The 57,386-nt window shown below is 46.7% G+C and carries 63 protein-coding genes (1 of these 63 cut by a window edge); 2 read left to right on the plus strand and 61 right to left on the minus strand.

From position 1 onward, the window contains the following. The 16 genes from dnaD to AADZ70_RS06345 all read right to left on the minus strand — a co-directional run. Positions 1-162, minus strand: the 5' end (the start) of a protein-coding gene (dnaD, locus tag AADZ70_RS06270) for a DNA replication protein DnaD (protein WP_016939069.1). It extends 537 nt beyond the left edge of the window; 162 of the gene's 699 nt are visible here — the first part of the coding sequence; the start codon lies at positions 160-162; its stop codon lies off the left edge, out of view. Positions 163-256: 94 nt separating this feature from the next. Further along, complete coding sequence (asnS, locus tag AADZ70_RS06275; protein WP_016939070.1) at positions 257-1,549, minus strand: asparagine--tRNA ligase; 1,293 nt, start codon at positions 1,547-1,549, stop codon at positions 257-259. 134 nt (positions 1,550-1,683) lie between these two features. After that, positions 1,684-2,865: a pyridoxal phosphate-dependent aminotransferase gene (locus tag AADZ70_RS06280; protein WP_342007881.1), complete on the minus strand. Its 1,182-nt coding sequence runs from the start codon at positions 2,863-2,865 to the stop codon at positions 1,684-1,686. Positions 2,866-2,887: 22 nt separating this feature from the next. After that, complete coding sequence (gene tseB / locus AADZ70_RS06285; protein WP_342007882.1) at positions 2,888-3,373, minus strand: cell wall elongation/penicillin-binding protein regulator TseB; 486 nt, start codon at positions 3,371-3,373, stop codon at positions 2,888-2,890. 9 nt (positions 3,374-3,382) lie between these two features. Further along, positions 3,383-3,553 (minus strand): YpmA family protein, encoded by a 171-nt coding sequence (locus tag AADZ70_RS06290; RefSeq protein WP_003153512.1) that lies wholly within the window; start codon positions 3,551-3,553, stop codon positions 3,383-3,385. Positions 3,554-3,700: 147 nt separating this feature from the next. After that, positions 3,701-6,487, minus strand: coding sequence for an ATP-dependent DNA helicase DinG (gene dinG, locus AADZ70_RS06295; RefSeq protein WP_342007883.1), 2,787 nt, complete (start codon positions 6,485-6,487; stop codon positions 3,701-3,703). A 121-nt stretch (positions 6,488-6,608) separates the two neighbouring features. Continuing rightward, positions 6,609-6,992 (minus strand): aspartate 1-decarboxylase, encoded by a 384-nt coding sequence (gene panD / locus AADZ70_RS06300; protein ID WP_045927211.1) that lies wholly within the window; start codon positions 6,990-6,992, stop codon positions 6,609-6,611. 1 nt (position 6,993) lies between these two features. Then, a complete protein-coding gene (gene panC, locus AADZ70_RS06305; RefSeq protein WP_342007884.1) occupies positions 6,994-7,854 on the minus strand; it encodes a pantoate--beta-alanine ligase in 861 nt (286 codons plus the stop codon). Between the two features lie 3 nt (positions 7,855-7,857). Then, positions 7,858-8,691, minus strand: a complete 834-nt coding sequence (gene panB, locus AADZ70_RS06310) for a 3-methyl-2-oxobutanoate hydroxymethyltransferase (protein WP_016939076.1) — start codon at positions 8,689-8,691, stop codon at positions 7,858-7,860. 244 nt (positions 8,692-8,935) lie between these two features. Beyond that, entirely contained in the window at positions 8,936-9,913 is a 978-nt protein-coding gene (locus AADZ70_RS06315; protein ID WP_342007885.1) for a biotin--[acetyl-CoA-carboxylase] ligase, read from the minus strand. Continuing rightward, a complete protein-coding gene (locus AADZ70_RS06320; RefSeq protein ID WP_342007886.1) occupies positions 9,898-11,088 on the minus strand; it encodes a CCA tRNA nucleotidyltransferase in 1,191 nt (396 codons plus the stop codon). The genes AADZ70_RS06315 and AADZ70_RS06320 overlap by 16 nt, the downstream gene beginning before the upstream one ends. A 4-nt stretch (positions 11,089-11,092) precedes the next feature. Further along, entirely contained in the window at positions 11,093-12,226 is a 1,134-nt protein-coding gene (gene bshA / locus AADZ70_RS06325; protein ID WP_045927208.1) for an N-acetyl-alpha-D-glucosaminyl L-malate synthase BshA, read from the minus strand. Beyond that, entirely contained in the window at positions 12,223-12,936 is a 714-nt protein-coding gene (bshB1, locus tag AADZ70_RS06330) for a bacillithiol biosynthesis deacetylase BshB1 (protein ID WP_045927207.1), read from the minus strand. Before bshB1 ends, bshA begins: the two co-directional genes overlap by 4 nt. Continuing rightward, positions 12,929-13,342, minus strand: a complete 414-nt coding sequence (mgsA, locus tag AADZ70_RS06335; protein ID WP_045927206.1) for a methylglyoxal synthase — start codon at positions 13,340-13,342, stop codon at positions 12,929-12,931. Before mgsA ends, bshB1 begins: the two co-directional genes overlap by 8 nt. A gap of 23 nt (positions 13,343-13,365) precedes the next feature. Then, positions 13,366-14,169 (minus strand): 4-hydroxy-tetrahydrodipicolinate reductase, encoded by an 804-nt coding sequence (gene dapB, locus AADZ70_RS06340; RefSeq protein WP_003153497.1) that lies wholly within the window; start codon positions 14,167-14,169, stop codon positions 13,366-13,368. An 8-nt stretch (positions 14,170-14,177) separates the two neighbouring features. Then, the gene (locus AADZ70_RS06345) at positions 14,178-14,513 is read right to left on the minus strand and encodes a nucleotide pyrophosphohydrolase (RefSeq protein ID WP_082083404.1); all 336 of its coding nucleotides are present in this window, start codon (positions 14,511-14,513) and stop codon (positions 14,178-14,180) included. A 142-nt stretch (positions 14,514-14,655) separates the two neighbouring features. Between AADZ70_RS06345 and AADZ70_RS06350 the strand changes: the two genes are divergently transcribed. Next, positions 14,656-15,528: a YitT family protein gene (locus tag AADZ70_RS06350; protein WP_016939082.1), complete on the plus strand. Its 873-nt coding sequence runs from the start codon at positions 14,656-14,658 to the stop codon at positions 15,526-15,528. A gap of 23 nt (positions 15,529-15,551) precedes the next feature. Here the strand turns inward: AADZ70_RS06350 and AADZ70_RS06355 are convergent, their stop codons facing one another. The 35 genes from AADZ70_RS06355 to AADZ70_RS06525 form a co-directional block, all read right to left on the minus strand. Then, positions 15,552-16,727 (minus strand): oxalate decarboxylase family bicupin, encoded by a 1,176-nt coding sequence (locus AADZ70_RS06355; RefSeq protein WP_342007887.1) that lies wholly within the window; start codon positions 16,725-16,727, stop codon positions 15,552-15,554. 30 nt (positions 16,728-16,757) lie between these two features. After that, on the minus strand, positions 16,758-17,540 hold the full coding sequence (ypjB, locus tag AADZ70_RS06360) for a sporulation protein YpjB (protein ID WP_016939084.1): 783 nt from the start codon (positions 17,538-17,540) through the stop codon (positions 16,758-16,760). A 67-nt stretch (positions 17,541-17,607) separates the two neighbouring features. Next, the gene (locus tag AADZ70_RS06365; protein WP_029575376.1) at positions 17,608-18,201 is read right to left on the minus strand and encodes a DUF1405 domain-containing protein; all 594 of its coding nucleotides are present in this window, start codon (positions 18,199-18,201) and stop codon (positions 17,608-17,610) included. Between the two features lie 108 nt (positions 18,202-18,309). After that, complete coding sequence (locus AADZ70_RS06370) at positions 18,310-19,077, minus strand: menaquinol-cytochrome c reductase cytochrome b/c subunit (RefSeq protein WP_045927203.1); 768 nt, start codon at positions 19,075-19,077, stop codon at positions 18,310-18,312. Positions 19,078-19,108: 31 nt separating this feature from the next. Beyond that, entirely contained in the window at positions 19,109-19,783 is a 675-nt protein-coding gene (locus tag AADZ70_RS06375) for a cytochrome b6 (protein WP_003153485.1), read from the minus strand. A gap of 1 nt (position 19,784) precedes the next feature. Beyond that, complete coding sequence (locus AADZ70_RS06380; RefSeq protein WP_003153484.1) at positions 19,785-20,288, minus strand: ubiquinol-cytochrome c reductase iron-sulfur subunit; 504 nt, start codon at positions 20,286-20,288, stop codon at positions 19,785-19,787. Between the two features lie 138 nt (positions 20,289-20,426). After that, positions 20,427-20,873, minus strand: coding sequence for a YpiF family protein (locus tag AADZ70_RS06385; protein WP_016939087.1), 447 nt, complete (start codon positions 20,871-20,873; stop codon positions 20,427-20,429). Positions 20,874-20,927: 54 nt separating this feature from the next. Then, positions 20,928-21,467 (minus strand): ReoY family proteolytic degradation factor, encoded by a 540-nt coding sequence (locus AADZ70_RS06390; RefSeq protein ID WP_016939088.1) that lies wholly within the window; start codon positions 21,465-21,467, stop codon positions 20,928-20,930. Between the two features lie 73 nt (positions 21,468-21,540). Continuing rightward, positions 21,541-22,812, minus strand: coding sequence for a tetratricopeptide repeat protein (locus AADZ70_RS06395; protein WP_016939089.1), 1,272 nt, complete (start codon positions 22,810-22,812; stop codon positions 21,541-21,543). Between the two features lie 316 nt (positions 22,813-23,128). Next, positions 23,129-24,415, minus strand: coding sequence for a 3-phosphoshikimate 1-carboxyvinyltransferase (gene aroA, locus AADZ70_RS06400; RefSeq protein WP_342007888.1), 1,287 nt, complete (start codon positions 24,413-24,415; stop codon positions 23,129-23,131). 11 nt (positions 24,416-24,426) lie between these two features. Next, positions 24,427-25,542, minus strand: a complete 1,116-nt coding sequence (locus AADZ70_RS06405) for a prephenate dehydrogenase (protein WP_342007889.1) — start codon at positions 25,540-25,542, stop codon at positions 24,427-24,429. Positions 25,543-25,593: 51 nt separating this feature from the next. Continuing rightward, positions 25,594-26,676 carry a histidinol-phosphate transaminase gene (gene hisC, locus AADZ70_RS06410; RefSeq protein ID WP_342007890.1) on the minus strand — a complete coding sequence of 361 codons (1,083 nt, stop codon included), beginning with the start codon at positions 26,674-26,676 and terminating at the stop codon, positions 25,594-25,596. 11 nt (positions 26,677-26,687) lie between these two features. Next, entirely contained in the window at positions 26,688-27,485 is a 798-nt protein-coding gene (trpA, locus tag AADZ70_RS06415) for a tryptophan synthase subunit alpha (protein ID WP_064779073.1), read from the minus strand. Then, entirely contained in the window at positions 27,478-28,680 is a 1,203-nt protein-coding gene (gene trpB / locus AADZ70_RS06420) for a tryptophan synthase subunit beta (protein ID WP_342007891.1), read from the minus strand. Before trpB ends, trpA begins: the two co-directional genes overlap by 8 nt. Beyond that, the gene (locus AADZ70_RS06425; RefSeq protein WP_342007892.1) at positions 28,661-29,314 is read right to left on the minus strand and encodes a phosphoribosylanthranilate isomerase; all 654 of its coding nucleotides are present in this window, start codon (positions 29,312-29,314) and stop codon (positions 28,661-28,663) included. The genes trpB and AADZ70_RS06425 overlap by 20 nt, the downstream gene beginning before the upstream one ends. Positions 29,315-29,318: 4 nt before the next feature. Next, entirely contained in the window at positions 29,319-30,071 is a 753-nt protein-coding gene (gene trpC, locus AADZ70_RS06430; RefSeq protein WP_342007893.1) for an indole-3-glycerol phosphate synthase TrpC, read from the minus strand. After that, entirely contained in the window at positions 30,064-31,080 is a 1,017-nt protein-coding gene (gene trpD / locus AADZ70_RS06435; RefSeq protein ID WP_327815379.1) for an anthranilate phosphoribosyltransferase, read from the minus strand. Before trpD ends, trpC begins: the two co-directional genes overlap by 8 nt. Beyond that, positions 31,052-32,599, minus strand: a complete 1,548-nt coding sequence (gene trpE / locus AADZ70_RS06440; protein WP_342007894.1) for an anthranilate synthase component I — start codon at positions 32,597-32,599, stop codon at positions 31,052-31,054. Before trpE ends, trpD begins: the two co-directional genes overlap by 29 nt. 224 nt (positions 32,600-32,823) lie before the next feature. Further along, entirely contained in the window at positions 32,824-33,207 is a 384-nt protein-coding gene (gene aroH / locus AADZ70_RS06445; RefSeq protein ID WP_045510999.1) for a chorismate mutase, read from the minus strand. Beyond that, positions 33,204-34,292 carry a 3-dehydroquinate synthase gene (gene aroB / locus AADZ70_RS06450; protein ID WP_049628697.1) on the minus strand — a complete coding sequence of 363 codons (1,089 nt, stop codon included), beginning with the start codon at positions 34,290-34,292 and terminating at the stop codon, positions 33,204-33,206. Before aroB ends, aroH begins: the two co-directional genes overlap by 4 nt. Beyond that, positions 34,292-35,464: a chorismate synthase gene (gene aroC / locus AADZ70_RS06455; protein ID WP_327815376.1), complete on the minus strand. Its 1,173-nt coding sequence runs from the start codon at positions 35,462-35,464 to the stop codon at positions 34,292-34,294. Before aroC ends, aroB begins: the two co-directional genes overlap by 1 nt. A 71-nt stretch (positions 35,465-35,535) precedes the next feature. Next, on the minus strand, positions 35,536-36,306 hold the full coding sequence (locus tag AADZ70_RS06460; protein ID WP_047475719.1) for a protein-glutamate O-methyltransferase CheR: 771 nt from the start codon (positions 36,304-36,306) through the stop codon (positions 35,536-35,538). Positions 36,307-36,495: 189 nt separating this feature from the next. Next, positions 36,496-36,942: a nucleoside-diphosphate kinase gene (gene ndk, locus AADZ70_RS06465; protein WP_003153455.1), complete on the minus strand. Its 447-nt coding sequence runs from the start codon at positions 36,940-36,942 to the stop codon at positions 36,496-36,498. A gap of 119 nt (positions 36,943-37,061) precedes the next feature. Continuing rightward, the gene (gene hepT, locus AADZ70_RS06470; RefSeq protein WP_016939103.1) at positions 37,062-38,024 is read right to left on the minus strand and encodes a heptaprenyl diphosphate synthase component II; all 963 of its coding nucleotides are present in this window, start codon (positions 38,022-38,024) and stop codon (positions 37,062-37,064) included. A 28-nt stretch (positions 38,025-38,052) separates the two neighbouring features. Further along, positions 38,053-38,754, minus strand: a complete 702-nt coding sequence (gene menG, locus AADZ70_RS06475; RefSeq protein ID WP_045925472.1) for a demethylmenaquinone methyltransferase — start codon at positions 38,752-38,754, stop codon at positions 38,053-38,055. A gap of 5 nt (positions 38,755-38,759) precedes the next feature. Next, a complete protein-coding gene (gene hepS / locus AADZ70_RS06480; protein ID WP_016939105.1) occupies positions 38,760-39,515 on the minus strand; it encodes a heptaprenyl diphosphate synthase component 1 in 756 nt (251 codons plus the stop codon). A 156-nt stretch (positions 39,516-39,671) separates the two neighbouring features. Then, positions 39,672-39,899: a trp RNA-binding attenuation protein MtrB gene (gene mtrB / locus AADZ70_RS06485; protein ID WP_003153449.1), complete on the minus strand. Its 228-nt coding sequence runs from the start codon at positions 39,897-39,899 to the stop codon at positions 39,672-39,674. 20 nt (positions 39,900-39,919) lie between these two features. Next, positions 39,920-40,492, minus strand: a complete 573-nt coding sequence (folE, locus tag AADZ70_RS06490; protein ID WP_016939106.1) for a GTP cyclohydrolase I FolE — start codon at positions 40,490-40,492, stop codon at positions 39,920-39,922. 186 nt (positions 40,493-40,678) lie between these two features. Next, complete coding sequence (gene hbs, locus AADZ70_RS06495) at positions 40,679-40,957, minus strand: non-specific DNA-binding protein Hbs (RefSeq protein WP_003153447.1); 279 nt, start codon at positions 40,955-40,957, stop codon at positions 40,679-40,681. Between the two features lie 372 nt (positions 40,958-41,329). Further along, positions 41,330-42,808, minus strand: coding sequence for a stage IV sporulation protein A (gene spoIVA / locus AADZ70_RS06500; RefSeq protein WP_003153438.1), 1,479 nt, complete (start codon positions 42,806-42,808; stop codon positions 41,330-41,332). Between the two features lie 185 nt (positions 42,809-42,993). Continuing rightward, a complete protein-coding gene (locus tag AADZ70_RS06505) occupies positions 42,994-43,728 on the minus strand; it encodes a hypothetical protein (RefSeq protein WP_342007895.1) in 735 nt (244 codons plus the stop codon). A 19-nt stretch (positions 43,729-43,747) separates the two neighbouring features. Continuing rightward, on the minus strand, positions 43,748-43,951 hold the full coding sequence (locus AADZ70_RS06510) for a DUF2768 domain-containing protein (protein WP_003153435.1): 204 nt from the start codon (positions 43,949-43,951) through the stop codon (positions 43,748-43,750). 318 nt (positions 43,952-44,269) lie between these two features. Further along, positions 44,270-45,307 carry an NAD(P)H-dependent glycerol-3-phosphate dehydrogenase gene (locus AADZ70_RS06515; RefSeq protein ID WP_342007896.1) on the minus strand — a complete coding sequence of 346 codons (1,038 nt, stop codon included), beginning with the start codon at positions 45,305-45,307 and terminating at the stop codon, positions 44,270-44,272. Between the two features lie 17 nt (positions 45,308-45,324). Beyond that, complete coding sequence (engA, locus tag AADZ70_RS06520; RefSeq protein WP_016939109.1) at positions 45,325-46,635, minus strand: ribosome-associated GTPase EngA; 1,311 nt, start codon at positions 46,633-46,635, stop codon at positions 45,325-45,327. Between the two features lie 190 nt (positions 46,636-46,825). After that, positions 46,826-47,428 (minus strand): hypothetical protein, encoded by a 603-nt coding sequence (locus tag AADZ70_RS06525; RefSeq protein WP_045925474.1) that lies wholly within the window; start codon positions 47,426-47,428, stop codon positions 46,826-46,828. A gap of 76 nt (positions 47,429-47,504) precedes the next feature. Here AADZ70_RS06525 and AADZ70_RS06530 point away from each other — a divergent pair, with 76 nt between their 5' ends. Continuing rightward, positions 47,505-47,636, plus strand: a complete 132-nt coding sequence (locus AADZ70_RS06530; protein ID WP_003153429.1) for a YpzI family protein — start codon at positions 47,505-47,507, stop codon at positions 47,634-47,636. A 31-nt stretch (positions 47,637-47,667) separates the two neighbouring features. Here AADZ70_RS06530 and fni read toward each other — a convergent pair whose 3' ends face one another. From fni to gudB, 10 genes are all read right to left on the minus strand, one after another. Next, complete coding sequence (gene fni, locus AADZ70_RS06535) at positions 47,668-48,717, minus strand: type 2 isopentenyl-diphosphate Delta-isomerase (protein WP_016939112.1); 1,050 nt, start codon at positions 48,715-48,717, stop codon at positions 47,668-47,670. Between the two features lie 14 nt (positions 48,718-48,731). Then, a complete protein-coding gene (rpsA, locus tag AADZ70_RS06540; RefSeq protein WP_045925476.1) occupies positions 48,732-49,880 on the minus strand; it encodes a 30S ribosomal protein S1 in 1,149 nt (382 codons plus the stop codon). Between the two features lie 227 nt (positions 49,881-50,107). Further along, a complete protein-coding gene (cmk, locus tag AADZ70_RS06545) occupies positions 50,108-50,782 on the minus strand; it encodes a (d)CMP kinase (protein WP_016939114.1) in 675 nt (224 codons plus the stop codon). Between the two features lie 78 nt (positions 50,783-50,860). Beyond that, positions 50,861-51,037 carry a YpfB family protein gene (locus tag AADZ70_RS06550; protein ID WP_016939115.1) on the minus strand — a complete coding sequence of 59 codons (177 nt, stop codon included), beginning with the start codon at positions 51,035-51,037 and terminating at the stop codon, positions 50,861-50,863. Between the two features lie 46 nt (positions 51,038-51,083). After that, on the minus strand, positions 51,084-51,740 hold the full coding sequence (locus AADZ70_RS06555) for a flagellar brake domain-containing protein (RefSeq protein WP_342007897.1): 657 nt from the start codon (positions 51,738-51,740) through the stop codon (positions 51,084-51,086). Positions 51,741-51,827: 87 nt separating this feature from the next. After that, positions 51,828-53,177, minus strand: coding sequence for a germination protein YpeB (gene ypeB / locus AADZ70_RS06560; RefSeq protein WP_016939117.1), 1,350 nt, complete (start codon positions 53,175-53,177; stop codon positions 51,828-51,830). Positions 53,178-53,201: 24 nt separating this feature from the next. Continuing rightward, positions 53,202-54,068, minus strand: a complete 867-nt coding sequence (gene sleB, locus AADZ70_RS06565; RefSeq protein ID WP_016939118.1) for a spore cortex-lytic enzyme — start codon at positions 54,066-54,068, stop codon at positions 53,202-53,204. Positions 54,069-54,198: 130 nt separating this feature from the next. After that, entirely contained in the window at positions 54,199-54,855 is a 657-nt protein-coding gene (prsW, locus tag AADZ70_RS06570; RefSeq protein ID WP_045925478.1) for a glutamic-type intramembrane protease PrsW, read from the minus strand. A 94-nt stretch (positions 54,856-54,949) separates the two neighbouring features. Continuing rightward, positions 54,950-55,933, minus strand: a complete 984-nt coding sequence (locus tag AADZ70_RS06575) for a YpdA family putative bacillithiol disulfide reductase (RefSeq protein WP_045925479.1) — start codon at positions 55,931-55,933, stop codon at positions 54,950-54,952. Positions 55,934-56,039: 106 nt separating this feature from the next. Next, positions 56,040-57,314 (minus strand): NAD-specific glutamate dehydrogenase, encoded by a 1,275-nt coding sequence (gene gudB / locus AADZ70_RS06580; protein ID WP_016939121.1) that lies wholly within the window; start codon positions 57,312-57,314, stop codon positions 56,040-56,042. Between the last annotated feature and the right edge of the window lie 72 nt (positions 57,315-57,386).

The raw sequence follows: 57,386 nt of genomic DNA on the forward strand, positions 1-57,386 counted from the left end.
CGGCGTCGGAAAATAAGAACCCTTTTCCAAATGCATTTTAATCTTTAAAAGCAGAATCAATTCGGTTTCATTCAGACCGAGCTGCCGGTAATGTGTCAGCAGCAGGTTGGGAATGCTTGAAATACCGAGTTCCTGCATATCTATAAATTGCTGTTTTTTCATCCTTACACCTCTTACTGTAAAAGGTTATCTCCGGGAGCTTTCCCCTTTACTTAGAAAAAGTCTCCCTTGCAGGAGACTTCGTTTTTTAAAACTATTACGGATACAGACGGTTCAGAAGTCTCGGGAACGGAATCGTTTCACGCACGTGAGGCGCTCCGCTGATCCAAGCCACTGTCCGCTCAAGTCCGAGGCCGAAGCCTGAGTGCGGAACAGAACCGTATTGTCTGAGTTCAGCATACCATTTGTAAGCATCTGAATCCAGACCGTGTTCTTTTAATCTTTCTTCCAATAAATCCATATCGTGAACGCGTTCAGATCCGCCGATGATTTCCCCGTAGCCTTCCGGAGCGATTAAATCGGCACATAGCACGACATCGTCACGATCTTTGGCAGGCTGCATATAAAACGGTTTTAATGAAGTCGGATAATGAGTGATAAACACCGGTTTGTCATAGCTTTCTGCAATCGCTGTTTCATGCGGCGCACCAAAGTCATCTCCCCATTCAATATCGTCGAATCCTTTTTCTTTCAGGAACTCGATCGCTTTATCGTACGTAATGCGCGGGAAAGGCGCTTTGATTTGTTCTAATTTGGACGTGTCTCTTCCCAGTGTGTTCAGCTCGATCTTACAATGTTCCAGCACGCTTTGTACGATGTAAGAAACATAATTCTCCTGAACTTCAAGGTTTTCTTCAAATTCAACAAATGCCATTTCAGGCTCAATCATCCAGAATTCGATGAGATGGCGTTTCGTTTTTGATTTTTCCGCTCTGAATGTCGGTCCGAATGAGAATACTTTTCCCAGCGCCATTGCAGCAGCTTCCATATACAGCTGACCGCTTTGAGACAAGAAGGCGTCTTCGTCAAAATATTTTGTCGCGAACAGCTCAGTCGTGCCTTCAGGAGCGCTTCCCGTCAAAATAGGCGGATCAACTTTCACGAAACCTTCTTTGTTGAAAAATTCATAAGTCGCACGGATGATTTCGTTGCGGATTTTCATAATCGCGTGCTGGCGTTTCGAACGGAGCCACAAATGTCTGTGGTCCATTAAAAATTCCGTGCCGTGCTCTTTAGGTGTAATCGGATAATCGGTCGCTTCGTGAATGACTTCAATGGATGTGACTGCAAGCTCATAGCCAAGCGGTGAACGCTCGTCTTCTTTCACAATCCCTTTTACGTAAAGTGACGTTTCCTGCGTCACTGATTTCGCGATTTGGAAGATGTTTTCTTCAACTTCAGCTTTGACGACAACTCCCTGAATGAAGCCGGTACCGTCTCTCAGCTGTAAAAATGCGATTTTACCGCTTGAGCGTTTATTTGCGACCCAAGCTCCAATCGTTACTTCCTCGCCTGTGTGTTTATACACTTGGTTGATTGTTGTTTTCAAAATCTTTCCCTCCAGAACAAGAAAGACATTCAGGAATCTGCCTGAATCTCTTTTTTCATCACTTTATTATACCCGTTCTACTCTTACGGGGTCAATGCAGATGAAAAGCGGCTTCAAAAGCCGCTTTTTCAGAATCAGCTATGTTTTTCCGTGAAGCGGCGGATTCTTTCGACCGCTTCTTCTAAAAGATCAAGTGACGTTGCGTAAGATAAACGGACGTTGTCCGGTGAGCCGAAGCCGGAGCCCGGTACGATGGCGACTTTTTCTTCTTCCAGAAGCGCCTTCACGTATTCATCAACATCTTTGAATCCGCAGTTTTCTGCTGCGGCTTTGGCGTTAGGGAACAAGTAAAATGCCCCTTCAGGCTTGACACAGGTAAATCCGGGAATTTCGCTGAGCTGAGCATAGATGGTATTCAGTCTGTGCTCAAATGCCTGTCTCATCTCTTCCAGCGGTTCAGCAGGCCCGTTATATGCCGCAATGGCGCCGTATTGAGCGATAGACGTCGGATTTGACGTGCTGTGGCTCGCAAGGCTCGTCATCGCTTTAATAAGCGTCTCAGATCCCGCCGCATAACCGATTCTCCAGCCCGTCATGCTGTGGGATTTCGACACGCCGTTGATGATGACCGTCTGCTCTTTCAATTCATCGGAAAGCTGTGCGATTGAGACGTGTTTTTTTCCTCCGTATGTAAGCTTCTCATAAATTTCGTCAGAAACGATCAGAATGTCATGCTCCAGACACACTTTTCCGAGTTCACTAAGCTCTTCTTTCGTATACATGACACCTGTCGGATTGCTCGGTGAGTTGATAATGATTGCTTTTGTTTTCTCAGTGAGTGCCTGCTTCAGCTGCTCCGGTGAAATTTTAAACTGATTGGACTCCAGTCCTTCCACATAGACGGGACGTCCTCCTGCCAATTTCACCTGCTCAGGATAGCTTACCCAGTAAGGAGTCGGTATAATCACTTCGTCTCCTTCATCGAGAATGACCTGAAATAATGTATATAGGGCGTGCTTCGCTCCGGTGCAGACAATGATTTCTGACGGTTTATATTCAATCCCCTGGTCGTTTTTGAATTTTTCAGCGATGCTGTCTTTCAAGGCCGGCAGACCGCCTGAAGGCGTATATTTTGTGTGGCCTTCATTCATGGAACGCACCGCGGCATCTATAATGTGCTGAGGCGTATTAAAATCAGGTTCTCCTGCTCCGAGGCCGATGACATCATGGCCTTCTGCTTTCAGCTCTTTCGCTTTTGCGGTAATTGCAAGTGTTGCAGACGGTGTTAATGCGGATACTCTTTTTGCCAATTTCAACTTGAACTCCCCCTAATACGTCTCACGGTGTGATGTTTTTGAGAATCTTGCCGCTTGTAAAGTCCACATAGCTAAAACTATACTGCCCGTTTTTGTTGATGTAGGTCACTTCCCATAATGGAACATCGTTTTCTCTCGCCGGGTGAACGTCATTCAGCTTTGAAACAAGCCCTGCGTCTTGAACGATTTTGGCAGCCTTGCTGCTTGAAATGCCGTCACTGGCTTTTTTCGAGAGAATTTTTGCTTTTTTGTCGGCCGGGACCCATACATACATGTCTTTTCCGTGTTTATCCGTTCCGGACACAACGTAATACTTCTGTTTACCGACAAAGGTTTCCACTTTCTCAGCATCTGTCAGATCCGTTTTTTCTTTAGCGGCTGCAACAGCTGTGTCGTGGCCTTCCTCTTTTTGAGCCATTGCAGATTTAAAAATGCTGGCCGAAAATAAAAGAACCGCTAAAAAAATAATACCAAATACGGCTGTAAATATTAACGCTTTTTTTCTCATCTTTTTCACCTATGTGCGATAAATGGTGAAGACCGCTTCATTTTGATTTTCTTCGTCAAGCGCCAGTCCGAACATCAGATTATCTCTTTTCAAAGTCCGGTTTAATGTATCGACGATTTTATATAAATCATCTGAATGCTCCACATTAATTGTAGAAAGAATCTCAATTTTGCTTTCCATTTTTATACCCTCCATCGGTCGAACAAATTTTGTTAGTCATAACGGGATCCACGCGCGGCATAATAAAATCACAAGGCGGCATGAACCCGCTTTTATCATATAAACAATTCCTCATCCCACACCACGAAAGCCGCGTTTATGCGGCTTTTATTCCGTTTGGCTGACGTAATCCCTGAGTTCGGCATCCGTCAGTTCCAAAAGGGATGAAGTCGGGAGCGCATCAAGAAACAGCCGTCCGTACCCCGCCGTCTTTACACGCTGATCTAAAAGAACGATCGTTCCTTTGTCTCCCGCCGTACGGAGCAGACGCCCGATTCCCTGCCTGAACGTTAACACGGCCTCAGGCAGAGAAATCGTCTGAAACGGGTTTTTCCCCTGCTTCTTGGCGAATTCACATTTTGCGGCATGAAGCGGATTATCAGGCGCCCGGAAAGGAAGCCTTGCAATCATGACGGTTGACAATTCATCCCCCGGAAAATCAACGCCTTCCCAGAAATGATTCGTCCCGAGCAAAATCGCCCGGCTTGCCGTTTTAAAGGTTTTCATTAATTTACCGGGACTTCCGCCCGAGATGCCCTGGCCGAGAAGCTGAATGCCTGAGATCTCCATACTGAGTTTCAATTCCTGATACACTTTTTTCAGCATATCATGAGACGTAAACAGGATAAGAATCTTCGGCTGTTTTCCCTTTGACATGATTTCAGCATACTTGGCAATATGCTCAATAACTTCCCGCTCTCCGTCATATTTGAGGGATTTCATCTCTTTCGGAATGATGACGTTCATCTGATCATCATAAGAAAAAGGAGACGGGATGCTTTTGGTGCGCGGATAAAAATCCGACAGTCCGAGCCTTTCAATCATAAATTGAAAAGACTGCTCCACCATTAAGGTCGCAGATGTGAGCACTACGCTTTTTTTACGGGCGAAAAACTGGTCTGCCAGCATTTCACCGGGCTCCAGCGGCTGTGCATAGATGCTGACGGCGTTTTTTGCGCCCTTGGCATCAATTTCAATCCAAACGGCTTCTTTCTCATCATTTTCAAACAGCAGTCTGCTGAACGTATCGCGATATTCTTTCAGCCCTCTGATGCATTTTACATACTCGGCCGCTAAAAAGGCCGCTCCGCTCTTCATCTCATCAAGCTTTTGATGCAACAGTTTCTCCTGTACTGAAAACACGTCGAGCAGCTGATCCAGCATCGCGCAAAGCCGCTCCGCTCCGTCCGTTATCATGTAAAGGCCTTTATCCTGGCTTTTATGATTCAGACTATAGACGAGACGGTTCAGATCGTCTTTAGGTTTTCTTCGTTTGACAAAAGAATGCACCAAACTGAAAAATGCGTCACTTTCAGATTGAATATGCTTCATCCACTCATCGGCGTCAAAAAAACTTTCGGCCGGCAATTCATACGTATAAAACAGTTTTCTCATCCGCTTTAACAGCCCGTGTTCTTTTAATATTCCGATGCGGCTGAGCTTTGTGTGCAGCCCGATGTACGAAGCTCTCCGCCCTAGATGCTCGCTGGCGGCTCGTTCGAAATGATGCGCTTCATCAATGATGACCGTTCCGCTTGCGGGCAGTTTTTTTGTTTCACTGCTTTGATCTGCAAACAGCAAAGCATGGTTGGTGATAATCAGATCTGCGGCCTGCGCTTTTGCTTTTGCCCGTTCATAAAATTCGGCGGCGGAGTTCTTCCCTTTTTTCAAAAAAGAATCCTCATCGTAAGACATGCGCTCCCACAGCAATCTGCCGCCCGAAGGAAGATTCAGCTCGGCGGCGTCGCCCGTTTCAGTCTCTGTCAGCCAGACGAGAAGCTGTGCTTTCGTCAGAACCGCATCATAGTTGTCATCTTCCTCATGCAGAATATGTTCAAACTTGCGCAAGCACAGATAATGCGATTTCCCTTTTAAAACAGCGGCCTTAACCGGCCATGGAAACATACGCTCCAAAAGCGGAATATCTTTAGACATGATCTGCTGCTGCAAAAGAGTAGAGTACGTGCTGATAATGACGGGAGTTTGTTCCGCTTTAGCAAATAAGACAGCCGGAACGAGATAACCGATTGTTTTTCCGATGCCGGGCGCCGCTTCTACCAGCGCATGCTCCCGGTTGCAAAAGGCGCCAAGCACTTCATCCATCATCGCAAGCTGCCCTTTCCGCTTTTCATAGCGGGGGATGATGTCAGATAAGAGCTGTTCTTTTTCATCGTTCCATTTTTCAAGATCAATGGCAGCACTCACCGGACGGGAAGCCGGAATTTGTTCGGGCTCTTTAATTGAAAAAGACCCGTACGGAATGCAGCTCTCTTCTGCCGCCGGTCTGCTTTCATGTATAAAAGAATCCAAAAGCAGCGTCAAATCGCTGATAAAATGCTGTGAAAGCCTTCTAAGCTGCTTTAACGTCGGCAAAGGCAAATGTTTCAGTTTATGTAAAATGTCTAAAAAGATCAGCCCCGTAACCTCCGCATCGCTGTCTGCGCGGTGAGGCCGGTCATGAACAATATTCAGCTCCGTGCACAATTCACCGAGCTTATACCCTTCAAGCCCCGGAAAAACAATACGCGAGAGCTCAACCGTATCAAGCACTTCACAATCCGGCAGCTCATAGCCCGCTTCGCTCAGTTCATGCCGGACAAATCCGAGATCAAAATGAATATTGTGGGCAACAAAATACGCGCCGTCAAGCAGATGAAAAATCTCTTCTGCGACCGCTTCAAACGGCAGTTCATTTTCAACCATACCGGATGAAATGCCGGTCAGCTGTTCAATAAATGGCGGAATGGCCTGATTCGGATTGATATATTTTGAAAACCGCTCAGTTATTTGTCCATTTTCAATGACAACCGCTGCGATTTGAATGATTTTATCGCCCTTTTTCGGCGAATTTCCTGTTGTTTCGACATCTATGACAACGAACCGTTGCTTGTTCATTAAAATGGACACCTCAATTCTTGCATACGAGAAAAGTGTAACACGTTTTGCTGAGAAATGGAGCGGAAAAACAGCTTTTGCCCCTGAATCTTAAAAGAAAACCCCCATGAAGGGGGCTCTTTTACAAAATCGTGTGCGCCGGCTCCTGGCCCAGCATCTGCTCGATTTTATTCTGATCGTCCAAAACCGCCACCTTCGGCTGATGGCTTTTTGCTTCCTGATCAGACATCATTTGATAAGAAATAATAATGACTTTATCTCCTGGTTGGACGAGGCGGGCAGCAGCTCCGTTTAAACAGATCACGCCGCTCCCCCGCTTACCGGGAATAATATACGTTTCAAGTCTCGCTCCGTTGTTATTATTGACGATTTGAACTTTTTCATTAACGAGCATTCCGACGGCATCCAAAAGATCTTCATCAATCGTAATGCTGCCGACATAGTTCAAATTGGCTTCCGTCACGGTAGCGCGGTGCAGTTTTCCGGCCATCATAGTGCGGTACATATTATGATCTCTCCCATTCATCAATATCAATAATGATATTATCAATCAGTCTTGCTTTAGAAAATTGAACGGCGCAGGCCAGAATGACCTTGCCGTTTAATGTTTTAAGCGGAGTCAGCTCCGGATAAGCGTACAATTCGGCATAATCAATGACGCCGCTTGTGTTTTCGATGATATCGGTGACGGTTTTTATGACGGTTTCCGGATTTCTTTCACCGTCTCTGACCAGTTCGGCACCTTGCTGCAATGCTTTATAGATCATCGGCGCTTCTTTGCGTTCCTGCTCAGTCAGATAGACGTTGCGAGAGCTTTTGGCAAGTCCGTCTTCTTCTCTGACCGTATCCACCGCAACCAATTCGATATCCATAAAGAAATCCTCAATCAATCCGTCCACAACTGCTGCCTGCTGGGCATCTTTCAGCCCGAAATAGGCGCGGGTCGGTTTAACGAGATTGAAAAACTTCGTCAGCACAGTAGCCACTCCGTCAAAATGACCGATGCGGGAGGCGCCGCATAACACGTCAGTTCTTCTTTTTACATGCACGGCAACATTTTGCTCGCCTTTATACATGTCACTTGCAGACGGCGTAAACAATACATCTGCCCCCGCCTGTTCTGCAAGCCGGGCATCGCGGTTTAAATCACGCGGATATGCTTCGTAATCCTCGCCCGGTCCGAATTGAGTCGGATTGACAAAGATGCTCATCACGACAATATCGTTTTCTTTAGTTGCTTTTTCAACCAGCGTCAGATGTCCTTCATGAAGAAAACCCATTGTCGGGACGAATCCGATCGTACGGCCTTCTGAGCGGAATTGCGCAATCAGTTCTTTCAGCTGTTGAGTTTCTGTCAGTTGTTTCATCGCTTACTTTCCTCCGTACAAGCCTTGCAGCACAGTTTGGTTGATCTGAAAAGAATGCTTTTCTTCCGGGAAAACCCGTTCTTTCACATCACGCACATAACCGCTGAGCGCAGATTCAATCGCGCCGTCGATTTTGGCATATTGCTTCACGAACTTCGGTGTTCTGTCCACGCCGTGGCCGACGACGTCATGATAAACAAGAACTTGGCCGTCAGCTTTTGAGCCAGCTCCGATTCCGATGACGGGAATGGATACTTCTTCTATTATTTTTGCGGTCAGTTCAGCAGGCACACATTCAAGCACGAGCATCATCGCTCCCGCCTGTTCGCATTTCACGCTGTCTTCGATGAGCTTTTTCGCGCTTTGCTCATCTTTTCCCTGCACTTTATATCCGCCTAACACTCCGACAGACTGCGGTGTAAGGCCTAAATGGCTGACGACAGGGATTCCGCCGAGTGTCAGCGCGCGGATGGATTCGAAAACGCCGTCTCCGCCTTCAAGCTTTAACGCGTCCGCTCCGCTTTCCTGAATAATGGCCGCGGCATTTTTCAATGTATCTTCTTTCGAAAGGTGGTAAGACATAAACGGCATGTCGGTTACGATAAACGTATTTTTCGCCCCGCGTTTTACCGCTTTTGTATGGTGAATCATGTCACTGACCGTTACGCCGACGGTTGAATCGAGTCCGAGCACGACCATTCCGAGCGAATCCCCGACTAAAATCATGTCGACTCCAGCCTGTTCCGCCAGTTTTGCCTGCGGATAATCGTAAGCGGTCAGCATCACGATCGGCTCTCCGTTTTCCTTCATTTTCATGAAATCCAGTTTTGTTTTCATTCTGATTCTCCTCCTCTAAACGGTGAGGAGATGATCCGCCAATTCTTCGCAAGCAAAAAAGCCTTCTGTAAAATAAGAAGGATTCCCACTTGTTTAACGTTCAGCGAATGTCATCCCTCTGTCCCAGTCCTTTTTTGGATCAAGGCAGACTTTTCGTAATCTCTGTTCTGCTGATCAGGTGCAGTTCATTATGATACTGCCCATAGGAAGTATACCAAATTCACGAGACTTGTACCAACTAAGATTAATTGAGCTCAATATCGGCAGAGTAGATCTTCTTTATTCCGTCTTTCGTTTCCAAAAGAAGGACCCCCTCATCATCAATGCCGAGCGATTTCCCGTAAAACGTCCCTTGCAGCGTTCTCGCACTGAGCTCACTCGCCAATCCAACCGCGTAGCTTTCCCATAACAGCTTAATCGGTGTAAAGCCGTGCTTCAGATAATCCTGATAGCGTTTTTCAAAAGTCAGCAGAATCTCTTGTATCAGACCCGCTCTGTCAATTTTTTCGCCGGCTTCCAGGCTGAGGCTTGTCGCAATGTCCTGAAGCTCGCCGGGAAAATCGGTTTCCCGCTGGTTCACGTTGATTCCGATGCCGAGAATGACCGAACGGACACGGTCTTCTTCCGCCTGTAGCTCAGTTAAGATTCCGACGGCCTTTTTGCCGTGAATCATTAAATCATTCGGCCACTTAATAGCGGGCTGTACACCGGTAAAGGATTCGATAGCCTGAACAACCGCAACGGCAGATAACAGGGTGAGCTGCGGCGTTTTTTGCAAAGGAATTTCCGGTCTCAGGATGAGGCTCATCCAAATCCCGTTTCCTTCCTGAGAATGCCACACTCTGGACATTCTTCCTCTGCCTGCCGTTTGTTTATCGGCAACTACGAGTGTCCCTTCAGGCGAGCCGTCATTGGCCAGTTCATGGGCGGTTTTTTGGGTGGACGGCAGGACGTCCCGGTAATACAGCTGTTTGCCCATAACTTCTGTTTTCAGCCCGAAGCGGATTTCAGATTCACTGAGTTTCCCCGGTTTTTTGATGAGCCTGTACCCTTTTCGTCTGACCGCCTCAACCTCATAGCCCTCTTTACGGAGCTCTTCTATATGTTTCCAAACGGCGGTTCTCGAACAGCCGAGCACGTCACTTATTTTCTGCCCGGAGATAAAGCCGTCACCCGCCTCAGAAAATAAATCAATTAATCGGGTTCTTAATGTTGATCCCATGATGCGAGCCACTCCTTTATGTCATGTTTTCGGTTGGAGAGCTTCCCTGCCAATACCGCTTCTTCAATCCGGCTAAGTTCTTCGGCAATCCATTTACCCGCACGGCGGTTTCTGAGCTCCATCAGATCAGCGCCTGAAATGTCGAGATCACGAAGGCTTTTGATCGGCAACTGCTCATACAGGCTTCGAATCTCTTTCAGCTTTTGTTCATCAACTGTCTTATGCTTTTTCAGCATTTCGATTTTAACGGCTGAAAACAGCGCATCTCCAGCCCGGTACATCGCCTGGGCTTCAAGCTGCGCCGGATAAACGCTTACGATCTGCACCGCTTTTTTTATGACTTTTCCCGGCAGTTTCCATTGTTTTAAAAACGGTTCGGCGCTTTTCGGACAAAGACCGAGAAATAATAACAGCGCTGCCCAGCGTTCTTCGCGCGTATCTAAGGAGGAAAACGGATATCCGCTCGCTTCAAGCATTTGCTTCTCATAACCGGAAAGACCGGGCAGCTCTTGTATCAGACCTGTCTGCACCATTGTTTGAATCGCTTCTTTTGAAGATGCGCCAACAAGCAGCTTTTCAAACTCGACGGTCTTTCGTTCTACTGATACGTGCGCCAAAAGCTCCCTGTCTTTTATGACGGCCTCTTTTGTTTCTTTCTCTAACAGAAAGCCGAGCTGGCTCATAAACCGGACGGCTCTCATCATCCGCAGAGCGTCTTCCCGAAAACGGTCTTCAGGGTTCCCGACCGTACGGATCAGCTTTTGCGCGATATCCTGAACGCCTCCGAAATAATCAAGCAATTCTCCTTCGGCAGACATCGCCATTGCATTAATCGTTAAGTCTCTCCGCTTTAAGTCTTCTGCTAAAGATGTAATGAACCGGACGGCTTCAGGGCGCCGGTAGTCCTTATATTCTGATTCGGCGCGGAAGGTGGTGACTTCATATGTTTCATCTTCCCATAAGACGATTACGGTGCCGTGCTCTTTGCCGACATCGACGGTCCGCTCAAAGAGGCGCTCCACCTCATCCGGCGAAGCGCTTGTCGCGATGTCTACATCACCTATTTTTCGTTTCATATAGTTGTCTCTGACGGCTCCCCCGACAAAGTAGGCCTGGTGGCCCGCCTTTATCAGATGGTGAAGGATGGGGAGGGCTTTGACAAATTCCTGTTCCATAAGATCACTCCGGTCCTGCCAATTCGTCATAAATCCGTTCGTACTGACTGACGATTCGTTGCGAAGAAAAGGCGGTTTCCACCATTTTCAGCGCATGGTCAGTCAAACGTTTGCTGAGCTGTTTGTCTTCTAAAACGGCAAGCGCTTTTTCAGAAGCCGCCTGAATATCGCCGACTTCCACCAGAAAACCGCTTACTTGATCTTTAATCACTTCCGGTATTCCGCCGATATTCGTTCCGATGCACGGCACACCGCAGGCCATCGCCTCCAGAAGCACGAGTCCGAAACTTTCTTTTTCAGAAAGAAGGAGCTTAAGGTCACTGATGGAATACAGTTCTTCCACCCTGTCCTGGTTTCCGAGGAGCAGCACTTGGTCCTGCAGGCCGTATTTCTCGACAAGCTGCCAAGCGACGCACTTTTCCGGTCCGTCGCCGACAAGCAGAAGCTTCGCCTTTGTTTTGGCTGCGATATTACGGAAAACACGGATAACATCCTTCACGCGTTTTACCTTTCTGAAGTTGGAAACATGGATGACGACTTTCTCATCCGGCAAAATACCGTGTTTCTCTTTTATACTCTCTGTATTTTTCTTAAGATAAACACGTTCATCAATAAAGTTGTAAATGGTCTCAATTTTTTTATCCGGCTTGATTAAATCATATGTTTCCCCGGCAAGCGCGGTTGATACAGCGGTCACTCTGTCGGACGCTTCAATGGCAAACCGGATTAAATCTTTTAATGACGGATCATACCCTAAAACGGTAATGTCCGTACCGTGAAGCGTCGTAACAATGCCGATGTCGCGCTTTAGCATCTGTTTGGCGAGATAAGCGCATACTGCATGCGGGAGCGCATAGTGCGCGTGGATGATATCAAGATTTTCCCTTGCGGCAACCTCAGCGATTTTGCTCGCCAGTGAAAGGTCGTAAGGCGGATGTTTAAATACCGCGTATTGGTTGACCTCCACCTCATGAAAATGAATATTCGGATGATATGTATTTAATCTGAACGGGATGCTTGATGTGATGAAATGAACCTGGTGCCCCTTTTCCGCAAGCAGCTTGCCGAGTTCCGTCGCAATAATACCCGAGCCTCCGACACTCGGGTAGCATGTAATCCCTATTTTTAATGGTCTCATTGTCCGCCCCCAAAAACATCATCATTCAAAACGGGAAGCTGTTTTGAAAAGAAACCTTCGGCATACCCCGTCCCGGCTTCTTTGCCATACAGTCTTTCCCGCGCTTCCACCATTTCGATATAACCGTTTGTCAGCGGTGTGTTCACTGACTGCGCCGTCGGAATAAACTGACTTTGATAGGCGTGCAGGCTTTCTTTTTTCAGATCGATGGTTTCCGTTATGTCGATTACAAAGTCCGGACGGTGAAATCCGTTAATCATATAATAGTAAACCTTTTGAGCCTTGTGAGCCGGCAGTTCCCGGTGATCTTTATATTTATGAATTCCCGCTGAGAATACCGCCTCTTCGACTAATGCCGCCGCATTGCCGTGATCCGGATGGCGGTCTTTCGGATAAGGCATGAAAACGGCTTTCGGCCGGCATGCTCTGATGACACTGACAATCCAGCGGATGCTGTCCTCACTTTTCAAAAGCCCGCGGTCAGGAAGCGTAAGCTGGATTCTCTCTTTCACGCCGAGAATTCGGGCGGCCTCCGCCGCTTCTTCTTTTCTTATACTTACCGTTCCGTTAGATGACAGCTCGGCCTCGGTCAGATCGCATATTACAGCGGTTTTTCCTTGCCCGGTAAATTTTGCGATTGTGCCGCCCATACCGATCTCGACATCATCGCTATGGGCGCCGAACGCAAGAATATCAACGTGTTCAGACATTCGGCTCTCCTCCGCGCACGAGATTGCGGAAATCAAACGCCCCACCGTCCAGCGTACGGACGAGAATCTCCGCTGTTCCCATATTTGTGGCCAGCGGGATCGCATATACGTCACACAGCCGGATCAGCGCCGATACATCCGGTTCGTGAGGCTGCGCAGTTAACGGATCCCGCAGAAAAATGACGAGATCAAGAGCATTCGCCGCAATTAATGCCCCGATTTGCTGATCTCCGCCGAGCGGGCCGGATTGAAAACGTTCAACGGACAATCCGGTCGATTCCTGGATTTTCAAGCCTGTCGTGCCCGTCGCGTATAACTCATGGCGGCTCAATATATCTTTATATGCGGTCGTAAACTGAACCATATCCTGCTTTTTTTTATCGTGAGCAATCAAAGCGATTTTCATTTGATATTCTCCCCCTTGCCGATTCAGTCGATAATATTTTCGAGACCGTACACAAGCTGGTCGATTTTCATCACTTGCTCTACTGACAGCTTCACTCCTGACATAAAGGAAGCCCGGTTATAGGAATCATGACGCAATTTCAGCGTTTGGCCGTCCATGCCGAACATGACTTCCTGATGGGCGATAAGGCCCGGCAGACGCACGCTGTGAAGACGGATGCCGTTTAATTCAGCACCGCGGGCGCCCGGCAAGATTTCTTTTTCATCAGGATGACCCTGCTGCTTTTCTGTACGGACGCTTGAAATCATTTCCGCTGTTTTCAGCGCCGTTCCGCTCGGTGCGTCCAGTTTTTGATCATGATGAAGCTCAATGATTTCTACATCTTCAAAATAGTTGGCGGCCATTTGTGAGAATTTCATCATCAGCACCGCGCCTAATGCAAAGTTCGGAGCGATGATGGCGCCGATTCCTTTTTCTTCAGTCAAGGCTTGAAGCTCCTCTAAATCCGCTTCGGAAAATCCGGTCGTTCCCACAACAGGACGGACGCCGTGTTCAAGAGCGGCTTTCGTGTGTTTTTTGCCGATTTCAGGCGTTGTTAAATCGATCAGCACATCCGGTTTTGTTTCTTGGAAACATGCGCGGATATCCGTATAAATAAGAGCATCTGAATCAGCTGACATCACTTCCCGCAATGTTTGCTGATCGTATGTATGGTCAATGGCGCCGACAAGCTCAAAATGTGGCGTGCGGACGGCAAGTTTTACGGCCTCTTGGCCCATTCTGCCTCTCGGTCCGGCGATTACGACTTTAATGGTTTCATTTGACATGGTTTCTCCTACTTTCCTTCTTCTTTTCTCGTCCAGCGGTCTTTATCCCGTGTATTAAATTTATGCATCACGCGGTTATGAGCTTCCTCCAATGAAATATCAAGGGAGTTGGCGAGGCAGATCAGGACGAACAGCACGTCGCCCATTTCCTCTTCCATGTTTTTCTCATTTTCCGTCGTTTTCTTCGGCTTTTCCCCATAGTAATGGTTGACTTCTCTTGCAAGTTCGCCCAGTTCTTCGGTGAGACGGGCCATCATGGCAAGCGGGCTGAAATAGCCTTCTTTGAATTGGCCGATATATTCATCGACCTCAGCTTGTAAGTCTTTCATCGTTTTGTCACTCACTGTGCGAATACCTCCTGTCATCTCTTCCATGTTAGCTAATTCAAGTACATTTGACAAATGTTAAAAACGGCAGTTTGCTGTTTTCTTTTGTATCCACTATAATATTTACGCAATCTAATGGAAGGAAAAGGGGTTTGATGCAATGCTTGGAGAAATCAGAATCAAAAATATTTGCTTTATTTTAATCGGCGCCGCTGTTTTTTCATTCGGACTGGTTCACTTTAATATGCAGAACAATTTGGCGGAAGGCGGATTTACCGGCATTACGCTGCTCTTATATGCGTTATTCCACATCAGCCCTTCTATTTCCAACCTGGTATTAAACATTCCTATCTTTTTCATCGGCTGGCGCATGCTCGGCCGGACGATGTTTGTCTATACCCTGATCGGCACCGTCTCTCTTTCCGTTTTTCTGAGTATTTTTCAGCGTTACGAAATTCATATGCCGCTGTCGCATGATTTAGCTCTGGCAGCCTTGTTCGCGGGTGTATTTATCGGCGCGGGTCTCGGCATTATTTTTAAATACGGAGGCACGACGGGCGGGGTCGATATCATCGCCAGGCTGATCAATAAGTTTTTCGGAATCCCGATGGGCCGGACGATGTTTGCCTTTGATGCCTGCGTCATTTTGCTTTCTTTGTTTACGTATCTTTCTTACAAGGAAGCGATGTACACGCTTGTAGCCGTTTTTGTCGCTGCGCGATTGATTGATTTTATACAGGAAGGCGGCTATGCGGCAAAAGGGGCAACGATTATTTCTTCGAAAAACGATTTGATCCAGCAAAAGATCATAGATGAGATGGACCGCGGCGTCACCGTTTTAAAAGGGCAGGGATCATACACAAAAGAAGACAGAGACGTTCTTTACTGCGTCGTTCCGAAAAACGAAATTGTGCTTTTGAAAAGCGTCATCACTTCTGTTGACCCGCACGCCTTTGTTGCCGTAAGCGACGTCCATGATGTACTCGGAGAAGGATTTACGCTTGATGAAAATAAAAATCCGATCAGACGATAATAAAAAGGCGGCTTTTGCCGCCTTTACTGTTCGTGTTTCCATTTGACAACCGGTGATTTTTTCTTTTTCAATCGGCGGGCGAATGCCGGACTGACATTGAGCGTCTGCTCGACGAAGCGCTGCGGCGTTAGTGCCAGCCATTGGTTTAGGGAGACGTCTTCAAAACGGTCGCTTTTGAAAATTTCCAGAAAGCGAAGCACGGTGTCACCGATATTCTGGACATAATGCCCCATCGCAAAAGGAACATATCCTACGTCACCCGCTTGATAGTTAAATGTCCGCGCTCTTCCCTCCGCCGCAAACACCGTCATTTTCGCTTCTCCTGAAAGATAATACTGCCACTCGTCCGTATTCGGATGCCAATGTAATTCTCTCATGCCTCCGGGTTCGACTTCCACAAGCGCGGCGGCAATCGTTTTTGACACCTTAAACGTTTTTGAATCGACGATCTTGACTCTTCCCCCGCTGGTAACAAGAGGCTCCTGCCGGGAGAGCTTGTAGCTGAACGGCTCCAAAACGGTGCCTTCCGGGGAAGAAACGGCTGCCTGTTCAATCGGGGGAGGCGGTTCCAGCTGGAACATGTAACGCTCTTTCTTGTGAATGTAGGCCAAGTCATATCCGGGAACACCGAAGTTCGCCTCCAGCACGCTGCGCGGGGTGTGGGCAAACCAGTCCGTTACAGAAAAGGTGCTGTTTTCTGAAAAAGAGCCGTCATCAAAGACAAGCAGAAACTCACTGCCCTGCTCCATCCCTTGAATGGAATGAGGGATGCCGGAAGGAAAATACCACAAATCCCCTTCGCTGACGTTGTCAATAAAATTCCGCCCGTTTTGGTCGACTGCGGTTAAACGGACTTCTCCGTTTATCACGTATCCCCATTCGGCTTCTTTATGCCAATGAAGTTCCCGCACAGCTCCCGGTTTCAGTCTCATGTTCACCGCCGCGATGTTTTTGGACACCGGCAGTTCCCTGACCGTCACTTCTCTCGACCATCCGCCGTCTTCAAGCCTCATATGCGTATCAGAAAAAGAGAATTTCAAGTTTTGAATCGTTCCCGCATCCGTTGAAGGCGGAACGAGCATATCAGGATTCTGGAAGTCACGCGCGAGGTTCCGCGGTCCTTCATCAGTCGCCCCTTTTCTGCCTCTGATCGGCTGCGGGAGGTGTTTTGAAACCAATTGCTGGATGAGTTTTTTCACTGGCTTTAGCTCCTTTACAGCAATTTGTGTTTATTTAGACTTAGGATATTCACGCTTTTTCTCTTTCTTTTTTTCCGCTCTGTATTTTCGGTAGCCGACATATGTCAGCGCAGTAATAATGATACCGCCTGTTGTCAGAATGACCCAGAGCAGCGAAGGATCAGCGTCATCCCGCTCCACCTTGTCAAATACACGTTTTAAATCCTGCTGCAGAAGCGTCAGACGCTCAAGCTTTGTTCCTTTTGTCATCTGCTGAAACCCTTCCTGCTCAATCACCTCGATATGTTTCGCCACCGTATCAAGCTGGCCGGCCGACACATCCATTGTCAGGCTGGGATAAATTAAATCATATAATGATATAAATTCATTCCACTTTTCATTGAAATTCTCACTTCCGTTCCCGCTGACATCTTCTTTTAAGGCGCTGAATGTCGCCATAATCGGTCTTTCAAGCGAACCCCACAGCGGATCGGAGTGGTCTTCCATCGCATCCATTACAAGCCTGAACTGAGCGGCTGCGCGAATTTTTTCGGAATCTGAGGCATCCGCCTGTTTCAAGGCGCGCTCTAAATCATTACAGCCCAGAGTCACCTGCCTGACTTCGGCGCCGGTCAGTGAGTTTACGTGTGTCATTTTTTTCTTAAAGTAGCCAAGCACTTGCAGGGCCTCATCATACTGCGAATGCCTCGTCATCTGGAAAACGGTATCCGAAAGGTCGTTCAGTTCCTTGAGACCGCCCTCACCTTCAGCTTTAGCAGTTGTGATGAAACACATAAGAGCAAGCAAAAGACAGATTGTCAGCTTTCGTTTCATAGAGGTCCCTCCCACTCCTTCTCTTTACAGAATATGAAGAGCGGGACAAGGTTAGACCAAGATTCTATCAGTGTAAGTCAAGCTTTATCCGCCTTTTGGAAATCACCAAAACGTATGCAAGACCGAGTGAAAACAGGCTCAGCCAGAATGTGGCATAGCCGATCTCTTGCATATAAGCACTGAGCATTGAATAGCGGGGCATCATGCCGAAAAGATAATCAATGACGTCATTATGAAGCGTCCAAACAGCGGCAACGGCAAGATGCCATAACCGAAACCGAAAATACGGGCTGTATAAAACGCCTTGAACGGCCATGGCGAAATGTGAAGCAATCAGCATGTACCCTTCCCAAGGCATCTGCCCCATTTTAATCAGCACAAAGATATTCATTCCGACCGCCCACAGCCCGTATTTTACAAGGGTTACAAGCGCAAGCGCTTCAAACAGCGGCGCGTTTCTTCTCATAAGAAATGCCAAAAGCACGAACAGGAAGAAAAATGTCGCCGTCGGGCTGTCAGGCACAAATATCAGAAAACGGAACGGCGTGTCCGCAAGCTGCGGCAAATACCAATAATAGCCGTACGCGGTACCGATAAAATTAACGGCAAGAGCAAGCAGAAGCATGCCGCGCCGTCCTAAAAGATAAGAAATCCACCTCAATACCATCAACTCTCAGTCCTTAAAAAATATGTATCATGCAAAAAAAGCTGACATCCGGTCAGCTCTTTTCATAAAAGTATATCCTGCTATTGTCCGCTTCACAATACGTTATTTTGAGGTCGTTTCAGAAATGAACTTCGCCAGCTGATCAAGCTGTTTATCATTCCCTTTAAAAATACCGGCTGGCATCTGCCCTTTCCCTTTGACGGCGATCTTTTTAATTTCTTCCGGGCTCAGCCCGTTATCGACCAGGGACGGACCGGCGCCTCCGCCTTGAAGATTATCCCCGTGACAGGAAATACAGCCCTGTTCTTTAAATACTTTATAACCGTCTGATTCGGTATCAATGGCGGCTTCTTTTTTGATTTTCCCTTGCTCCTCCGCCTTCGCCCAGTCATGCGTCGCGACTGACTGCCACGTTAAAAAGACCGTAGCGCAAAGCGCCAAAAGCATCATGCCGACCGCAACCGGACGCTTCCACGGCCTTCTTTCAGATCCCCTGTCGAGAAACGGAGCCAAAAGAAGCGACCCGAAGGCAAGCCCCGGTATAATCATCGCGCCGATAACGGTGTAGCTCCCCGCGGCATATTCATATTTTAAAAGCTGGTATAAAAATAGAAAATACCAATCCGGCAGCGGTATATATCCCGTATCGGTCGGATCCGCAACCCGTTCCAAAGGCGGCTCGTGCACAATCGTCAAAACGAGAAATCCGACGAGGAAAACGGCTCCGACCATCCATTCCTTCAGCAGGAAGTTCGGCCAGAACGCCTCTGTCTTTCCCGGATACTCTGAATAGTCTTTCGGTATATTCGGTTTTTTTTCAGCCGGAATCCTTGAATCTCCTACAAACTTCATTCCTTTCCCCCGGTGCATGTCATCCCCTCCCTTTTATATCAGATCTGTATTAAAGCGGTCCTGAAATTCCCTGCTTGCGAATCATGACAAAGTGGGCGCCCATGAGCGCAAACAAAGCGGCAGGGAGAAAAAACACGTGAATCGCAAAGAATCTCGTCAGCGTTTGGGCGCCGACAATATCGTGGTGGCCGGCAAGAAGGGTTTTCACCTGCGCTCCGATCAACGGCGTCGCCTCCGCAATCTGAAGACCTACCTTTGTCGCAAACAGCGCCTTCATGTCCCACGGAAGCAGATACCCTGTAAAACCGAGACCAAGCATCACAAAAAAGATCAGAACACCGACGATCCAGTTCAATTCCCGAGGCTTTTTATAAGCTCCCTGAAAGAAAACCCGCAGCGTATGTAAAAACATCATCACGATGACTAAACTTGCCCCCCAATGATGCATACCCCTTACAATCTGTCCGAAAGCGACTTCATTCTGCAAATAATACACAGATTCCCACGCGTTTTTAATATCCGGCACATAATACATCGTTAAAAACATACCGGACAGCACTTGGATAACGGTTACAAAAAACGTCAATCCGCCGAAACAATAGACAAAAGCCGAGAAATGGTGAGCTGGATTCACATGTTCCGGCACTTCATGGTCGGCGATATCCCGCCACATCGGCGTAATATCGAGACGTTCGTCCACCCAGTCATAAATTTTGTTCAGCATGTCACCCTTCCCCCCTAGGCTTTGCTTTTCCAAGATACAAAAAGCCGTCCTTTACTTTTTGCTCATAACGGTCAAGAGGCGCGAGCGGCGGCGTGCCCGGAACGTTCGTGCCGTCTTTTTCATACAGCCCGTAATGGCAGGGACAAAAGAATTTGTTCGGATTTTTAGGATCATTGTTCCAGTTTACGGTGCAGCCTAAATGCTTGCAGATCGGCGAAAGCGCTATAATTTCATCGCCATGCTTGTAGACCCAGGCTGACCTGGATTCTTCCGATTCGTACCAGGCGTCGACCTGATGAATTTTAAAGTCAAACCGTTTCGGCTCCTTCGTCAGTTCATCGACGCTGACAACCTGCACCATTTTTTGATCTCCGGTCGGTTTTAATACCGGGTCCAGCGCAAAACGGACCATAGGCATAAGCGCACTGGCGGCCATAAATCCCCCCACGCCGGTAAGCGCATAGTTTAAAAATTGCCTTCTTGATATATCTTGTTTTCCGCCCATCTCTTCCCCCCCTAAAAGATTGACCAAAAATTAACTAAAATAGAAAATAATTCTGAGATTTGACACCCTCATAATATATGAATCTTTCAGCAAGGTCAACAGAGGCAAAATGGCTGTTTTGCGGGATGTCTGGAGTTTTTAGGAATTGTTCCACTTCTGTAACAAAACGTTCAAAATTTCCCCGCACTTATCATCCGCTATTTTTCTCTTTAAAGAGTCTTTCATATGTTCAAACGGGACTGCAGGTATGTAGATGACATCAGATCCTATTTCAGAGTCCTTCCATTTTTCGTCTGCCGTCAGAAACAAGGCATGCCGGAAGCTGGTCATCACCTCTTCTTTGAATTTTTGCAGCAGGGCGATCTGTGATTGATCTATATCAACATATGTATAAGAGGGGAATAAATATACCCGTCCCTTCAACTGGCGCTCAAGCTCTTCAGAAAGCAATTGGGTGCTCTCCCCCTGTTCAACGGCCTCTTTTAAGCCTCCTGCAGACGTTATGGAAATTAACGGAATGACAGCGGTATCAATGTAATCCGCAGATTGCAAATAGACATCGGCATCAGCGGCCCTCCATCTCATGTCTGGTTCCTCCTCCTTACGCAACAAGCCTTGCATATTCTGCAAGGCTGTCATTTATGTGAGCTGATTCAATTGGCGGGAAAGCTTTTCAAATGTTTCTTTGTCGTGGCGGTCCAGCGCCTCGTCGATATCTTTAAGCAGCTTTTCCCGCTGGAAAGTGGATATGGCATGTTCTAATATTTTTTCGGCCATCCCCTGATCCTGTTTATTTTCAAACAGTTCTTTCGGCAGATGCGGATTTAATTCAAGAACAGCAGCATATTCAGGCGAGCTGTAGGCCGAACGGAAATTCAGCTGGATAAATAAATCCTGCTGCTTATTAAGCCGGATGTCGTGAAAAGATTTTTCTGCGTCCGTGGTCATGACATTTTCTTTGTAAAACCTAAACGGCACCTCATCAACGCAATGCGTAGACATGATAATGCCTCTCGGACAAAATTCAGCTTGTTCTACAAAATGGACCTTCTCCATTAATGTATCATGACTCATTAAATAATTTAAAATCCAGACGCACTCCCGGCGTTTAAGCTGATAATGATTTAAAAACCAACGGATAAAATCCTTTTTTTCATTGACAGAAACAGGGGTCTGCATGTAATTCCCTCCTCTATCGATCGTATAATCTGACATCACTTATACATTCAGCAAGCATGGTCCAAAATCCTGCTTATCTCAAAAATTCGTCCTCTATCCGTAAGATTGTTTCTTCAAGCTCTTCGTTTGTTCCATCCATTGAAAGCACTTGTTTTAAAAGCGGCAGCGCTTCTTTCTGGAGACCCTCTTCCAATAAGAAGTGAGCGTATTCATATAAGAAATCCCGATCCTCCCGGTAATGGAGGTACGCAGCTTCGAAGCTTTTTTTCGCTTCGTCATATTGCTCCAGACCCGTATAGGCGCCCGCCAAATACCAATTGTATTTCGGATCTTCTTCGCCGTAGCCGCGGACTTCCTGAATCAGATCAATAATCTCTTCATAGCTTTCTTCTTTATGATAGACGGCTAAAAGCGTATGGAGCGCTTCCACATAACCCGGATCGAGCGCCAGCGCTTCCTGAAGAAGCTTTTTGCCTTCGTCTTCGTTCCCGAGCTTTAACGCCATTTTCGCCGCATAGAGAAAAAGCTCTTTATTGTATTCATCGTAAGTAATACCTTCTTTAGCGGTTTTTAATGCATCTTCATACATGCCCTCTGCCTCGTAGCTTTTTGCAAGCGGCATATAAAGCGATGAATAAGAAGGATCAAGCCCTTTTAAATCAGAAAGCTGCTTAATGGCGGTTTTGACCATTCCCGCCTGATAGGCTGTGAAGCCGTACCCGAAAATCGTATTCGGTTCTGTATGTTCTGCTGCCGCTTTTTCATACCATGAAATCGCTTCTTCAAATTCACCCGCCGCGCTCAATGACTCGGCCAGCCTTTGATGAACATTTACACCGCCGATTTCGTTCCGCTCTTTTGCCGTCTCTTCGTAATAGGGAACGGCTTTTGCGTATGACCCTTGGGTAAAGTACAATTCTCCCAGAGCAAAATCAATAACAGGTTCATCTTTTAACATTGCTTTCGCCTGTAACAGCTTTTGCTCACTTACTTCAAATAAGCCCTGCATCTGATACAGATCAGCCATCAAAAGAAGGCTTTCCGCGTAAGACGGGTCTTCTGGTGATATCGTCTCCAGCACCTCAAGAGCTTTTTCTTCTTCGTCAATATCTATTAACAATTCGGCGTAAAAATTCGTCAGCTCAGACTCATCCGGATAAAGGTCATGCAGATCACTGATCAGCGTTAACGCTTTCTCTGCGTTTCCCCATTCATAGTAGAGCTGGGCTGCAATGGCTTTGTCTTCGTCATGAAGCTGCGTTTCAGCTTTTGAAAGCGCTTCGAGTCCCTTTTCGGTTTCACCTGCTTCAACTAATTTTATGGCATCTTGAATCAATGTATTCAAATCAGACCGGTCCTTTCTTTTCCTATACCTCATCAACCAATGAAAAGGGTTTATTCGGGTTATTCTTATCATAATTCAGACAGGGTCTGCCCGCAAATAAGATGCTTCACCCGGCATTTTAGTTTATCAAAAAATGGCGAAGAGGAAAACGGCAAAAAAGGGGACGCCACCTTTATACGCAAACAGCGCGGTTTGATCCGGCTGTTTCTGTAACGAAAACGCATCCCCCCTTCCTGTTATTTTTCCTGTTTAAGACAAGCTATGTCAAAGCTCAAGACTTTATGATACACGAAGAAAAAAGCCCGAAGAATCGTCTTCAGGCTTTTTTGGCTAATTGATCTAAATGCTCAAAGAATGTCGGATATGAGACGTGGATCGCATCTGTATCACGAATGTCAATCGGCTCTTCCGTCAGACATGAGGCGATACCGAGCATCATGCCGATGCGGTGGTCGCCGTGGCTTGATACACTGACGCCGCCCGCGAGTGTCTTTTTGCCGCGGATTTTCATGCCGTCTTCAGTCGCTTCAATGTCTGCGCCGATTTTCCGGAGCTCTGATACAACGGTGTCGATCCGGTTCGTTTCCTTCACTTTCAGCTCCGCCGCGTCTTTAATGACCGTTGTGCCTTCAGCCTGCGTTGCCAAAAGGGCGATAATCGGTATCTCATCAATTAAACGGGGAATGATTTCTCCGCCGATTTCTGCCGCTTTCAGAGCTGACGCTTCGATAACAAGATCTCCGTACGGCTCCGCACTGTCCGCTTCTGACGGAATCACTTCAAGTGAAGCCCCCATTTGCTTTAAGACATCGATAACCCCTGTGCGCGTCGGGTTCAGGCCGACATTTTTCAGCACAATCCGGCTTCCTGGAACGGCAGCGCCTGCCGCGAGGAAAAAGGCCGCTGAAGATATATCCCCAGGCACGAAAATATCAGCTGCCCGAAGCCGCTGACCGCCCGTTACGGACGCGCTCGTCTCTGTCTCCTCAAGCTCAGCGCCAAAAGCGTTCAGCATCCGTTCTGTATGATCTCTTGATTTATGAGGCTCGGTAACGGTCGTCGTTCCTTCTGCCTGCAATCCGGCAAGCAGCACGGCAGATTTGATCTGCGCGCTTGCAACGGGAGACACATAATCGATGCCTTTTAATTGTCCGCCTCTTACAGATAACGGCGTAAATTCTCCGTCCGCTCTTCCATCAATCACGGCACCCATCTGTTTTAAAGGCTCCGTCACCCTCTTCATCGGGCGCTTTGCAATACTTTCATCGCCCGCTACCGTACTGTGAAATGGGCGTCCGGCTAAAATGCCGAGCATCAGGCGGATGGTCGTGCCGGAATTTCCGACATCAAGAAGGCTGTCAGGCTCATAAAGTGCGTCAATGCCGTTCCCGTGTATCGTTACATCACTTCCGTTCTGTTCAATGGAGACACCCATTTTTCTGAAGCAGGCAATCGTGCTCAGGCAATCGGCTCCCGGCAAAAAGTTTTTTACCGTTGTCGTTCCTTCTGCAAGCGCTCCGAACATAACAGAACGGTGGGAGATGGATTTATCCCCCGGAATATGAATTTCACCGTTTAAAGATGTCACTTTTTCTCTTTTCAATGTTTTCCACCTCAGTCAGCGTAAAATGTGTCATATTTGGCGCGGGATTGAATGCAGATTTCCGCCCGCTTGCGGTCATCATCCGTCTGGAAACTGATTCTCAGAATTCCGTTAATATCTTCTCTCGTTTCGATAATGCGGATGTTGGTGATGCTGATTTGTTCATCAGCCAATATCGCCGTAACCTCCGAAATGACCCCCGGATGATCGGGTACATCAACATAGAGGTCATAAAAGGACGGGATCGCCCCTTTTTGACGGATCGGCAGGCCGTCGCGGTAATCCTTCGCTTTTTTAAAGTAACCGAACAGGTTGTCCGCATCTTCATTTTCTACGTAAGATTCGATCGTGTCAATCTCCCGTTTCCACTCTTTGAAGCGGTCAAGCAGTTTATCTTTGTTGTGAAGGAGAATATCTCTCCACATCGCCGGACTGCTGGAAGCTATTCTTGTAATATCCCGGAAACCGCCGGCCGCGAAACGCTTCAAAAGCGGGTAATCTTCTTCAGAACGGTGAGCCTGATGTACGAGACTGGCAGCAACGATATGAGGGAAATGGCTGATGACGCTCGTCACGCCGTCATGCTCCTCAGGCGTCATCTCCACAAAGTGAGCGTTTGCCGCTTTCAGAAGCTCCTTCAGATGCGTTACTGACTGTTTAGAAGTTGATTTTCCCGGTGTTAAAATGTAAAACGCGTTTTCGAATAAAAATTCTTTGGCGGCAGCTGCCCCTGATTTATGAGACCCCGCCATCGGGTGGCCGCCGACAAATTGATAGTGAGCCGGAAGCACTTTGTCGGCGTAGCGGACGACTTTCTGTTTTGTGCTGCCCACATCCGTAATCAAGAGTTCATGGGTGATGCCCGAGGCGGCCAGCATATCAAGCATTTTCAGCGTTTGGGCGACGGGCGTGGCGATAATGATAACTGATGCTTGCTGCGCCCCTTCCGTAAATGATCCAACCCGCTCGTCAATAATTCCGAGCTTCAGCGCGGCAGTGAGCTGTTCTTCCGAAATATCCACGCCGATAATCCGTTTATGCGGATGCTCCTTTTTGATAGCCAATGCGATCGATCCGCCGATCAGCCCGATTCCCGCAAGCAATATAGTATCCTTCATTTCACTCATTTCCTTTTTCATCTAGTTTAATAGAGCAAAGAGGTGATGCTTGATCACCTCTTATAATATTTCAGCTAAAATTGTCAGAATTTCCTCATTCTGCTCTTTCGTACCGACCGTAATCCTTAACGCTGTCGGAAATCCGAGCGCCTGTCCCGAGCGGACGATATATCCTTTTTCCAGCAGGGCCTGGAACAGTTCATCCGCCGGGCGGTTAAAATCAATGAGCACAAAGTTGGTTTGTGAAGGATAACATGTTAAACCGTGGGTTTCGGCAAAATCATAATACTGCTTAAGACCGGCTTTATTTTTTTCGACACATTCCTTAATAAATGCCTGGTCATCAAGCGCAGCCAGTGCCGAAGCCTGACCGATTCTGCTCGTATTGAACGGCTCTCTCGCCGGCTCAATCTGGCGGATCAGCGCTTCGTCCGCAATGCCGTATCCGACGCGCAGCGCGGCAAGTCCGTACGCTTTAGAAAATGTGCGGAGGATCATGACATTCGGATATTGCTTTAAAAGCGGAATGCTTTCAGGGTAATCTTCGGCGGTGACATACTCATAGTACGCTTCATCAAGTACAACGAGGATTTCCTCAGGAACTCTGTCTAAAAAGGAAATTAATTCCTGTTCCGAAGTATACGTCCCCGTCGGATTATTCGGATTGCACACCCATATGACTTTCGTCTTGCCGTCAATTGCTTCCAGCATCCGATCCAAATCATGAGCGCCGTCGCTGCGGAGCGGCACTTCACGCACTTCAGCGCCCTCAATCACCGCATTGTGTCTGTATTGCGGAAAAGTCGGAGCGGCGGTAATCGTGTTTGTCTGATCATTTAATAAAGAACGGCAGATAATCTGCACAAGCTCATCTGAGCCGTTGCCGAAAATGATCGAAGATTCACTGACCTGCAGATGCTCACTGAGCCGCGTTCTCAAAGCGGCACTGTAACCGTCGGGATACAGCGCGAGCTGCTCAATCTCCTGATGCAGCGCATCTTTAGCGGCCTGTGAACAGCCGAACGGATTTTCGTTAGAAGCGAGCTTCACTACTTTCTCAAGCCCGTATTCCATTTTCACTTCTTCTATTGGTTTGCCCGGCTGATACGGTTTCAGCTGCCGCAGCTGTTCTTTAATCTGCAAATCCAGTCACCTCATTTTACACTGTACAGTCGTCCGAACGTCTTTGCGTAGTCTTCAAATTCAAGAAGCGCATCGGCTCTTGTGCCGGGGTTCACAAGCTTTGTTTCAAGCTCTTCAACTTTTTTAACGAGCGCGCTTCCGACAACGACACCGTCTGATATTTCATTCATCTCCTCAACCTGTCTGCGGCTTGAAATGCCAAAACCGACCGCAACCGGAACGGAGCTGAATTCTTTCACTTTTCGGATAAAAGAGTATACAGACGGATCGAATTCTCTGCGTACGCCTGTCACTCCTAAAGAGGATACGCAGTACACAAAGCCGCCGGCCTGTTCAGTAATTATTTTCAGTCGGTTTTCACTTGTCGGCGCAACCAGCGAGATATAAGCGATGTTCTCCTTTTTGCATGCCGTTTGTAAAAGGGCGCTTTCCTCTAACGGAAGATCCGGAACAAGCAGACCGTCTATGTCGTTTTCCCGCAGTAAAGCGAAAAAGTGTTCTTTTTCTAATTGTAACACAGGATTATAATACGTAAAGAGGATAATTGGAATATGAACGCCGTTTTTTTTCATTTTGCCGCCAAGTTCAATGGCTTTTACGATATTCATTCCGTTTTCCAGAGCCCGTTTTGAAGCCCGCTGAATAACCGGGCCGTCGGCGAGCGGATCTGTGTAAGGGACGCCGATTTCAAGGGCTGAGGCGCCTGCGTTCTGCAATGACTTTGCCAGTTCAACTGAAATGTCAGGAAGCGGATCGCCAGCTGTAATAAAAGGGATAAATAGTTTTTCAGAATCATGCAGATTAAACATGTGTCTCCACCTCGTTTTCCAAAACATTCATCAGCGTATGAACGTCTTTATCTCCTCTTCCCGACAAACTGACGAGAATGATTTTATCTTTATCCATGTCTTTTGCCATTTCAAACGCTTTTGCCAAAGCGTGTGCAGATTCAATAGCCGGAAGAATGCCTTCTGTTTCAGAAAGCAGACGCAGCGCGGCGATCGCTTCATCATCTGTCACACTTTCGTACGTTACACGGCCGCTTTTATGCAGATAGGCATGCTCCGGCCCGATCCCCGGGTAATCAAGGCCTGCTGAAATGGAATACGGTTCGATAATCTGCCCGTATGCATCTTGTATTAAATAGGTCATCGAACCGTGAATCACCCCGAGCCTCCCTTTGGCGATCGTTGCCGCATGCAGCGGTGTATCGATTCCTTTTCCGGCAGCCTCGGCGCCGATCAGCTCAGTATCTTCGTCTAAAAAGGCCTGAAAAATGCCCATCGCATTGCTTCCGCCGCCGACACATGCAACAACCTTATCCGGAAGCGTTCCTTCGGCTTTGCGGAGCTGTTTTTTCGCTTCCTCGCCGATGATTTTCTGAAACTCGCGAACGATGTAAGGATACGGATGCGGACCTACAACAGAACCGATTAGGTAGAAATGATCTTCACAATGCTGGACCCAATATCTGATCGCCTCATTCGTCGCATCTTTCAGCGTGCCGTTTCCGCTTGAGACCGGCACCACTTTTGCGCCGAGCAGCTTCATGCGGAATACGTTCAGCGACTGGCGCGCAACGTCCTCTTCACCCATAAAAACCGTGCACTCAAAACCGAATTTTGCGGCGGCTGTCGCGGCGGCAACACCGTGCTGTCCCGCACCGGTTTCGGCAATGATTTTCGTTTTGCCCATCTTTTTGGCAAGCAAAATCTGGCCTAACGCGTTGTTTATTTTATGGGAACCGGTATGGTTTAAATCTTCCCTTTTCAGATAGATTTTTGCCCCGCCCAAATACTCCGACACCCTGTCTGCAAACGTTAATGCCGTCGGTCTGCCTGAGTAATCAAACAATAGTTTTTGATATTCGGCATGAAAAACGGGATCATTCTTTAATTCTTTGAAAGCCGTTTCGATTTCTTCGAGGGGCCGCATTAATGTTTCAGGGACAAACTTGCCGCCAAATTCGCCGTATCTTCCGATTTCATTTGGATATGGATACATAATGGTTCATCCTTTCTTCTAAAAGCCGGATCAGTGTTTGATCCTTTTGTCCGTTTTTTTCAATTCCGCTGGCAAGATCTATACCGCACGGGCGTGATCTCAGTAAGCCGGTAATCGTTTCAGGATTAACGCCGCCCGCAATAAAACAGCGCTTGTTTGCTTTTTGAGCCTGCTCCCGGTACAAAGGGACACGCTTCCACGAAAACGCGATTCCCGTCCCACCCCTCATGCCTTTGACTGAAGAATCAATGACATAGCCGTCGACGGCAGATGCAAATTGAGCCATCTGACGGAGCGTGCTTTCTCCGTGATGGAGCGCTTTCCATATCTCGGAACGCACAAGAGGACGGAGACGGCGGGCATTCTCTGGCGATTCATCACCGTGAAGCTGGATAACGTCAAGGGACAGATCAGAAGCGATTTGCGCGATGTTTTCTATCGTTTCATTCACAAAAACTCCGACATGTTTCTTGTCTGTCCCGATCTCTTGTTTCCATTTCCGGACATCATCCGGGGTGACCTTCCGTTTGCTTGCGGCAAAAATAAATCCCAGGTAATCCGCTTCTGAGGCTGCCGCAAGCTCATAATCACGCTTCGATCGTATTCCGCAGTACTTTAATTCAGGCTTTTTCATACCCTCACTCCCCGAACAGCCCGCGGATCGCCTTTTGCTGTGAATCCTCTCTCATTAAGGATTCTCCGATCAATACAGCCTGCGCCCCATGCTTGTTGACGAATTGCAGGTCAGCCAAAGAGCCGATCCCGCTTTCACTGACCAGCAGACAGCCGTCCGGCACAAGCTGCGCTATTTTTTCCGTTTGCGAAACCGAAGTACGGAACGTTTTTAAGTCCCGGTTGTTAATGCCGAGAATGTCCGGCTGAAACACCTGTAAAATTCGTTCAAGCACGGTTTCATCATGGACTTCCACAAGAACGTCCATGCCCTTCTCACGTGCTTCCAGGTAAAGCTCATAAAGCTTTGATGGTTCCAGCGCTTCACCGATCAGTAAAATCGCATCAGCACCGAGCCGGTACGATTCCTCCACCTGCAGGGAGTCAATAATAAAATCCTTTCTTAATACAGGAAGAGAAACGCTTTTTTTAACATCTGTCAAAAAGTGATTTCTTCCCTGGAAAAAACGGGTATCCGTCAGAACAGAAAGGGCGTCGGCTTTGGCTGCTTCATAATCTGCCGCAATCTCTTCCGGAACAAAATGCTCTTTAATCAGTCCTTTAGACGGCGAAGCTTTTTTCACTTCAGCAATCAGCCCGATAAAACGGTTCGGATTCAGGAGCGCTTCCTTAAAAGATCTCCGTTCAATTTGACAGGTTTCCGGCAGCACAATGGATTTGATTTCTTCTTTTTTCTGCTGAATGATTTGATCAAGCATATAATTCTTCCTCTTTCTGTTTCAGACGTTCGAGCTGCCTTTTGGCATCTCCGTTTTGAATCGTTTCTAAAGCGATTTTTGCTCCTTCTTTCAGATCGTTTGCGAGACCTGCCGTATAAATGGCCGCTCCCGCATTTAAGGCCGTAATGTGCAGAGCGGACGACGGAGCTTCATTTGCAAAAATATTCTGAATGAGATGCGCGCTTTCTTCCGCTGAGCTCACTTGAATATCTTTCAGCGAACCTTCTTTAAAACCGAATTGTTCAGGTGATACCGCATATTCCAGACGTTCACCGTTTTTCAGCTCAATGACATCGGTCGGTGCTGTGACGGACAGTTCATCTAACCCGTCACGCGCCGACACAAGCATGACGTGCCTGACTTCAAATTGTTCCAAAGCGCTTGCCATCAGGCGCGCTTTTTCAGATGAATAGACGCCGATCACCTGCCGTTTCGCCTGCATCGGGTTGCTGAGCGGGCCAAGCAGGTTAAACACGGTTCGGAAGCCCAGCTCTTTTCTCACGGCGGCGACGTGCTTCATTGACGAATGAAACAGCGGGGCAAACAAAAAACCCATTTGCTTCGTCTCAATACTGTGTTTGACACTGTCAGGGGTGGCTTGAATGGAAACACCCAGTTTTTCCAGCACATCCGCGCTGCCGCTCTTAGACGACACGGAACGATTTCCGTGCTTGGCAACTTTGGCTCCGGCGGCAGAGGCTGTAATCGCTGCTGCCGTTGATATGTTAAACGTAGAAATCCCGTCTCCGCCTGTTCCGCACGTATCAACGACATCCTCCAGGCCATCTGCCGTCTGCACACGGGCCCGCATCACTTTTACAAATCCGGCGAGCTCCTCCGCCGTTTCGCCGCGGTGGGCTAATACCGATAAGATTCCGCCGATTTCAGACTGCGACATGTCTCCGCTCATCATCATTTCCATCAGCTTTTCGGCTTCTCCGGTTTTCAGCGTGCCGCCATTAACGCACGATTGCAGAAATTTGTTCATCCGTCTTCTCCTCCCCGCCAGAAAAGATGTCTTCTGCGATTTGAATCGTTTTTAAAAGCGCCCCCGCTTTGTTGCAGCTCTCTTCATATTCGGCTTCCGGGACGGAATCAGCGACTATTCCCGCGCCCGCCTGCACCGACGCCGTACCGTTTTTGACACTCATGGTGCGGATGGTGATGCACGAATCAATCGAACCGTCAAATCCGATATAAGCGATACATCCGCCGTAAGTTTCTCTGGAAGTCGGTTCTAATTCATTTAAAATCTGCATGGCGCGGATTTTTGGAGCGCCCGAGAGTGTTCCTGCCGGGAATGCCGACATCAGTGCATCAACCGGATGGACCCCCTGTTTTAAACGGCCGGTTACAACGGAGATGATGTGCATCACATGTGAAAAAGAAACGATCTTCGTGAATTCCGGAACGGTTACGGAACCATACTCCGCGACTCTGCCGATATCATTGCGCGCCAGATCGACGAGCATGTAATGTTCAGCTTTTTCTTTTTCGTCATTCATCAGCTCTTTTTTCAGGCGTTCGTCCTCTTCTTTTCCGGCTCCCCTTTTTCTCGTTCCGGCGATCGGATGTATTTCCAGATGTCTGTCATGCACACGGATCAGGCGTTCAGGCGAACTCCCGACAATGTCTCTGTCCGGCAGTTTAATATAGTACATATAAGGTGAAGGGTTGACGATGCGGAGCACCCTGTACAGCTCAAAGGAATGTCTGGATACCGGGATCTCAAACTTTTGCGACAGCACTCCTTGAAAAATATCTCCCGCTTTTATATATTCTTTCAGTTTATTAACGCCGGCCATAAACTCTTCTTTCGTATTATTGGATGTCACATTGGCAAAGCTCGGTGTTTTAAATGTACCTTTTGAAAAAAACGGCTCTTTCATATCTTTCGGTTCTGTCAAAATACCGATAAGCTCGCGAAGCTCAGCGCAATTTTCTTTAAAAACGGCCCGTTTTTCTTCTTCCGTCTCCCGGCCGTTAAGCGCCGCATATTGAATGAAATGCACTTGTTTCGTTTCATGGTCGTAGGCGATGATTTTCCGGCAGACAAACAGCATGCATTTTTCTAAATCTGTTTCTTTTGCATGGCTTGGCACGGTAGGCTCAATTAAAGGAATCATGTCATAGCTCAGATAACCGACCGCCCCTCCCGAAAACGGGATATCAAGATCGGGCGTTTTAATGCGGAAGCTTTCATTCATCCAGTCAAGCACGGCTTTTAAATCTCCGGCTTCAAACAGCGTAAGCCCTTTCGGATCAGCGGCAGTGAATGTGTGATGACTCTCTTTAATCGTGATAAAAGGATCGAGACCGATAAAAGAGTATCTTGACCAGCTTGACGACTCATCCTTGCTTTCCAGCAAATACGTAATGTTTCTGTCCAGTTTTTCAACCATCTGAATGGGTGTGATCGTATCGACCGTAAAAGTCTCTGCGATTGGAATGGTGCGGTGTGTCAGACTGTCCTTTAAAAATAAAGAAACATCCGATTGTAAATTCATGATTCTCCTCCTTACGGTAAGGAGAATGAGATGAGGAGTGAGAGGGGTCTTGCGTATAAGAAATAAACCCAAAAGAAAGGCTTCTTTTGGGCAGAATAAAAACGTGTTTATCTCAGCTCAGCTAAACTCATTCTCTGCTACCCTATTCTAAACTCAACTGTTTCATCAACTGACTTCTAAGCTTTATACACACTCTTGTGTATTTCTAAGCTTTTTTTATCGTATTACATGTCAGTATTTTTTGTCAATGATAAATCCGGTCTTAACACAACGGCTTTTTCTAAATAGACATGCTTGATTTCATCTTGAGGCGTATCCGTCTGAACCGTCATCAGGACACGGATACACTTTTTCAAAGCGCCTGCGACATCCATTTCCTGCATGCATGTTACCGGGACGTACTGCCACCCGGAAAGGCGGCGGACCGCTTTTGCCGGAAATACGGAATGGATGTCAGGCGTGGCGGATAACAGGATCTGCACGACGTCTTCCGGCTTGCATCCATTTTGTTCAATGATTTTTTCAAGCAGCTGCTGTGTTTTTTCTAAAATTTCTTGTTCGGTGTCTTGTTCCACCGTTGTTGCTCCGCGAATGCCGCGTATCATCATGCTGTTTCCTCCATTCGCCATTTGTTCAGCAAATTTTCAAGCTCATCTTTTGAAAGCATACAGTCCTGTGCTTCGCCTAATTCCTTCAATACGATGAACTGAGTCATGCCTCCGCGCGTTTTTTTGTCATTCATCATCCTGGCGGAGAGAACCGATGTTGCAATATCTTGTCTGATGCTTCCCGGGTAGCCGAGCCCAACCAGCCATTGCGTGAGTTCTTTTCTGTTCATCTTGCAACCCGCAACTTGTTCACTCACGTAAAGGGCAAACTGCATGCCGAGGGCGACCGCATCTCCATGTGTAATCCGGCCGTAGCCGTATTCCGCCTCAACGGCGTGGCCGAGCGTATGTCCGAAATTCAGAAAAGCTCTTATCCCCTCTTCCTTTTCGTCCTCACGCACAACGGCCGATTTGATTGAAATTCCTTTATAAATCATTTCATTCAGCTCAGCGCTTGTCAGTCCGTTTAACGTATCAAGCGTGAGAAGCTTTTCTAAAAAAGCGTGATCGGCGATAAACGCATGTTTTATCACCTCAGCCATACCCGATCTCAGCTCTTGTTCCGGCAGGGTTTTCAGAAGCTCCGTATCATAAATCACCGCTTTCGGCTGATAGAACGCTCCGATTAAATTCTTTCCGAGTTTATGATTGACGGCCACCTTGCCGCCGACCGCGCTGTCATGGGCAAGCAGTGTCGTCGGCATTTGGATGAAATCAATTCCGCGCATAAAAGTCGCTGCGCAAAAGCCGGCCAAATCACCCGTCACACCGCCTCCGAAGGCGATCATACATGAAGAGCGGTCCATATGGAAGGCGATCGCTTCCGATTGAATCCGTTCATACTCTTTCAGAGACTTCGCTTCTTCTCCGCTCGGGACGATCACTTTTTTTACGGGCCATGTTTCGTTTAGAAGCCGGAACATCTCATCACCGTAAAGCCGGTCGACTTCAGCGTCGATGACGAGCAGGATTTTTGTCAGCGGCCTGTTCAGTGAAGTCAAAAGTGCAGCGGCCTGTTTCCTGATGCCTTCACCGATATACACGGGATATGCGGAGGAAGCCGTCCGAACCTCAAGCTCCTTCATTAGAATTCCCTCGATAGTTTCTTCATGTTTTCAACATTTTCTTTAATGCGGTCGATCTGGTCAAGGCCGAATTGTTCTACGACGGCATTTGCGATTTCCCAGGCCACTGCCGCTTCAGCCACGACGCTTGCCGCAGGAACCGCGCAGCTGTCTGAACGTTCAATGCTCGCTGAAAACGGCTCTTTCGTTTCAATATCAACGCTTTTCAGCGGCTTATATAAAGTCGGGATCGGTTTCATAACACCGCGGACGACAATCGGCATTCCTGTCGTCATACCGCCTTCTAATCCTCCGAGCCTATTCGTGGCGCGTGTGTAGCCTTTCTCTTCATCCCACACGATTTCATCATGAACATCACTGCCGTTTTTGCCGGCCGCTTCAAAACCGATGCCGAACTCGACCCCTTTAAAAGCATTGATCGACAGAACCGCAGCGGCGAGCTTGCTGTCCAGTTTACGGTCATAATGGACATAGCTTCCGACACCGACCGGCATGCCTTCAACAATCACTTCAACGATTCCGCCGATCGAGTCACCGTTTGCCTTCGCTTCATCAATGGCTGCCATCATTTGACGGCCTGCTTCTTCATCGTAGCATCTGACCGGTGATTCTTCCGTTACCCGTTTGAGATCCTCAATGGATGTGTAATCGGTTTTCTCTGCTTTTACGCTGCCGATTTGCAAAACATGTCCGGCCACTGTAATGCCAAGCTCCGCTAAAATCTTTTTAGCGACGGCTCCGGCAGCCACGCGAACCGTTGTCTCACGCGCGGAAGATCGTTCTAACACATTTCTCATATCGCGGTGATTGTACTTAATGGCGCCGTTTAAATCCGCGTGCCCCGGTCTCGGTCTTGAAATCTGGCGTTTCATTTCACTTTCTTCTTCTTCTGTAATCGGTGCGGCGCCCATAATTTTTGTCCAGTGGGTCCAGTCTTTATTTTCTACAACGAGCGCAATGGGTGAACCGAGTGTCCGGGCATGCCGCACGCCGCTCGTAATCTTCGCTCTGTCCGTTTCAATCTGCATGCGCCGTCCGCGCCCGTGCCCTTTTTGGCGTCTGGCAAGCTCAAAATTAATGTCTTCCTCAGTTATATAAAGCCCCGCAGGCACACCTTCTATAATGGTCGTCAGCTGCGGACCGTGTGATTCTCCGGCTGTTAAGTATCTCATTTCGTTCTTCTCCCTTCATCACATTAACGCTTTTAAGTAAAACTATAACACAAGTTTTCATAAAATGTCTTCTATCTTTTTTGATAAAAAAATGTATCGGTGCTTTCAAGGCCGAATTTTTCCGGGCTGAAAATTTGTTCTGTGCTTCCGACAAACAGAATTCCGTTCTTTTTCAGGCTGTCCGCCATTTTCACATACAGCTCTTCTTTCGCTTTTTCAGTAAAATAAATAAAAACATTGCGGCAGACGATCAGATCAAAATCCTGTTCATAGCTGTCGGCAAGCAGGTTATGCCGCTTAAACCGGATGTTTTTCTGAATCTCTTGTTTTACTTGATAGCTGTTGTCAGCCTGCTTGGTGAAATAGCGGCTTTTTATGGAAGCCGGCACCTCTTGCAGAGACCGCTCCTGATAGATGCCCCGCTTGGCTTTGCCGAGCGCCTTTTCATCAATATCTGTCGCCAATATATCAAAGCCGGCCAAACCCGCCTGCTGATTGAGAATCATGGCCAAGGTATAGGGTTCCTCCCCCGTTGAACAGGCCGCACTCCATATTTTTAACGGTTTGTTATGCTTTATTAACGGAAGAATTGAGGTTTCAAGAACTTCCCATCGTTTATAATTTCGGTAAAATTCAGAAACATTGATTGTCATCCTGTCCAATGTTTCATTTAATAAAAGCTTGTCTTTCTCCAAAGCGGCGGCAAATTCCTGAAAATCTTTGAATCCCTTTTTTTCATAAAGGGACGTCAGCCGTCTTTTCATTTGTGCTTCTTTGTATAAAGATAAATCAACACCGGTTATTTTCTTCCACTTGGTGATAAAAATGTCGTAAGGCTCCATTGCTTCTCTCCCAATCTCGCTGTCTTTTGTCCTAGTATAGCCTGTTTTCTTTCTAATTTGTACGATTTCAATAAAAAAATCAGCCCGCAGGCTGATTTGTGAGAAATGAAAAGACAGGGCAGCGAAGCCTCTGTCTTTCTTAAAATATGTAAACCTTTTCATAACAAGAGAAAAAGAAAGGCTGACGGCTTAGTACACCCAGTCGGCCATTAATTTTTGATACGGTACAAGCTCTTCCTGTTTGAAGAAAATGTCAATTTCCCGTTCAGCGCTTTCTAAGGAGTCTGAACCGTGAATGATATTTTTGCCGACAAACATGCCGTAGTCACCGCGAATCGTGCCTGGCAGTGCGTCTTTCGGGTTTGTTTTTCCGATCAGCTGTCTTGTGATCTCTACTACATTTTCCCCTTCCCATACCATTGCAAATACGGGTCCAGATGTAATAAATTCCACAAGCTCACCGAAAAACGGTTTCCCTTTATGTTCAGCATAATGGTTTTCAGCCATCTGTTCTGAAACTTGCATCAGCTTGGCTCCTGCCAATTGTAAGCCCTTACGCTCAAATCTCGATAAAATCTCTCCGATCAGCTGGCGCTGTACGCCGTCCGGTTTTACCATGATAAAAGTTTTTTCCATAAGATTCTCCACCCCATCATTATGTATAGGCTTTCAAGTTGCACACCGAAATCGTAACATCTTTCTGACAATTAATCAATCCAGGGCAGAGAATGTTCACATCTTGTTCGTAAAAGGATTTAAAATTTCCGTTTGCCGATATATTTGGCAATGGCGGCCAATGATGAACGCGCACGTCCTCTCGGCAGCGTATTCAGCTTTTCAAACGCTTTTTTTAAGTATCTGTCACTGACGGCCATTGATTTTTCAATCGCATCTGTGCGTTTAATATTTTCAATAATGGGGGCGAGCTGCTCCTGTGTTGTTTCGCTGTTAATTAATTTCAGCTGATTTTTCAATTCAGGCTGACGCAGCGCGTACAAAACGGGCAGAGTGACGTTTCCTTGCAGCAGATCTCCTCCGACCGGTTTTCCCAGCTCCTCTTCCGTTGAAGTGAAATCAAGGATATCATCAATAATCTGGTAGGACATGCCCACGTAATAGCCGAACCAATATAATGCTTTATGAATCTTTTCATCAGCTCCCGAAGCGATGGCGCCGAGCTGGCAGCTGACGGCGATAAGAAGCGCCGTTTTCCGTTTGATGCGGCGTAAATAGGTTCTGAGGTTTTGTTCCATATTATATTTATCTTTGATCTGTTCAATTTCTCCGAGGCATACTTCTACGATGGTTTTGGACAGGATCCGGTGGGCTTTCGGCTCATCCAGTCTCGTCATCATCTCAAGCGAGCCCGCAAGCATATAATCACCGGTATACATGGCAATGCGGTTGTCCCATTTGGCTTTAATGGTCGGCTTTCCTCTCCGCAGCTCGGCGTCATCAATGACGTCGTCATGGACGAGGGAAGCCATATGAATCATCTCCAGCGTCACCGCAACATATTTTATTTTATTAATGTCATAGTCGCCGAACATGCCGGAAAGCAATACGAAAACAGGACGGATCCGCTTGCCTCCTGCCTGAAGCAGATGGAGCCCGGCTTCACTCAGCAAGGGATAGTCAGACCGTACCGTCTGCTCAAGCTCCCTTTCGATCACATCAATATCATCATTTAAAAAAGAATAGGCCATTTTAAATTTCATATCATTCACCCAAACATCTGTATATTCATCATTTCCAGCCGATATGCGTAGCGGCCACTCCGCCGGTAAACGAATGGTATTTGACATTCGTCAGGCCCGCTTCTTCAAACAGACGCGCAAGCTCTTTCATACCGGGAAATTCTCTTGCTGATTCTTGAAGCCAAGAATATTCTTTATAGCTCTTCGCAAACATTTTTCCGAAGAAAGGCATGATGTATTTAAAATAAAGAAAATATGCCTGTCTGAAACCGATCATTTCCGGCTGGGATGTTTCCAGGCATACGACCTGTCCGCCCGGTTTGACGACGCGCCGCATTTCTTTCAGCACGGTCAGATAGTCGGGAACGTTCCTGAGTCCGAAGCCGATGGTGACAAAATCAAAAGAATCATCAGCGAAAGGAAGCTCCATCGCGTTTCCGTGCAAAAGCTCAATTTGGCTGTAACCGCCCTCTTTTACTTTTTTCTCGCCGATGCTCAGCATATTTTTGCTGAAATCCAGCCCTTTGATTTCGCCGCTTTTTCCGGCAGCTTCTGCGAGGGCAATCGTCCAGTCAGCCGTCCCGCAGCAAACGTCAAGCGCTTTTGCGCCTTCTTGCACATTCATGATCTGCATCGTTTTGTCGCGCCATTTTTTATGCTGCTGAAAACTGATGACAGAGTTCATTTGGTCATAATTTTTATAGATTTTTTCAAACACGCCGTGTACGCGCTGTTCTTTTGACTCCTGCATGTTGATTACCCTTCTTCCACTTTCTGATGATATGTTTTGTCTTGGCTGATCGCTTTAAGCCGGTTCAGCATTAGATTTTGGATTGGTGAATTGAGCGGCAGCAGCGTTTCAATGCTTTGCTTCGCCTTTCGGAAGCTTTCTTCCAGTATTTCAGCCTTTGATTTCCCTGACTTTACAATATTGCCGATGACATCGAGAAATATAGCATTGCCGTTCATCAGCCGCTTATACACAAAAAAATCACTCGCCAGCTCTTTCCAGCGCGGAAGATTAAAGTGGTCTGACACTCTGTGAAACAGGGCCGCTTCCACAATCGCCATGCTTTCGATCAATTGATTCAAGTCATTGACAGACCGATCGTACAGACGGATTTTATGCTCATTGATTTCTTTAATTGCCGTAGCGAGCGTCCGGATCATATAGATATCCTTCATTTCAGATAAAAGCGAATAATACAGTCCGCTGAAATAGTCGCCGGCAAGCACGGTGAGCTGCCGGTTTTTATTTTCGTCTCGCTTTAACGCTCTGGCTGTTGTCACTTCATCGTGGGTATCAAGGGCGCTTTGGACAAGCATCGCAGTTACTATGTAATTTTCTCTGTCGTTGTTCTTAATGTCCGCCTCTTCAAACAAAGCGTGAAAAAGAAGAAGCTTATCCTCATCGATTTTCGGCGCAGAAATATGTTTCGCTAAATAAGGATGAGACAGCTTTTGTTTTAATTTCGTATTTAAATTCGCTAAAGTTCCGTAGATGTCTTGCAAAAATATCACCCTTGTCCCCAAATTCACATTTATTCTAATATGTATGAGATTTACTCGTCATTATTATACGCAGGTATCATTATAGCATAAAAAAAAGAAATTGGCTGTATTCTCCCGCCGTTTGCGGGCATTTGGCAAAAGCGGGAAACAGCCGGCTTATTTTTTTTCGCTGTTCATTTCTCCGTAAGCGGTCTGGATGAGGGCATTGCCCCTCACTTTGATGGCTGAAGTATGCTCTGTAAACTGAGCGATAATCACTTCACCTTTGTCCAGCTTTTCAGAATGGTGGAATTTCGTATCCGTTCCTCTCGTTAAACCGATGACGTTCACACCGTCCTCGACCGCTTTAATGACGACAAAATCACTTGAATGCTTTGAATTCATATCTGCACCCTCTATCATAATTAATCCGCACGTTTAATATGTTCTAACACTTCGGAACGCGCCGCAGCGTCATCTTTAAAAATACCTCTTACAGCGGAAGTTACCGTTTTTGCCCCCGGCTTTCTTACGCCTCTCATCGTCATGCACATATGCTCAGCTTCAACGACAACCATGACGCCGTGGGGATCTAAGGTGTCTACGATGCTTTCTGCAATCGTTGAAGTAATGCGCTCCTGCAGCTGCGGGCGTTTTGAAACGGCTTCCACTGCACGCGCCAATTTACTCAGGCCTGTCACTTTACCGCCGCGCGGAATGTAGGCAATATGCGCTTTTCCGTAAAAAGGAACAAGATGATGTTCACACATAGAATGAAACGCGATATCTTTTACAAGAACAAGCTCCTCGTGGTCCTCGCCGAAAACGGTTTTGAAATGCTCTTTCGGGTCTTCATTTAACCCCGAGAATACTTCCGCATACATTTTCGCCACGCGTTTCGGTGTATCTAAAAGACCTTCCCGGTCCGGGTCTTCTCCAATCGCCTCTAAAATCTGGCGAACTGCCTGTTCAATCTGTTCTTTATTAACTTCTTTCATTGTCTGTGTCCTCCACCATTGAATACATTTAATTTCGATTCTAGCACATTTGACGCGCCAAAAGCAAAACGAAAGTCCTGCCCGGAGACCGAGGCTGCTTAAATATGAAAAGCCCCTTTATCAAGGGGCTTTTCTGTGAAGAAACAAAGTGTATGTATCAGATGCATACACGATCTATATTCACAATTATTTTCCTGCAACAGCGTCTTTAAGAGCTTTACCTGGTTTGAAAGCAGGTACCTTGCTTGCAGGGATTTCGATTTCTTCACCTGTTTGCGGGTTACGTCCTTTACGTGCAGAACGCTCGCGCACCTCAAAGTTACCAAAACCGATCAGTTGGATTTTATCACCATTTTTAAGTGCATCTAAAATCGTATCAAAAACAGAATCAACTGCTTTTGTAGCGTCTTTTTTAGACAATTCGCTTGCTTCTGCAACCGCATTGATTAGTTCTGTCTTGTTCATGCCTTTCACCTCCTCCCAAAAGGGTATCAATTCAGCAGTTTATTATCATTTCTTCACAGTTCAGCCTGATTCTAAACCTGTCTTATAAAAAATCAAAGCAGGGAAGAACAGACAAGTAAACGGCTTTTCAAAAGAAAACAGACACTTTGAGGAATGTTTGTCCAACAAAGTGAAGATTTTCTGTAAGTAGAGTAACACATATAAAAAGCCATATCAAGCATTTTAAAGCCCCAATCCCTTGCTCGTCAAGGTTTTCGCGTGTTTTACCGAACAAATATTCCTTTTTTTGCTTTTTTCCTCCTAATCCTTGATTGATTTCCAGTATCTAAAAGACAAAAAAAGACCCCCCGTTTCAGGAAGAGGTCCTTCAGCTTACAATATAATGGCGATCAGGCCGCCTGAGCCTTCGTTTATAATTCTTTCAAGCGTTTCTTTCAGTTTATATCTCGCATTTTCCGGCATAAGCGACAGTTTCGCCGAGATTCCTTCTCTCACGATCGAGCTCAATGATCTTCCGAAAATATCGGAGTTCCAGATCGAAAGCGGATCATCCTCAAAGTCCTGCATTAAGTAGCGGACAAGCTCTTCGCTTTGCTTTTCCGTCCCGATGATCGGCGCGAATTCACTTTCCACATCCACTTTGATCATATGAATGGACGGGGCGACCGCTTTCAGCCTTACTCCGAATCTTGATCCCTGTCTGATGATTTCCGGTTCATCAAGGCTCATATCCGTTAAGGCCGGGGCTGCAATGCCGTAGCCGGTCTGTTTCACCATTTTCAGCGCGTCTGAAACCTGATCATATTCCTTTTTCGCGTGGGCGAAGTCCTGCATTAATTCAAGCAGGTGGTCTTTCCCGCGGATTTCGACGCCCACTACTTCTTTTAAAATCTGGTCGTATAAATGATCCGGCGCGTATAAATCAATTTCTGCGACACCCTGGCCAAGTTCAATTCCGGCCAATCCGGCGCTTTCGATAAACTCAAATTCACTGAAGTGGCCGACAACCCGGTCGACGTCGCGCAGTCGTTTGATATCTTTTACGGTTTCTTTCACTGATTCCTGGTAACTCTCTCTGAGCCAGTGATTTTCTTTCAGCACCATGACCCAGCTCGGAAGGTTGACATTCACTTCCAGCACAGGGAACTCGTAAAGCGCTTCTCTGAGAACGCTTAACACATCTGTTTCCCTCATGCTTTCAACACTCATGGCGAGAACGGGGATATCATATTTCGCGCTTAATTCAGCTCTGAGCGCTTCTGTTTCCGGGTGGTACGGCTTCACCGAGTTGATGACCATAATAAACGGTTTGCCGACTTCCTTCAGCTCGTCAATGACTCTTTCTTCCGCTTCTACGTAATCGCCCCGCGCAATATCACCGATTGAGCCGTCCGTCGTAATGACGACCCCGATTGTGGAATGTTCCTGGATGACTTTTCTCGTACCGATCTCCGCCGCTTCATGAAAGGGAATCGGTTCTTCGTACCATGGTGTATTAATCATTCTCGGGCCGTTTTCATCTTCATACCCCTTCGCACCGGGAACCGTGTATCCCACACAATCCACAAGACGGATATTGACGTCAAGCCCTTCCGCCACATGTACGGACATGGCTTGATTCGGAACAAATTTTGGTTCTGTGGTCATAATCGTTTTTCCTGCTGCGCTTTGCGGAAGCTCATCCTGCGCCCGTGCTCGATCGGCTTCATTGCTGATATTCGGGAGCACCACGAGCTCCATAAATTTTTTAATGAATGTAGATTTCCCTGTACGGACAGCGCCGACGACTCCTAAGTATATATCGCCTCCTGTTCGTTCAGCGATATCCTTGAAAATATCGACCTTTTCCAAGTGATCCCCTCCCGGACTTCCTATCCTTATCATTTTTCATTCACCATTCTTCAATCAAATACAGGACACTATATGTGTATGACGTTGTCCTATTTCAATATGACATCTTTAGAAAATTTTCAGGCAATCTTTTCTATCGGAATCAAAAAAACCTTTCTCCCTATTTGTATGCGCGGGAGAAAGGTTCATTCCTGTTTCGTTTTACTTTCTAAAAAAACGGGTTCCTGTTTTTCATTTACGGTGTATGTGACTGAAAAGGCCGGGACGAAAGGCGTCTCTTTCCATAAAATATCCTGAATTTCCGCGCCCGGTCTGATTTTCTTTTTGTTTTCTTTCAGACAGCGGGCGAGATCGACGCGATAGTCGGCATAGATTTCTCCGTCAGCGCCGATTAAAAGCGGCAGAGACGTGCCTGAAACCGGACTTTTGACTGAAGGTGTGTCTTTCATGCCGAGCTTTTTTTTATTTAAAGCGAACAGCCCTTTTGAAACGGCATCCTCATAGGGCGGATATGTATGTTTTTCCTGATACATTTTAACACGCAGCTTCATATCGCGGATTGCCTCCGCCATTTGGAGATCGATCAGCTTCACGGTCGGCTTATTTTCCACATCGACAAGCACGTATTGGTACATTCCTCCGCTTTCAAAAGCTGATGCCGGCGGCTCCTCTATATATCTGGGCGCGAGCCGCTTAAAATCTATCGGATATTTTTGATAGATCGGTGTTTTCATATCTTTGGTCTGAATCGGCAGAAGTCCGCCGTTCGCCTTTTTAAACTCATCCACTGCCGCTTGAACCTGCTGAAGCTGATGCTTGTAAGATACTTTATTTTCAGTTTTTTCCGCTTCAGGATACAGACAGCCGGACAGCAGAAGCACCGCAAATGCCGTTATGACGGCCATTTTCATCTTATGCATTCCGCGCCCCCTTTTTTGCTTATTCATTGACAGGCCCGCTGAAAACGACCATTAACACGATCAATCCCGAGATGACCATACAGGCATAAGCGAGCGAAGAAACTGCTGCTTTGATCAGCTTGTTTTTCACTTTGTACCTGCTGACATAAATAGAGGCCACCGCAACAAACATTAATCCCATAGCACCAAGCGCAAACCACATTTTCATCAATGCCACACTCACGTCCGTGCCCCCCGTCCCATCATTGTAAGCGTTATATTTCATTTTAATATACAAATGTTGAAAAGATCAACAGGTTTTCCATCTATTGAAAAAACAAAAAAACTGAAGCAAAGAGGGGGACTTTGCTTCAGTCAAGTTGACTATATTCACCTATACGTCTGAGATACACTCTCTTGGACTTCGATGCTATAGTATGCGTAGATGCGTACGTCTGCATCCTCTTCTGCCTAAATCAGCAAATGTTTTAAGCGATTTCAGCCGGAGAGTTCCGCGTTTTGGACTTTCGTCATTTCAGAATATGCAGACGGCATGTTATTGTCACTTCACCCGGTTTTCGAATGTGTTGACCAAGTCTTCCATCTCATGGGTTTTCACTCTGGCCATTAAAGATTCTACAGCCGTTTCTACCTTCTGCCCGTTAAATAACACTTGGTGAAGCGCCTCTGTAATCGGCATTTTCACTTTGTATTTTTGAGAAAGCTGATACGCCGCTTTCGTCGTCCGCACGCCTTCAACAACCATTCCCATCTTGTCAAGGACAGCCTCAAGCTTGTACCCTTTGCCGAGCAGGTTGCCGGCGCGCCAATTGCGGGAATGGACGCTCGTACACGTCACGATTAAGTCGCCTACGCCAGTCAGGCCGGAAAAGGTGAGAGGGTTTCCGCCCATCTTTGTGCCGAGTCTGGCGATTTCAGCAAGACCGCGGGTGATCAGGGCCGCTTTTGCGTTATCTCCGTATCCCAATCCGTCTGTAATTCCCGCTGCCAGAGCGATGATGTTCTTTAACGCTCCCCCTATTTCAACACCGATCATATCCGGATTGGTATAGACACGGAAATGCTGGTTCATAAATAGATCCTGAACCGCTTCTGCAGCCTCGATATTTTTTGAAGATGATGTAACAGTCGTCGGGTGTCTCAATCCGACTTCCTCAGCGTGGCTCGGCCCTGAAAGCACAACGATATCTTTTCTGTACTCCTCAGGCAGCTCCTCTTCCATTAATTCAGAAATGCGGAGAAGCGAATCCGGCTCAATTCCTTTGCTGACATGAACAAAGATCGACTGTTTCGGGATGTAAGGCAGAGCCTTTTTCAGCACTTCCCGAATGGCTTTTGTCGGAACCGCCACAATGATGAAGTCAGCTCCTTTTAAAGCCTCGCTTAAATCAGCTGTGCCGATGATAGAGCTTGACAGCTCCACCCCCGGCAGATAATCTTTGTTTTCATGCAGCCCGTTGATTTGATCGATCAATTCGGCACGGTGCCCCCACATCATGACTTGATGTCCGTTATCAGCCAGCACTAAAGAAAGTGCAGTGCCCCAGCTTCCCGCTCCAAGCATTGCCACTTTTTTCATCTCTGTATCACACCTTTTTATTTTCTTGCTCTTGCAAATATTTTAATTGGCGTACCTTCAAATCCGAAAGCATCACGGATTCGGTTTTCTAAAAAGCGTTCATAAGAAAAATGCATCAGTTCCGGATCGTTGACAAAAACAACGAAGCTCGGCGGTTTAACAGCGACTTGAGTCGCATAATAAATTTTCAGACGGGAGCCATTGTGCGTCGGAGTCGGATTCATGGCGACCGCATCCATGATGACATCATTTAAGACATTTGTCTGCACGCGGAGAGAGTGGTTTTCACTCGCTTTAATAATCGCAGGCATGAGTGTATGAATCCGCTTTGTCGTCAGTGCCGACATGAACAGTACCGGCGCATAATCGAGAAATTGGAAATGCTCCCGTATATTCTGTTCAAATTCTTTCATCGTGCGTTCGTCTTTATCAACGGCATCCCATTTGTTTACGACGATGACGACGGCTTTTCCTGCTTCATGAGCATATCCGGCGATCCGCTTGTCCTGCTCAAGGATGCCTTCTTCAGCGTTCAGTACCACGCCGACGACGTCTGAGCGGTCAATGGCTTTTAATGCCCGAAGTACACTGTATTTTTCTGTTGTTTCATATACTTTTCCCTTTTTTCTCATGCCCGCCGTGTCAACAATCACAAATTCCTGCTGGTTATAAGTGAATGCCGTATCCACAGCGTCTCTCGTCGTTCCCGCCACGTTGCTCACGATAACCCGCTCTTCGCCGAGCATCGCATTGACAAGAGAGGATTTTCCGACATTCGGACGGCCGATCAGGCAGAATTGAACGACATCATCATTATACTTCGTTTCGGGAATGTTTTTAAAATGCTCGGCACAAGCATCGAGCAAATCTCCCAATCCCAAACCGTGAGTACCGGAAATCGGATAAGGCTCTCCAAAACCGAGCGCGTAAAAGTCATAGATGTTCGCTCTCATTTCGGTATTATCTAATTTATTAACGGCTAATACGACCGGTTTTTTCGTCCGGTACAATATTTTTGCCACTTCTTCATCCGCAGACGTCACACCTTCGCGGCCGTTCACCATAAAGATGATCACATCAGCCTCGTCCATGGCGATTTCGGCCTGCTGGCGGATCTGTGTCAGAAACGGTTCGTCTCCGATGTCAATTCCGCCCGTGTCAATCAGGTTAAAATCATAATTCAGCCATTCCGCCGAACTGTATATCCGGTCCCGCGTCACTCCGGGGGTATCTTCTACTATTGAAATTCTTTCACCCGCAATCCGGTTAAAGATTGTGGATTTTCCCACATTCGGTCTTCCGACAATGGCTACGACAGGTTTACCCATAGTACCCTTCCTTTCAATCCAGCCGCTTACATTTTCACAAAAATTGTTCAACCGGTTATTAAAATCATCTTCGCTATGAAAAGAACCCTTCAAACAGAAGGGCTTAACTCATTTATTATATCAGTTTTCACCGAGATCACAATGTATTCTTCGAAATGTTTCGCATTCATGCAACAGTCTCCGTCCGTTTTCAAGACATTTTGGTGGCCCCTTTGCCCTGCTTTTTGCTTTTTTGGCTGATGCGTGCGGCAAGCTGTTCATAGGTAGTCAGCCCGATAAGCAGAATCACTCCCGCCGAGCAGCCTGAAAGCCATTGATAGCCGCCGACGGCTGCCGCACCTGCAATTTTGTGAATGACCGCCGAATACAATAACTCTCCCTGGCACATGCCGAGAACAAAAAGACAAAGCCTCTCAGGAAATCGCCCCTCAACAGAAACCGTAATAACGGTAAGCAGTATGACAGCCGCCCACTCAGGTTTTATGATAAACCAAACGGGATCATATAATGCAAAAAGAAAGATAAAGCCGTACGCTGCAGCAGCCGTCAGATGAATCAGGACATTACGGAGCCGCTTATGCATACCGAGGCTCCCCGCGTAAACAAATGCGGCAGCAAAAAACATGACATATGCCGCGTTTAGTGTAAAATAAGCGGTCATCTGATGTATGCTTGCCATCATATTAGTCAAAATAAAGACTGATACGTAAAAACGGCTTTTCGTTTTGGCAAAAATAAAAGTCGCAAGTATCCATAAAAACCACATCGACCAGTAATAATAAAACGGTTCCATAAATCGCTCCTCCTTTGATCAGTATGGAGCGGGAACGCATTTTTTAAACCAATTATCCTGAAAGGAGCGGATGATGATGGGAAAAGACAGACAGGAGAAAAAACTGAAAGCCTCCCGCCGAGTGGAATCGGACCGCGACGATTCGATTCACCATAAAGGAGCGACAAGCCTCGAGCAAAACGGGGAATTCCGAAAAAGAAAATCGTAAAGCAAAAAAGGCATGCGGGTCCGCATGCCTTTTAACGTCTGCTGAAACGGGATGTGTCAATTCCCCGTTCAGAAAGCCAGTGATGTGTGTCACCTTTTATAACCAAAGGCGCCTTTTGCAATTGGGCGACCGTTTGACACCCAAGGACGGTCATAATTATTTTGAGCTCTTGTAAAAGCGCCGTCATCTCGTCAAAAAGACCCTCTTCTCCTTTTGAGGTGAGAGCTTTCAGGAATGTGCCCGCCATTCCCGCGCAGCATGCGCCGAGAGCAATCGATTTAGCGACATCCAGCGCACTTTGCAGCCCTCCGGATGCGATAACAGATTGATCAGCGGAAAGCGAACGGATTTCAGCTAAACTTGCGGCTGTAGAAATTCCCCACGTGTTAAAAAATTGAAGCGCCTTCTCTCTGCGCAGATTTTCAATTTTAGAGAAATTTGTCCCGCCGTATCCGCCGGCATCAACGGCCGCCGCCCCGGCATCAAATAACCGCCGTGCCGATTCCCTGCTCATGCCGAAGCCGACTTCTTTGACAAAAACGGGCACTCCCGCTCCATCGGCAATCCGCTCAATGCGGCTGAGAGCGCCCGTAAAGCTTCTGTCCCCCTCAGGCATGACGATCTCCTGAATCACATTCAAATGAATCTGGAGGGCGTCTGCTTCAATCATATCAACTGCCCTTTTCGCCTGCTCGGCGTCCGCCTCGCTGCCTAAATTCGCAAATATTAAACCGTCCGGATTCTCTTTTCTGACGATTTCGTAGGAATACCGTTCAGCGGGATCTTTCAACGCCGACATTTGCGAACCGACAGCCAGCGGCATGCCGGCTTTGCGCGCGGCTCTTGCCAGTGACCTGTTAATTTCGTATGTAAGCTGTCCGCCGCCTCCTGTCATCGCATTGATAAAAATCGGCGAACTGCTTGTGAGTCCGCCGATTTTCGTTGAGATATCCACTTTTTCCAATGCAAGGTCTGGCAGGCTGACATGAACAAACGTAATATCATCAAACCCCGTTTCCCGGCTCTGACCGGTAGACAGCGCATGATTTATATGTTCTCTTTTGCGTTCTGCTCGTGTCACGTTTTATCACCAATTTATTTTAATTTATTAAGCTTGTCTCCGATTAAATCGCCAAGCTGGAAGCCGGTGCTCGGCTCTTCTTTCGCCTGGTATTGGCGGAAGTCCTCCTGATCGGCTTTCGGCGCTTCTTCAAGCTCACGCATGCTTAAGGAAATGCGCTCTTCGCTTTCGTTCACGTCAAGCACTTTCACTTTAACAGTCTGTCCTTCTTCAAGCACTTCATGCGGCGTTCCGATATGTTTATTGGAAATTTGCGAAATGTGCACAAGTCCTTCCACGCCGGGAAGAATTTCTACAAAGGCGCCGAAGCTTACAAGGCGCTGCACTTTTCCTTCAAGCACATCTCCCTGCTTCACCTTTTCGCCGATCTGGCTCCAAGGTCCCGGCAGTGTTTCTTTAATAGATAAAGAAATGCGCTCGTTATCGCGGTCTACGGACAATACTTTCACTTTTACGTCCTGTCCCTCTTCCACGACGTCAGACGGTTTTTCGACGTGTGAATGAGACAGCTGCGAAATATGAACAAGTCCGTCGATTCCGCCGATGTCGACAAACGCGCCGAAATCAGTCAGGCGCTGCACTTTTCCTTCAAGCACGCTTCCAACTTCAAGCGTTTGGAGAAAATCATGCTTTTTGGCTGTCTGTTCTTTTTCCACTACAGCCCGGTGTGAAAGAATCACACGGTTTTTATCACGGTCAAGTTCAACGACGATAAGAGAGAGAGTTTTCCCTTTATAGTCAGTGAAATCCTCGACGAAATGAGCTTCGACAAGTGATGCGGGAATGAAGCCGCGAACGCCGATATCAACGACGAGACCGCCTTTCACCACATCTTTCACTTCAGCTTCAAACACTTCTTTTGTTTCGAATTTTTTTTCAAGGTCTTCCCAAGCGCGGTCAGCATCAACGGCACGTTTAGATAAAATCAAAGCATCGTCTTCCACTTTTGTTACTTTCAGGTCAAGCTCGTCGTCAACTTTTACGACATCCGATGCTTTCTCTACATGAAGACTTGATAATTCACTGATTGGAATGATCCCGGATTGTTTGACATTGATAATTTCGACATCCACATGCTTGTCCTCTACCTTTGTCACAATCCCTTTTACTACATCTCCAACCTCTGGCACTTGAACATCAATTTGATTCATTTCCTCTGTCATTTGAATAACCTCCTTGGTCCAAACCTACACAGCTTAATTAAAACGGTTTGAAAGCTGAACATGTGAATGTCCGCTTTCAGCCGAATATGTATTAAAGAATCATCCAAAAAAAGATTTTGAATGATCAATAAAAAGTTTTATTAGTATTAACTTCTAATAAAAGGACTGGTTTGTCAAGCAATAACATCTTGTCTTTTGAAAAAAATTAAAATGAGCTCCGCCCGATGTTAACGTGATTTCTGTTCAACAATCTCCAGAATTTTTCCTGCGACCTCGGGAATGCTCAGTGACGTCGTATCAATTTCAACCGCGTCATCCGCTTTGCGCAGCGGGGAAACTTCTCTCTCTGAATCGAGTTTATCGCGCCTTGCAATTTCTTCAATGAGCGTCTCGTAATTCACGTCATAGCCCTTTTTCTTATTCTCTTCATATCGGCGCTTCGCTCTTTCTTCTACGGACGCCAAAAGGAAAATTTTCACTTCCGCATCAGGCAGCACGTGAGTTCCGATATCACGGCCGTCCATGACGACGCCGCCTTTTTCTCCGAGCTGCTGCTGTCTTTTCACCATTTCTTCTCTGACGCCTTTATGCTTGGCGGCGATTGATACTTGGTTGCTGACTTCGTCTTTTCGGATTTCTTCTGTTACATCTTCACCGTTTACCAGAACGATTTGTCCTTCCGGAGCGGATACAAGCTCAATTTCCGTACGCTTCAAAAGCTCTGTGAGCGCGGCTTCATCCGTTAAATCGGCATTTTGCTTGAGCGCTGTATATGTAATGGCACGATACATCGCTCCCGTGTCAATGTACACATATGATTTTTTCTCAGCCACTATTTTAGCAACGGTGCTTTTTCCGGCAGCCGCCGGACCGTCGATTGCAATTGATAATTTCTTGTCCATAATCTCTCTCCTTGCTCTTTACTCCTCTATGGATTGTATCATGAACTATCCGAAAAGGGGCGAAAAAATTGAGACGATTTACCGCTTTACCGTTTCAATCCATTCTTTTTTCTCCATTTTATCCACTCCTTCATATTTCACAGCTTTCGAAATATAAGGTTCAATAGGCTGATAATGAAGCAAAAACTGTACCGCCCCCAAAATAACGAGCTGAATGCAGACCAATTTGACCAGCAGACGTTCAAATGTTTTCATACACGCGCACCTCCATTAGGATTAGTATGGAAAAGTGCGCTGCAGTTTATTCCGGCTGACGGTTTCTTCTCTGCTGCAGCTGCGCGCGCATACAGTATCGGAGTATATGCTGCTGAGACACGGGGTCGATGTCTGTAAATTCAAGCGTCATTTTTCGTTTCGCCGCCTTTTCATCATAAAAAACCCGCTGGGTAACAGCCTCGGCCGTTATATCCGCTGTATTTTCCTTTTCGGAAAGAGAAAACGAAACATGCAGCTTTTCACCCGGTTCCGCGGAAATATGTTCAGGCAGCACAACTGCAATTCCGCCGGCGCTCATATTAGAAGAAACCGTTTGAAAGGCGGTTTTTTCCGCTTCCATTTTGACGGCTACATCCAATACAGCGTCTGCACGGACGTACCGGCGTCTTTGAATCCGCTTCATTTCTTCCTTAGGGGGAATATCCAGTCCGATCATCGGGATGGGTTCTTTTTTCTTCCCTTTGATTATGGTTTTAAATTGATAAGGCACTTGGCCGTTCCCCATAAATTCAGCTGTTATCTCCAACCCTTTGTGCAAAAAGACCGTCCGTCCCGTATCCAGATCGACGGGATATGAGATGTACAGTTCACCGCTTTCAATACTGACTGCTTTGCTCCTCGCTTTTTTGAACTCATTGTTCTCTATGTATTCAATCCAAATATAATCTCCGACAGCTATCATGGGACTTCACTCTTTCATTATTTATGCTTTTATTAAAGCATGTAATAAAAAAAAGGAAAAGACTTTTAGCCCTTTCCTCCTTTATTTTTATAGGTCTTTATATATAGGTTCTGCACTTTTTAATTTTTCTATTTTTTCTTCTTTTCCGTCGTCCGCATTGATAAACATTTGATATGTGTCTTTCCCGATCGTCCCGAGCATTTCATAGCAAAGCACTTCCTGGCCGAGTTCATTCGTGATCAATGCCTGCCGCGTCTCCCGGACTTCAACATTTTTATTCAGCTTCGCTTTCGCTTCATCAGCCGATAAAGCCGGAGCCGGAATTGTTCTCGTGCGGTGCGCCGCCAAATAATCACGTGCGGAGAAACCGACGACTTCACCGTCATCCAGCGCCACCTTCATCCGGATGGCTTCCGGATAAATACGGACGTTTTTCTCAACGGGAATAAAAGAAAAGACGCCGATGTTGTTATATTGCGCGCTTTCATCAATTTCGAGATTTTTTGTTTCATAACCGTTTTTCTTTAAAAACGCGACGGCCCGGTTAGATGCTTCATTGAGGCTGATCTTTTGTTTCTTCACGGCCCGCTTTTGAATTAAATAGACCGGATGTCCGCCTTTTTGGGTAATATCCATATAGATAAAAGACTTGCTGTCGGCGTCTTTCATGCGGATGCTGTATACGTCCCGATTCGTCTTCCGGCCGCTTTTTACCACTTTAATGGAATAATTATGATCAGGCGCAAACCTTTGCGCGATTTTGACTGCTTCTTTTTCTGTAATTTGTTTTCCTTTCAGATGCGTAAAACCTTTTCGTTCTGTGTTTGCGCTTGTAAACGTAGGGCTGGTGCTGTCTTCAGAAAAAGCGCCTACATTTTTTTCGACAGTTTTAAAGCTGTCGACGATCGTATTATCGCTTTGTTTTTTGTCAGAGGCGAGCGCCATCTCAACATCCATCCACCGCAGATTTTTGCTCATGACGAGATGCTGAACGCTGCGCAGCTGGTTTTGAATGTTCTCCGCCTGTTTGTACAGGCTGTTCAGTGTTGTATACTCTTTCTTATCAAGCGGTTTTTGATCTAAATCCCGGACCGATGTTTTATAGCTGAAATCTCCTATATTGGATAAAAACTCCTCCGTCTTATTAAAAGGCATGAGAGTCAGCGGCAGCTGGCTCACATTGTTATGAGCTTCAGATGTTATTCTCCATACATCAATGAGCGCCGGAGACAAAGATTTTTTACTGTTCATTGCAAGCGTCGTCCCGATTTTGTCGTGAAGCTGATCTACATGGTACGTCAGTTCATGAAATGCCCTCTGATAATTATTTTCCGCATGCAGAAGGACCGCATCTTTTTCCTGATGCTCTTTATATCCCCAATACCCGGTTGCGGCGATCGCGACACCGAGAACAGCGATAATGATTCCTCTAATCATGTTAACACCTCATTTTTCGTACTTTTACTCACAGAAAATGTGTTTTCCGATCTGTTTAATCTGCGGACGTCCCCAAATCCATTTGCTTGTCGCGGTATCAGGATTGAAATAATAAAGCGCGTTTTCAGAAGGGTCCCAGCCGTTAATCGCATCAAGAACTGCTTCTTTTGCTCTTTCATTCGGCTGCATATATATTTGGCCGTCGGCAACAGCGGTAAACGCGAGCGGTTCGAAAATGACGCCGGCCACCGTATTCGGAAATAACGGGCTTTTAATACGGTTTAAAATAACAGCGGCGATGGCAACCTGTCCTTCAAACGGCTCACCGCGCGCTTCCCCGTACACAGCCTGCGCCAGAAGATTGATGTCGTTGTTTGAGAAACCGCCCGGCATATTGGCCGCTGTTGTATTTTGCTTTTGATTTGACTGACCGCCTGTATTGTTTTGCGGTTTTTGAGCGGGCTTATTCGTTCCAGCAGACTTCTGGGCGCCGGCTGACGGTTTCGTTTGGTTTTTTAAAGGAACGTTGCCATAATGGGTGAACGTATTCCCTTTTTGAATCTGCTCCATTACATATTCGCGGTAGTATTTTGATTTTGAAATCAGCACCTGCTTGGTTTTCGCGCCGACGAGGCCGTCAACCGGCTTCATGCCGAATTTCTCCTGAAAATTCCGTACGGCCCAGTATGTCGTCCAGCCGTAAACACCATCGATTTTCCCGTTATAAAATCCGTTATATTGCAGACGGGCCTGCAATTCTATAACATCATCACCCGTTGCGCCTCTTTGAATCACTTGATTTGAAAACGCATGGGCCGTTTCATGATCGAAGATAGCGGCGGCGAATGAAAATAGAATAAGACAAGCCATAAACGCTCCTTTACACTTCATCTTTTCAAGCCTCCTCCAGCAAAATTTAAAGTGTATCCGTATTGTCTGTCACGAGGTTATTTTTATGCACGTTTCCTTCTTATCCCCTGTCAAGGCATAAAAAAGAAACCGCACGCGATGCGCGGTTTCTTCACACTTGGATTATATTGACGGAACGTGCTTTTTTTGCCTTCCTCAGCCCGAACCACCATAAAAACAGCATAAACGGCAGCATATAATATACCCAATGATTGAGGGCGGTAAGAATAAAATCGTAAGAACCGTGCAGACATGAAGGCACGACCAGTGAAATCACAAGCCACTTCACACGGGCTTTTTTCTGCGAAAAGCGGGCTTTTCCGAGATAAAACCCCATGATCACCCCGATCAGCGCGTGGCAGGAGACTGGCAGAATCGCCCTGATGAAAGCATGCTCAACACCGTGGCCGAATAAATAAAGGATATTTTCAAGCGTCGCAAAGCCTAATGACACACTGGCCCCGTAAACGATTCCGTCATAATGCTCATCAAAATGAGCATGCGGGTACACACTGATCATCAGAACAAACCATTTCACCGATTCTTCCAAGAAGCCCGAAGACAAAAACGAAACGAAAAAGCTTCCTCCCCCTACATGCTCTTTTTCAAGAACATACTGGATGAACATGGTCGGAAACACAAGTACAACCCCGAGAAAAAAAGACCTCAGCACCATATGTACGGGTTCATTGTCATATTGATCTTTTAAATAAAAATAGCTTAACAGCGCAATGCCGGGAGCAATTCCTGCAGAGATGATTGCAAACATCAGGCAACCTCTTTCCTTTATATTCCTATATCTATCGTACCATGTTGTTTATATTTTTACATCTTCCAATTTCTAAAAAAGAGCATATGAATGATCATATGCTCTCTGCACTAAGCCGTTTTGAAATTTCGTTTGCGATCAAGCCGCCGTGAAAACGGCCGTTCTCGATAAAAATTTCATTAGCGTTATTTCCCGCTGCAATAACCCCGGCAATAAAAACACCATCAACATTTGTTTCCATCGTTTCTTCCCGGAAAAACGGCCGGCCTGATTCTGCATCAATCTGCACACCGATTTTTTCAAGAAATCCGTGATCGGGATGATATCCTGTCATGGCAAATACGAAATCGTTTTTCAGCCTGACCGTCTCATTCCTGCCGGAGCGGAAAATGATCTCATCTTCCGTCACTTCTTCAAGACAAGCGCCAAATTCCATCCGGATTGTTCCGTTTCTGACGAGGGCCTCAAACTCAGGCAGAATCCACGGCTTGATGCTCGGGGAGTACTCGTTTCCTCTGTAGAGCACCGTAACGCGCGCACCGGACTTCACCAATTCCAAAGCCGCATCTACACTTGAGTTTTTCCCGCCGATCACTGCGACATCCTTATCAAAATAAGGATGGCCTTCTTTAAAGTAATGAAATACCTTAGGAAGCTCTTCACCCGGTATGTTCATATAATTCGGATGATCATAATATCCTGTCGCGATAATACAAAACGGAGTGAGATAGCGGTCTTTTGACGTTTCAACAAGAAAACGGCCGTCTTCTTGTTTCGTGACGCGCTCCACCGTTTCAAAGGCGTTTACACGAAGCTCTTTTCTTCTGACAACCTCTCTGTAGTACGAGAGAGCCTGTATTCTGACCGGTTTTCTGTTTTCCGTTATAAAGGCGACATCGCCGATCTCCAGTTTTTCACTTGAACTGAAAAAAGTTTGATGTGTCGGATAGTGATAAATGCTGTTTACGACATTTCCTTTTTCGATCACAAGGGCGTTTACGCCAATTTGCTTCAGATGTATAGCCGCCGATAATCCGCAAGGACCTCCGCCTATTATAATTGCTTTTTCTTCTGTCATGTCCTTCAACTCCTGCGATTTGGCATTTCCATCATAAGTTTCCACTCATATAAAAAATCTCCTATATTATCATAGGAGATTTTTTTTGTTTATGCAAACGATTGGTTTATATCCAGCCTCTGAAACGCGAAGCCTCCGCCATTTTCCGCACGCCGACCATATAAGCCGCAAGCCTCATGTCAATCCGGCGGTTTTGGGACATTTCATAAATATTATTAAACGATTTTACCATCATATTTTCCAGTTTTTCTTCGACTTCTTCTTCACTCCAGTAGAAGCCCTGGTTATTTTGAACCCATTCGAAATAAGAAACCGTCACACCGCCGGCACTCGCCAGAACATCGGGAACCAGCAGCGTTCCTTTGTCTGTCAGGATTTTCGTTCCTTCCAGTGTCGTCGGTCCGTTTGCCGCTTCTACTACAATTTTCGCTTTGATGCGGTCAGCGTTTTCTTCTGTAATTTGGTTTTCGATCGCTGCCGGGACCAGTATATCACAGTCAAGCTCAAGCAGCTCCTGATTCGTAATGGTATCATTGAAGAGCTTCGTCACTGTTCCGAAGCTGTCTCTGCGGTCAAGCAGGTAATCAATATCAAGACCGTCCGGATCGTAAAGACCTCCGTACGCGTCAGAAATTCCGACAACTTTCGCGCCGGCGTCATGCATAAATTTTGCCAGATAGCTGCCCGCGTTTCCGAAACCTTGTACGACGACGCGCGCGTTCTGAATATCGAGGCCTTTTTTCTTGGCCGCTTCTTTAATGCAGATGGTGACGCCTTTTGCCGTAGCTGATTCCCTGCCGTGGGATCCGCCGAGTACAAGCGGTTTTCCCGTAATAAAGCCGGGTGAGTTAAATTCATCAATTCTTGAATATTCATCCATCATCCAAGCCATAATCTGCGAGTTTGTAAATACGTCAGGTGCCGGGACGTCTTTAGTCGGTCCGACAATCTGACTGATTGCTCTGACGTATCCTCTGCTCAGTCTTTCAAGCTCTCTGAATGACATATTTCTCGGATCACAAACAATTCCGCCTTTACCACCGCCATAAGGAAGATCAATAATTCCGCATTTTAAACTCATCCAGATGGAAAGTGCTTTCACCTCTTTTTCAGTTACATTCGGGTGAAAACGAATACCGCCTTTTGTCGGACCTACGGAATCATTGTGCTGTGCACGATAGCCTGTAAATATTTTCACAGACCCGTCATCCATCCGAACCGGAATTTTAACCGTTAATAATCTGAGCGGCTCTTTCAGCAGTTCATACACTTCTTCTGGATACCCCAATTTTTCCAGAGCTTTATGTATTACGGTTTGGGTTGATTTTAATACATCATGTTTGTCTTCTTCATTATGACCGGTGAATCGATCGGCTGCCATTTGAGTTAACCTCCTAAAATCTTCTGTTTCTCTCATGCTCCCTTTCAGTGACTAGTATACACCTTCAATATC

Source organism: Bacillus sp. YBsi01 (assembly GCF_038406745.1).
Taxonomy (GTDB): domain Bacteria; phylum Bacillota; class Bacilli; order Bacillales; family Bacillaceae; genus Bacillus; species Bacillus siamensis.

What these genes read in the sequence shown, in the direction of transcription:
- AADZ70_RS06555 (WP_342007897.1), bottom strand. Translation starts at nt 51,740, where the DNA reads ATGATAGCTGTCGGAGATTATATTTGGATTGAATACATAGAGAACAAT.
- panC (WP_342007884.1), bottom strand. Translation starts at nt 7,854, where the DNA reads ATGAAACAACTGACAGAAACTCAACAGCTGAAAGAACTGATTGCGCAA.
- trpB (WP_342007891.1), bottom strand. Translation starts at nt 28,680, where the DNA reads ATGTATCCATATCCAAATGAAATCGGAAGATACGGCGAATTTGGCGGC.
- dapB (WP_003153497.1), bottom strand. Translation starts at nt 14,169, where the DNA reads ATGTCAAATGAAACCATTAAAGTCGTAATCGCCGGACCGAGAGGCAGA.
- tseB (WP_342007882.1), bottom strand. Translation starts at nt 3,373, where the DNA reads ATGAGAAAAAAAGCGTTAATATTTACAGCCGTATTTGGTATTATTTTT.
- panB (WP_016939076.1), bottom strand. Translation starts at nt 8,691, where the DNA reads ATGAAAACAAAACTGGATTTCATGAAAATGAAGGAAAACGGAGAGCCG.
- sleB (WP_016939118.1), bottom strand. Translation starts at nt 54,068, where the DNA reads ATGAAGTGTAAAGGAGCGTTTATGGCTTGTCTTATTCTATTTTCATTC.
- AADZ70_RS06525 (WP_045925474.1), bottom strand. Translation starts at nt 47,428, where the DNA reads ATGGAACCGTTTTATTATTACTGGTCGATGTGGTTTTTATGGATACTT.
- trpD (WP_327815379.1), bottom strand. Translation starts at nt 31,080, where the DNA reads ATGAACAAATTTCTGCAATCGTGCGTTAATGGCGGCACGCTGAAAACC.
- AADZ70_RS06515 (WP_342007896.1), bottom strand. Translation starts at nt 45,307, where the DNA reads ATGAAAAAAGTGGCAATGCTTGGAGCGGGAAGCTGGGGCACTGCACTT.
- panD (WP_045927211.1), bottom strand. Translation starts at nt 6,992, where the DNA reads ATGTACCGCACTATGATGGCCGGAAAACTGCACCGCGCTACCGTGACG.
- AADZ70_RS06425 (WP_342007892.1), bottom strand. Translation starts at nt 29,314, where the DNA reads ATGAAAAAGCCTGAATTAAAGTACTGCGGAATACGATCGAAGCGTGAT.
- AADZ70_RS06375 (WP_003153485.1), bottom strand. Translation starts at nt 19,783, where the DNA reads ATGCTGAACAAAATTTATGACTGGGTGGACGAACGTCTCGATATTACG.
- hepT (WP_016939103.1), bottom strand. Translation starts at nt 38,024, where the DNA reads ATGAAATTTAAAATGGCCTATTCTTTTTTAAATGATGATATTGATGTG.
- ypjB (WP_016939084.1), bottom strand. Translation starts at nt 17,540, where the DNA reads ATGAAACGAAAGCTGACAATCTGTCTTTTGCTTGCTCTTATGTGTTTC.
- trpA (WP_064779073.1), bottom strand. Translation starts at nt 27,485, where the DNA reads ATGTTTAATCTGCATGATTCTGAAAAACTATTTATCCCTTTTATTACA.
- hbs (WP_003153447.1), bottom strand. Translation starts at nt 40,957, where the DNA reads ATGAACAAGACAGAACTAATCAATGCGGTTGCAGAAGCAAGCGAATTG.
- AADZ70_RS06405 (WP_342007889.1), bottom strand. Translation starts at nt 25,542, where the DNA reads ATGAGTGAAATGAAGGATACTATATTGCTTGCGGGAATCGGGCTGATC.
- gudB (WP_016939121.1), bottom strand. Translation starts at nt 57,314, where the DNA reads ATGGCAGCCGATCGATTCACCGGTCATAATGAAGAAGACAAACATGAT.
- AADZ70_RS06505 (WP_342007895.1), bottom strand. Translation starts at nt 43,728, where the DNA reads ATGCATAAGATGAAAATGGCCGTCATAACGGCATTTGCGGTGCTTCTG.
- aroC (WP_327815376.1), bottom strand. Translation starts at nt 35,464, where the DNA reads ATGAGATACTTAACAGCCGGAGAATCACACGGTCCGCAGCTGACGACC.
- menG (WP_045925472.1), bottom strand. Translation starts at nt 38,754, where the DNA reads ATGCAGGAGTCAAAAGAACAGCGCGTACACGGCGTGTTTGAAAAAATC.
- bshB1 (WP_045927207.1), bottom strand. Translation starts at nt 12,936, where the DNA reads ATGTCTGAACACGTTGATATTCTTGCGTTCGGCGCCCATAGCGATGAT.
- bshA (WP_045927208.1), bottom strand. Translation starts at nt 12,226, where the DNA reads ATGAGACCATTAAAAATAGGGATTACATGCTACCCGAGTGTCGGAGGC.
- AADZ70_RS06550 (WP_016939115.1), bottom strand. Translation starts at nt 51,037, where the DNA reads ATGAAAACATTTGAACGTCTGCTGGTCAAATTGGTCTGCATTCAGCTC.
- AADZ70_RS06315 (WP_342007885.1), bottom strand. Translation starts at nt 9,913, where the DNA reads ATGGGATCAACATTAAGAACCCGATTAATTGATTTATTTTCTGAGGCG.
- aroH (WP_045510999.1), bottom strand. Translation starts at nt 33,207, where the DNA reads ATGATGATACGCGGCATTCGCGGAGCAACAACGGTGGAACAAGACACC.
- AADZ70_RS06575 (WP_045925479.1), bottom strand. Translation starts at nt 55,933, where the DNA reads ATGACAGAAGAAAAAGCAATTATAATAGGCGGAGGTCCTTGCGGATTA.
- AADZ70_RS06290 (WP_003153512.1), bottom strand. Translation starts at nt 3,553, where the DNA reads ATGGAAAGCAAAATTGAGATTCTTTCTACAATTAATGTGGAGCATTCA.
- dinG (WP_342007883.1), bottom strand. Translation starts at nt 6,487, where the DNA reads ATGAACAAGCAACGGTTCGTTGTCATAGATGTCGAAACAACAGGAAAT.
- mgsA (WP_045927206.1), bottom strand. Translation starts at nt 13,342, where the DNA reads ATGAAAATCGCTTTGATTGCTCACGATAAAAAAAAGCAGGATATGGTT.
- AADZ70_RS06460 (WP_047475719.1), bottom strand. Translation starts at nt 36,306, where the DNA reads ATGGAGCCTTACGACATTTTTATCACCAAGTGGAAGAAAATAACCGGT.
- mtrB (WP_003153449.1), bottom strand. Translation starts at nt 39,899, where the DNA reads ATGAATTCAAAGCATTCAAGTGATTTTGTCGTCATTAAAGCGGTCGAG.
- AADZ70_RS06530 (WP_003153429.1), top strand. Translation starts at nt 47,505, where the DNA reads ATGGGAAAAGACAGACAGGAGAAAAAACTGAAAGCCTCCCGCCGAGTG.
- aroB (WP_049628697.1), bottom strand. Translation starts at nt 34,292, where the DNA reads ATGAAGGAGCTTGAGGTTCGGACGGCTTCCTCCGCATATCCCGTGTAT.
- prsW (WP_045925478.1), bottom strand. Translation starts at nt 54,855, where the DNA reads ATGTTTGCAATCATCTCTGCAGGAATTGCTCCCGGCATTGCGCTGTTA.
- AADZ70_RS06390 (WP_016939088.1), bottom strand. Translation starts at nt 21,467, where the DNA reads ATGCAGACCCCTGTTTCTGTCAATGAAAAAAAGGATTTTATCCGTTGG.
- cmk (WP_016939114.1), bottom strand. Translation starts at nt 50,782, where the DNA reads ATGGACAAGAAATTATCAATTGCAATCGACGGTCCGGCGGCTGCCGGA.
- AADZ70_RS06320 (WP_342007886.1), bottom strand. Translation starts at nt 11,088, where the DNA reads ATGGAACAGGAATTTGTCAAAGCCCTCCCCATCCTTCACCATCTGATA.
- ndk (WP_003153455.1), bottom strand. Translation starts at nt 36,942, where the DNA reads ATGGAAAAAACTTTTATCATGGTAAAACCGGACGGCGTACAGCGCCAG.
- AADZ70_RS06380 (WP_003153484.1), bottom strand. Translation starts at nt 20,288, where the DNA reads ATGGGCGGAAAACAAGATATATCAAGAAGGCAATTTTTAAACTATGCG.
- rpsA (WP_045925476.1), bottom strand. Translation starts at nt 49,880, where the DNA reads ATGACAGAGGAAATGAATCAAATTGATGTTCAAGTGCCAGAGGTTGGA.
- engA (WP_016939109.1), bottom strand. Translation starts at nt 46,635, where the DNA reads ATGGGTAAACCTGTCGTAGCCATTGTCGGAAGACCGAATGTGGGAAAA.
- trpE (WP_342007894.1), bottom strand. Translation starts at nt 32,599, where the DNA reads ATGAATTTACAATCGGATGTTTCTTTATTTTTAAAGGACAGTCTGACA.
- AADZ70_RS06370 (WP_045927203.1), bottom strand. Translation starts at nt 19,077, where the DNA reads ATGCACCGGGGGAAAGGAATGAAGTTTGTAGGAGATTCAAGGATTCCG.
- ypeB (WP_016939117.1), bottom strand. Translation starts at nt 53,177, where the DNA reads ATGATTAGAGGAATCATTATCGCTGTTCTCGGTGTCGCGATCGCCGCA.
- AADZ70_RS06385 (WP_016939087.1), bottom strand. Translation starts at nt 20,873, where the DNA reads ATGAGATGGAGGGCCGCTGATGCCGATGTCTATTTGCAATCTGCGGAT.
- trpC (WP_342007893.1), bottom strand. Translation starts at nt 30,071, where the DNA reads ATGCTTGATCAAATCATTCAGCAGAAAAAAGAAGAAATCAAATCCATT.
- AADZ70_RS06350 (WP_016939082.1), top strand. Translation starts at nt 14,656, where the DNA reads ATGCTTGGAGAAATCAGAATCAAAAATATTTGCTTTATTTTAATCGGC.
- folE (WP_016939106.1), bottom strand. Translation starts at nt 40,492, where the DNA reads ATGAAAGAAGTTAATAAAGAACAGATTGAACAGGCAGTTCGCCAGATT.